Raw genomic sequence first — 57,671 nt, forward strand, 5'->3', positions numbered from 1 at the left:
ACGCCAGTTGCTGCGGAGCCGCTGTTGGGATACCACCCTTGCAGTACTGGGCTTCTAACCAGCCGCCGTGAACCGGCGGTGGGACAATGCCAGACGGGGAGTTTGACTGGGGCGGTCGCCTCCGAAAGGGTATCGGAGGCGCCCAAAGGTTCCCTCAGAATGGACGGAAACCATTCGAAGAGTGCAAAGGCAGAAGGGAGCTTGACTGCGACACCGACGGGTGGAGCAGGTACGAAAGTAGGGCTTAGTGATCCGGTGGTATTAAGTGGGAATGCCATCGCTCAACGGATAAAAGCTACCCTGGGGATAACAGGCTTATCACTCCCAAGAGTTCACATCGACGGAGTGGTTTGGCACCTCGATGTCGGCTCATCGCATCCTGGGGCTGTAGTAGGTCCCAAGGGTTGGGCTGTTCGCCCATTAAAGCGGTACGCGAGCTGGGTTCAGAACGTCGTGAGACAGTTCGGTCCCTATCCGGCGTGGGCGTAGGATATCTGAGAGGAGCTGTCCTTAGTACGAGAGGACCGGGATGGACGGACCGCTGGTGTACCGGTTAGACTGCCAAGTCTACGGCCGGGTAGCCAAGTCCGGAAGGGATAAACGCTGAAGGCATCTAAGCGTGAAGCCCCCCTCAAGATGAGATGTCCCATTCGAAAGAAGTAAACCCCCTTGAAGACGACGAGGTAGATAGGGCAGGGGTGGAAGTGTGGCAACACATGGAGCTGACTGTTACTAATAGGGTGAGGGCTTGACCAACAATCGCAAGGTTTTGAAAAAGATTCTTGACAAATATTCCACAAGGATGTAACATGTATGTAGTTTTGAAGGTGCAAACCTTTATATTCCTCCTTAGCTCAGTCGGTAGAGCATTCGGCTGTTAACCGAAGTGTCGTTGGTTCGAGTCCAACAGGGGGAGTTTTTTATGGAAATGTTAGGCTCCATGGTCAAGCGGTCAAGACACCGCCCTTTCACGGCGGTAACAGGGGTTCAAATCCCCTTGGAGTCACTGAGAAAATTAAATAAAATGGCAATTTGGTGTGGCTTTACTCTGACATTTGGTGTATAATACAGTTTATAAGTATTGTGCCGATGTGGCTCAATTGGCAGAGCAGCTGATTTGTAATCAGCAGGTTATCGGTTCGAGTCCGATCATCGGCTTTTTGGACCTTTAGCTCAGTTGGTTAGAGCAACCGGCTCATAACCGGTCGGTCCTGGGTTCGAGTCCCCGAAGGTCCATTTAATTTAATATTCTTCTGGCCCGGTGGCTCAGTTGGTTGGAGCGCCGCCCTGTCACGGCGGAGGTCGAGAGTTCGAGTCTCTTCCGGGTCGCTGCTGTTTTTACAGCTAATTTAATATTTTTTCTTTTATGGGATCTTAGCTCAGCTGGGAGAGCATCTGCCTTACAAGCAGAGGGTCATAGGTTCGAGCCCTATAGGTCCCATATGCCGCAGTGGCGGAACTGGCAGACGCCCGGGACTTAAAATCCCGTGGGTAGTGATACCCGTACCGGTTCGATTCCGGTCTGCGGCATGACCTGAAACCCTTGATTTTCAAGGGTTTTTTTGATGTCTGGATATATTTACACCCTTCTGGATCACCTCTTATTTACCCCAAAAATGGATTTTGACATCAGATTTGACAGCAGATACAAAATATTTAAGCAGTTTCAAAATAATATTCTGGTATAATATTCACTTTTTTTATAGCTGGAAACTGGAATTTCCATGCTTGATAGTTTCAAAGGTTGCGCTTTCAAAAATAAAAGTAAAATAATAGCTTGCTTTACGTAGTCAGCTGCAATATTATTAAAATATTACTGTAGATGAAAATAATCTGACAGGAGGTAGCAACTTGATTAGACAGGAAGTATTAATGCTATTTGTACAAGGGACTAAAAAAATATTAAAAAATAATCTATCCAAACTTATTGTCTATGGTTCTTATGCCCGTGGAGATTATAAGGAAAATTCGGATATTGATGTTATGATATTAACACCTCTTTCAAAAGAAGAAATAGAGCAGGTCGAAAACAGTATTTTTGATCTGGCGTTTGATCTAGAACTGGAGTCAGGGATTGTAATAAATCCAGTTCTGGAGAATGAAGCACATTACAGATACTGGCTGGGAGCATTGCCGTTTTATGATAATGTAGAGAAGGAGGGAATTGTAATTGGATGAGAGACAAAAAGATTTAAGCAATTATCGAATTACACAAGCTGATGATAGTCTGAAAGTAGCTGACTATTGTTTAAAAGAAACCAACGAGTCTATTTATATCACCCAAAATGATGAGGGAGATATGGTAATTAAGAGTATTGATACATATGAAAAGCGTGAACAGTTACTTCGGTTACGTGCCAGAGTACTTCAGGCTGAGTGGGAAAGAATAGATGGTGCCAAAACTATGAGTGCAACTGAAGCACGAAAAAATTTGAGAGAGAGACTCGGAGAGCTGTAGAGTTGACTGTCTGGATAGATACATGTGAAGTCACTGGCAACGTTCCGCGAGGTGTTTTTTGTGGACAAAGTAAGCAATAACATTTTCTCTTCATTTACTGGCACAAGTAATAGTGCAAACCGGTTTTTGATGGATTATTATTAGTATAGAGAATACATGGTCAATTGAAGGAGAATTTTTTCCAATATGTGTTCTTTACAAGAATCGAAAACAAAAACAGGTTTTGCGGAGGATGTGTATGAAGCAGGATAAAAAAGAGAAGCGGAACAATATATTATATTCGGTATTAGGTTTCGTCCTGGGCATTGCCATGTGTGGTATAGGAATATATGGTATGATTTTAAACAGAATTGAAAGCCAGGAGTACAAAAACACTACAGACAAACGAGAGGTTATTGCAGTTGTAGAATCCTGCCGTGAGATTGATAACAGTGATGATAAAGACAAAAATAAAAAGAATTCAAGATCAGTAAAATATCGGACCAAATTGGCATTTGAGGTTGATGGAAAATCCTATGAAGGAGAAGAAACCTATAATCAGAAAGTATACGTTGGTGACAAAGTTAAGGTTGAGGTTTATCGGACTTCAAAAGGAATTTATAAACTCCGCCCATATAACAATTTGGTAAATTTTGTGTTTTATTGTGTGGCAATTCCATTAGGCTTTATCATAGCAATAGCCTCGGTTTACAGTATAAGGCTGATTGTCAAAAAAGAATAAGATCATAGGATTCAGAAATGCTCCCTACTGGGCAGGAATGTGAAAGAACAAAAACCTGTCATTCAGAAGGGAGCATTTTATAATTGTGAATAAGTAGGATCAATCAAAATCTCTGGTAATGTTTGTAAGCCATTTTCTTCTGAAATAGTGAATAAATACTACAGGCATTTTTTCAAGTTCATCCAAAGACATTACAAAGTATACCCAGATAGGCGGCAGTTTAAAAACATATGCGGCAAGAAATGTGAGAGGAACTGCTACAAGCCACATAAATATGGAATCAACGATCATTCCAAATCTGGAATCACCACCACCTCTGAAGCAGCCGCATATAAGACAGGTATTAATACCTTCTCCAACAAGACGCCAGGTCGTCATAATGATAAAAACGCCAAGATAATAAATGGCCGTTTCTGTCAGCTTATCTCGATAGAAATCCAGTATCAGAGGGCGAATCGCCAGAATAACAGCACATCCGATGAGGCTTACAATAATGGTTATTCTGAGCATCCGTTTCCCATATTCTCTGGCTGTATCAATGTGATTCTTCCCCAGCTCCTGACTGATAATAATGGTAGTAGCGTTGGCAAAACCCCGACAGGCGATAGCACCAATGTTTACTACCATAACAGCGACGGCATTTGCAGCAACCATATCATTACCAATATGCCCAAGAATTGCTGCGAATGCGGAACTGGCAAAGCTCCAGACAATGTCATTTACAACGGCTGGAGTTGCAATTTTCATAAAATCCTGGAACAGGATCCCCGATTTCGCAAAGAAGTATTTTATTCGGAATCTCACATTTGATTTGTTCAAGGAGTAGATGAGACAAATCAATACCTCTGCGATTCTGGCAATCACAGTACCAAGAGCAACACCGGTAACGCCAAGCTTTGGAAGTCCAAATAAGCCAAAGATGAAGGTGGCATTACAAAGTACATTGACACAAAGGGAGACAATGTATGTAACAGAAGGCAGCATTATCTTTCCGATACTTCGAAGGGCACTCATAAAAACCTGAGAGAATCCCATAAACATAAGTGAAAATGAAAGTACCCTCAAATACTCACTTCCAGCAGCAATTGTATCAGGATTGTCTGTAAAAATCTTCATAACCATAGTTGGCATGGAAAAGGAGATAAGGAAAAATATCAGAGAGATAATTAAGGTGCATCGCTCCGCTAAGCCGAGAATCTTTTCGACAGTCTTTTGATCACCTTTTCCCCAGTACTGGGCACATAAAACGGATGTACCTGTGGCCATACCATAATATATACAAAAAAGAACGAAAGTATATTGGTTGGCAAGTGATGAAGCCGACATGGCGGTCTGGCTTACATATCCAAGCATTACAGTATCAGCAATATTTACCAATGTTGAAATCAAATTTTGAATCATAATTGGAAATGCCAATGTCGATGCATATTTTAAGAAATCTTTTTTATTTAGCATGTTACAGTTTTCCTTAGTTCTTACAATTTATAATATGATGATACCAGGGTCAAAAGGTCAGAAAGCCGATGCAAGCTTGCTTGCAAGAGGCTTTTTGACCTCTTGACCCGCCAAAAACATGAGTAAGTAGCCATTTTTCAAAGAAAAATGAGCGGATTACGAATGTTTTGGAGGATTGCGGGAGCAGCGTAGCTGCGTAGCAATCCGGGTATCAAATGAGTGTCAAAAGACCTTTTGACACTCATATCATTTTATTACAATCAATGAAACAGAGAAAGTGATAAATTATAGTTTAACATATCCGATTAGAATATGCTATATAAAATGTTAAAATAGGACATTGTGAAATTACTTTTTTTAAGCTAAAATGTGAGTGTGCAAAACTTTTGGTTGGGAGTGTGAGAATATGACAAAAGATCTGACTACTGGGAAAATCATGCCCATTCTTGTTAATTTTACAGTGCCTCTTGTTTTGGGAAATTTGTTTCAGCTGACCTATAATGCAGTTGACAGCATTATTGTAGGGCATTTTGTAGGAAAGGAGGCCCTGGCGGCTGTGGGAATCTGTAATCCGGTCAGCACGTTGATGATATTATTTCTGAACGGATTGTGTATGGGAGCCAGTATCCTGATGGGGATTCAGTATGGAGCGAAAGATTATGAGACTTTGCACAGACAGATCAGTACAACTCTGTTGTCTGGTGCGGTCTTTTCGTTTTTTCTCACATTGGTTTGTGTAATATTTGCTGTACCTATTCTGCTGTTATTGCAGGTAGATCCGTCCATTATGGATATGACAGTGCAATATTTGCGGATTATTTTTCTGGGATTAATGTTTACATTTTTATATAACTTTTTTTCAAGCACTCTAAGAGCATTGGGAGACAGTGCATCCCCCTTGTACTTTCTGATCATCAGTGCGATTCTGAACATTTTCGGAGACCTGTTTTTTGTTATCGTATTAAAGGCTGGAAGTAATGGATGTGCAATTTCCACAGTACTCAGTGAGGCGCTTTGCTGTTTGTTTTGTATTATCTATATACAGAAAAAAGTACCGATTCTTCGTCTTGGGAAGAAATGGCTGGTTTTTGATGCCAGGCTTTTGAAAAAAACCATTGCTTACGGGTGGGCATCTGCCATGCAGCAGGCAACTGTACAGATGGGAAAAATTGCAATACAGGCACTTGTTAATACAATGGGAGTATCGGTAGCAGCAGCCTTTGCAGTGGTTAATCGCATTGATGATTTTGCCATCACACCGGAACAGAATATTGCCCATGCGATGACCGCATTAATGGCTCAGAATAAAGGAGCTGGAAAAAATGACCGTATGAGGGAAGGCTTCCGATGTGGAATGATACTGGAGCTTGTTTATGGAGCAGCAGTTATGCTGATCTGTCTGGGATTTGCCAGACCATTAATGTCATTATTTGTAAAAGATGAGGAAGTTATCGGACATGGAGTGGTTTATCTCCACTTGATTGCGGTAATGTATATTCTTCCCGCTATCACAAATTCGCTTCAGGGCTTTTTCCGTGGAATCGGAGATCTGAAGGTGACCTTGATGAGCAGTTTTACCAATATGACAGTCCGTGTCATTGCAGCGGCACCGATGGTTTTGTTATGGAATTTTGGTATTGAGGCACTGCCATATTCCTATCTGGCAGGATGGATTGCCATGCTGCTTGTAGAGACACCTTTGATGCTTCGAATTTACCGAAAAAAGTAAAAGTAAAAGAAAGGACATCCTGAAAAAACGGATGTCCTTTTTATGAAAAGAAGTGCATATTATTTGCGAAAGAGACGTTTGACAAAAGCCAGAAGATCAAAATGCCGAGTCTTCGTATAGTCATTTATAAAATTGTCACAATACATATAACGTTCTGCTATGATCCATTCTGGAACGGGAAGTGCATCCAGGGAACTTGTATATTCTGCGAATTTCATATTCACGCCTCCTTTAATTTGTTTTTTAAGTTACTTATATTCTAGCACAAAATTGAGAAAAAACTATGAGGGTGGATTCTAAAAATCAAGGGAAAAATATGTGCTGTCAACACAAAATATATGATATAATAAAGAAAAAATTTGAACATTTTACAGAATGGGTTTGGATAACAAAAAGGGAGGTTTTATGAGTTTTACAATACAGGATATGATGCTGACAGCAGAAACCAGATATGAAATGAAGTTTCTGGCCGGAAAAAATGGATGGTCCAATTCGATCAGCTGGGTACATCTTCTTGAGGATACAACGATTATACAGAATTTCTGGGGAAAGGAGCTTGCAGTGACAACCGGGCTTGGCTTTCCGGAAAAAGAAGACTGGATGCATCTGGCACAGCAGCTGAACCGGTATCATGCATCAGGGCTTGTTATCAATGTGGGACAGTACATTTATGAGGTGCCGGAAGAATTGAAAGCATACTGTGATGAAAATGACCTTCCGCTGCTGACTGTGCCCTGGGAAGTGCATTTATCAGATATGATAAAAGACTTCAGTATTCATGTATTTTTGCAGGATACTACAGATGAGCAGATCGCATCCGCCTTGATTGCAGCTATTGAGACTCCGGATAATCAGGATGCATATAGAAAAGATTTATTACAGTATTTTGATGTAGATGGAAGCTTTCAGGTGCTGCTGATGACTTGTGAGGGGCTGGACTCTATGGACACAGTGGAGCGAAAAAAGCTGTCTTATCGAATACAGGTGTATTTGGAGGATATCACTCACAATGGAAGCTTTTTTTATTACAACTCTGATTTTGTGCTGGTAGCGAATGCGCTTTCGGAAGAGTATTTGTGTCGTCTTGTAGAGGGGGCCATAAAAAGAGGAAAAAGACGTATGCCCGGACTGCAATTGTGCGTGGGAATCGGGAGCAGATGTATGGATATTTCCCAGCTTTCGGTAAGTTATCAGAGGGCTAAGGCAGCAGCACACATAGCGATGACACAAAAGAAGCAGGTGGTAAAGTTTGATGACTGCGGGCTGTTCCGTCTGCTTTATATGGTGAAAGATAAAGAAATACTGAAGGAAATGGAAACAGAATGTCTGGCAGCATTGGAAGAATACGACAGAAGATATCATGCCGGTTATGTGGAAACTCTTCAGTCATATCTGAAGCATAATGGAAGTATTCAGGCTGTGGCAGCAGAATTGTATACGCACCGCAATACGGTGCTGTACCGTATCGGAAATATCAGGAAAATTCTGGGAAATGAGTTGAAAACGCCGGAAGAGAGACTGCCCTATCAGATTGCATTTTATATCAGAAATATGCATGAGCAGATATAAGTGTTGAAAAGCTTTCATGCTGTCTGTCAGACTTTTTAAAGCCCTGTCTCCGTAAGCGTGCCCATAGACATCATTAATAAACTTAAAGTCATCAATATCAAAATTTGAAAGCGCATAAATCGAGTCTGAGAAAATATCAGGAACATGCAGGATAACAATGGTAAATCCCCAGAAATACTCTTGATTGTTTGTTTATAAACATTTTTAGTAGATGTGCTTTCGGAGCCATCGAGAACAAAAAAGAATGCCCTTGTGGATAAAACTGCGGAAACACAAGCAAGTCAGAAGTTGATAAAGAATGAAATCTGGCTTATAATTGTTGATACTAAAATAATGTCAGGAGGAGTAAGCAATGGATATTAATATGCAAAAAAGAAATGAAGTATTGGCTCAAAATGTGATCAAAGGTCTGGAATCTCGCAATATGTCAGGCTATTACGCCGCAGACAGAGAAGCTGCTGTAAAGCAGGCACTGGAACTGATCCCGGAGGGCAGCAGTATTGCCATGGGTGGCTGCACAAGTGCTCATGAGATTGGACTGATCAAGGCATTGGAGGATGGAAATTATAATTATATTAATCGCGCGAAAATGTCACCAAGAGAAAGCCTGATGGCAGCGTATGATGCGGATGTATTTCTTTCCAGTGCAAATGCCATTACCAGTGACGGTGTTATGGTAAACATTGATGGAAATTCCAATCGGGTTTCCTGTATTGCCCAGGGACCGAAGAAGGTGGTTTTCATTGTGGGAATGAATAAGGTCTGTTCAGATCTTGATGCAGCTATGAAGCGGGCAAGAAATGTGGCAGCTCCGGCGAATGCACAGAGATTTGAGGTGAAGACACCTTGCAAAACCGCAGGGAAATGTTTTGACTGTAAATCTCCGGATACGATTTGCTGTCAGTTTCTGATTACAAGATATTCTCGTCATAAAGATAGAATACATGTTATTCTTGTAAACGATACTCTTGGACTTTAAACGGTGAGATTTATTTAGGGCGTAGCTTAGAGCGTGTAAATACACGCTTTTCCAGCCGCTTTTGTGTTACTGTTCACTTCGCGACCAGTAACACGCTTCGCGATGCGCAGAAAGACGAACCTTCTTGTGACAAGCACAAGAAGTAGCGTTTGCTGCGCAAACTTAATTCTCGGGTTTTCTGAGAGCTTTGTTCACAAAAAACACCTCGCGGAACGTTACCAGTGAACAGTAGCACTTTTGTCGAATTATAGGGAAAGTTGTCGGACGATTTTTGTTGCAAAATTTTGATATAAAACGTAGAATAATGACGGTAAGTGTGAGAAAAATGGATTTTTTATCACTGCTTAAATTGTAACCTTAAATAGCTTGGAATCACAGAAGAACAGCTTGTGTGATTTGGGAAAACGTTACCAATGAACCGTGATCTATAAGTACATATCAGGAGGAAAACAATAATGAAAATGACAACAAAAATGATTATGCTTCAGAACATTGAGAAAATGGTGATGGAGCAGCAGCGGGTGGATGAAAATGATTCCTACATCAGACAGGACAATGAGGATCTGAAGTATCTGGAAGAACGATATGACCAGCTGCAATTATCCCACACTGTAAAGCGTGTGATCGATGATTACATCGCCTGCCTGCAGACCCGGGACGAGAGATATTCAGATCTTGCTTATGCAGCTGGGATAAGGGATACTATAAGCTTACTGCAGGGGATGGGAATGCTGAATGGAACTGCTGCAATAAGTGGAAATATGTAAAATTGGAATCGTGAAACACGCTCTGGCAAATAGAAAGCTTTTTTTCAAGCGTTTGTTAGCATTTTATCCAGACATTCTACAATCAGTCTGACATTCTTCAGCGCACCTAAAGTGTCGCCTTTTTGCTCCAGGGAGTGGTTGCAGCCCTCGAAAATCCCGCCGGTTTTATCAGGGAAGTTTCTGGCTGCGGCGCGGATCTTGGACTCCGGCATATAGGGATCAGCGGTTCCGGCGAAGAAGAGCCCGTTGATATCGGAGAGATAACGGAGGGTAGAAGGAATTGGAGTCATAAGAAATTGATGGACTTTTCCCTTCAGCTGCAGTGCTGTTTCCAGCTGGCAGGCGATGGTGGTGCCGATGCTTTTGGAGATAAAAATAATATCATCATATTCAGAGAAAGGAACGTTTTCCAATTGGGGGAGCGTTCTTTTTATTGCCAGTTTTATGATAGGTTCCAGTTCCGCTGGGGTGCGGCCGTGGAAGGTGTGGATGTCCTGGCCGTAGTCAAGGCGGATGATTTCATAACCACGTTCAGCAGCCATGGAAGCAGTATAATAGAGAAGGGGCTTGGTGCAGGTATAACCGACACCTGGGAAAATGACGGCAAGTTTTTTCATGTGGGTACCTCGCTTGAATCGTAAATTGAGTTATATTGAGGGATAAAATGTAATCTGAAAGTGGTTATTGCGTCCACTTAGTTCTTGTATTTATTAAAGTATGATCCGATCAGCGTCTGTTTGAATTCATATAAGATATGAGCGTCAAAAGACCCGTTGATATAGCATTATTATATACTTCTTTCACAAAAATTGTAAAGAAATGACGGTAAGAAATATGGTGAATTATCTGTGAAGATATGCTAAAATCGTTATTGTTCAATGAAATAAGAAACAGCTTGAAATTATTAGTGATTCAAAAGCGAAATAACGAGGAGTGACATTATGAAATTATTAATTGTACGCCATGGTGACCCGGATTATGATATAGATTCCCTTACAGAAAAAGGCTGGAAAGAGGTGGAGTATCTTTCACAGAAGCTTTCCAAATTAGATGTAAAAGCTTTCTATGTATCCCCCCTTGGAAGAGCGAAGGATACTGCGGCTCCGACCTTGAAAAAGATGGGAAGAACAGCCACAGAGTGTGAATGGCTGAAGGAATTTCCCTGTCAGATCTGGCGCCCGGATGTGAAAGATAAGAAGATTATTGCATGGGACTGGCTTCCACAGGACTGGATGGCAGACGAGCGCTTTTTCCAGTATGACCACTGGTTTGAGAATGAGGCTATGCAGGAAGGGCATGTGAAAGAAGAGTATGACCGTGTGATCGAGGAGTTCGACAAGCTTCTCGTGAAGCATGGATATGAGAGGAAAGGTCACTATTATAAAGTAAATGAAGAGAATAATGACACGATTATTTTCTTCTGTCATTTTGGATTGGAGTGTGTACTTCTCAGCCATCTACTGAATATCTCTCCGATGGTACTTTGGCATGGCTGCGTGGCTGCCCCATCCTCTGTGACAACTTTGACCACAGAAGAACGCCGTCAGGGAATTGCTGCTTTCCGTATGAGCTCCTTCGGCGATATTTCCCACCTTTATGCCAACAATGAGCCGCCGGCATTTGCAGCAAGATTTTGCGAAGCGTATGGAAATAAGGATCAGAGACACGACTGACATTGTGCATTGAGAAGTGTGTTGTTGTGAAGGGCGTGAACAGTAATCTTCATAGTATTAACGGATGGTAAGAGTGATGTTCTGACTTTCAGAAGATAATGAAACGTTATGATCTGAAAACAGGACACAATGGGAAGAACAGGGATGGAATTGTGATGCCAGTTACGAATTAGTTATTTTCATTTTAGAAATTTTAGAAAAAAATTATAATTTGGACAAATGCTTTTCACAATTATGCGATATGATATATACATCTTAAGAGAAAGAACTCTTAAGAAAAACTCTTTCCTTTCCCTAAAAATGTATAAATAAACCACCGTCTGTTGGCAAGAACGCTGACTGGGCGGTGGTTTTACGTTGTGGGAAAAATTAGTATTATTACTGAATGCGGCGAAGAGTTAGAGCGTGATATCGTTGCTTGACAATGTTATTATAGACAATGGAGGTACTTATGCAGTCATCAAATCAGCTGCAGGACATGCTTCATTCCATCAATCGGAAGAGCTATCCTGCCTATAAATCCCTGAAAGGGGCATATCAGTTTAACAAATATGTTTTGTCAATTGATCATGTACAGGGCGATCCATTTGCGTCACCGTCCCATATCAGTGTGAAAATTTTTCACAGAGAAGCTGGATTTCCAGCGGAATACTATAAAGATAAACTGACCAGAATTACTTTGGCAGACTATCTTACCAGACAGTTTGAACAGCAGGTGAACCGCTATACTTTTCGGGCAAAAGGCTCTGGAAAAAGTGGACTTATTTCTGTGACCAGATGCGGTCAGGAGGTGCTGGAGCGAACGGCCTGTGAGATTACAGAGCAGGGGATTACCGTCCGGTTTTTTGTAGGATTTCCGGCAAATGGACGTACCATAAATGCGGGAGAGCTGGAAAAAATTTTCTTTGAATTTCTGCCGGTTTGTGTGGAAAAAGCATTTGTATACAGAAATTTAAGTGGAAAAGATTTGGAAAATACTATTTTCCTGGCAGAAGATCAGGCGTATATCAGGGAAGAATTAAAGAAGCGTTCCCTGGTTGCTTTTGTAAATGACGGCGCGATTCTGCCAAGAGAGAGTGGTATTTCATCTAAGCCGATGAAAGGGAGCGTGACATTTTCTTCGCCGGAAAGTCTTCGGGTGACTATGGCGCTTCCCCATAAGGGAAAAATAACCGGAATGGGAATTCCTAAGGGAATCACGTTGATCGTTGGTGGTGGTTATCACGGCAAATCTACCCTTCTGAATGCATTGGAACTGGGCGTGTATAACCACATCCAGGGAGATGGAAGAGAGTATGTGATCACGGATTCCACAGCCCAGAAGCTGCGTTCTGAGGATGGCAGATTTGTGAAAGATGTGGATATTTCCCTGTTTATAAATGACCTTCCCAATAAAAAAGATACCACCTGTTTTTCTACGGAAGATGCCAGCGGAAGTACTTCCCAGGCCGCAGGAATCGTGGAGGGAATAGAGGCAGGAAGCAAGGTGTTTCTGCTGGATGAAGATACATCTGCTACTAATTTTATGGTGCGAGATGCCTTTATGCAGCATGTGATCAGCCGGGAAAAAGAGCCGATCACCCCATTTCTGGAACGTGCCCGGGATCTGTATGAAAAGGAGGAAATTTCCACAATTCTGGTTGCCGGAAGCTCCGGGGCTTTTTTCCATATTGCAGATACCGTGATCCAGATGGACAATTATATGCCGGTAGATATCACGGCAAAAGTCCGGGAACTTTGCAGGGATTATCCTTTAAATGAGAATACGGCAGCTGGATTTAAAGCACCACAAAGCCATCGCATCATGTCAAAAAATACGCCGTTGAACGGTTCCAAGAAGGATTATTACGGTCATTTTAAGGTGCAGGATAAGCCGGAAAGGCTGAAAGTAAAGGTACATGGCAGAGATGGTTTTTCCATTGGAAAACAGGAAGTGGATCTGCGATATGTGGAACAGCTGATCGACAGTGAGCAGACAGGAGCTTTAGGTGCGTTGCTGAAATATGCAGTGGAAAAGCTGATTGATGGGAAAAGAACACTGCCGGAAATTGTGGAGCTGCTTTGCAATAAACTGGAAAAAGAAGGGCTGTCTTTTTTGTCAGAAGGCTATACTTCCTGCGGATATGCAGTGCCAAGACGACAGGAAATATATGCATGCTTTAACCGATACAGGAGACCCTGAATCGGATTTGCCCATATCCCAAAAGGCAGTGCAAAGTATTGGACTGCGTGGCAAGAGAGCAGAGAAATTTTCAGGGATAAAGGTGCGATTACGAGTCAGGCCGCAAACAGTAATAAAGAGTAAAAGATTTGTGCAGGAAAACCTATTTGCCGGTAGCTTTTTACCTAGTTATACGCTATAATGAATTTTGGATGAGGAAAACACAGGGATTATTTTCCCTGTGTAAAATGAAAACAGGAGAAAGGTGGATATAGATTATGGAACGTCCAAACGCATGGCTCACATATTCAGATGCTGATATGCAGGATCTGGAAACTGTGGCAAAGAAATATCGTCATTTCTTAAATGTAGGAAAGACAGAACGTGAATGTATCACACAGATTGTGAAAGAGGCTGAGGAAGCAGGCTATGTTTCCCTTGAAGAAAAGGTGAAAAATGGCGAAGCTCTGAAAGCAGGAGATAAAGTTTACCAGGTTGGAATGCAGAAGATCATTGCCCTGTACCATATTGGAGAGGATGATCTGGCACAGGGGATGAATATCCTTTGTGCGCACATTGATTCTCCGAGACTGGATATTAAACAGAATCCGTTATATGAGGATACGGATCTGGCTTATCTTGACACTCATTATTATGGTGGAGTGAAGAAATATCAGTGGGTTGCTCTTCCAATGGCAATGCATGGCGTAATTGTGAAGAAGGATGGCACTGTTGTAAATGTAACTGTCGGCGAGGATGAGGACGATCCAGTTCTTTACATTACAGACCTTTTGATCCATCTTGCAGGACAGCAGATGGCGAAGAAGGCTTCCGAGGCTGTTGAGGGCGAGAAGCTGGATATCCTGATTGGAAGCCAGCCGCTGAAGGATCTTCCGGATGACAAGAAGAAAGAGGCTGTTAAGGAGAATGTACTTCGTATTTTGAATGAGAAATACGGTGTGGAAGAGGAAGATTTCCTTTCTGCAGAGCTTGAGATCGTTCCCGCTGGCAAGGCTCGTGACTGTGGTCTTGACCGTAGCATGATCGCTGGTTATGGACAGGATGACAGAGTTTGCGCATATACTTCCCTTCTGGCTCTTCTTGAGATGGAAGCACCGAAGCGTACAAGCTGCTGTCTCCTTGTTGATAAGGAAGAAATCGGAAGCGTGGGAGCAACTGGTATGCAGTCTCATTTCTTTGAGAACAGCGTAGCAGAGGTTCTGGATGCACTGGGACAGTATTCTGATCTCAGATTGAGAAAGGCTCTGAAGAATTCCAGCATGCTTTCCTCAGACGTAAGCGCCGGCTATGATCCTGCATTTGCAGAAGCTTTTGAGAAAAAGAACTCTGCTTATCTTGGAAGAGGTATCGTTCTCAACAAGTTTACAGGTGCTCGTGGAAAATCCGGCTCCAATGATGCCAATGCAGAATATGTGGCAAGAGTCCGCAGAATTTTTGACGATCATAAGGTTTGCTTCCAGACTGCTGAGCTTGGTAAGGTTGACGTTGGCGGCGGCGGAACCATTGCTTTTATCGCAGCTCTTTATGGTATGGAAGTAATTGACAGCGGTGTTTCTGTTCTCAGTATGCATGCACCGTGGGAGGTTACCAGCAAGGCGGATGTTTACGAGGCGAAGAAGGCTTATAAGGCGTTCCTTCTGGATGCGTAAGCAGGTGCTTTGACGCTCTAGAGCCTTTTTCAAACATGCTCTAGGAAAATAGTTTCTTGAACTACGGATAATTTGAAATTAGCGGACAGACGTTTTAGGTCTGTCCGTGATTTTTATTAAAAAGATGGCAGAAGCTGTTTGAAAACTTACAGAGAGCCTTTGGGGCTCTGTTTCAGGCTTTTTTATTTTGGGAGAGCGAGGGCTGGGTTTGTAATATTTTGAAAATTTTATAAAGTGAGGAGTATTGGATTATGTTAAAAAAACAGGCACCGGGAGAGACAATCCTGAAGGTTGGCGGCATGCTTCTTCTGTTTCTTGGCGTTCTGCTGGCATTTGGAAGTGGAAACACGATTTCTCTGGTTATGAAGGGCAGCAGTGACAGCGCAGTTGTAGAATATCTGAATCAGAACGGTATGACTTACAGCCAGCTGGTTGCAAGCAATGTGATGGTTCTGGTGGCAGGAGTAATCTATCTGGCAGCTGGCGTGGTTGGTGTGAAACAGGCTGGTAAGGTGGAGAATGCAGGCCTTTGTGTGGGAATGGGAGGCCTTCTTATTGCAGAGGTTGTGGCAGAAGTGATCGTTACTATGATCTTCGGAGATTTCGATCCAGCTTCCGTGATCCGAATGCTGATGTTCCCGGCTATTTATATGATTGGCGCAGTGCTGAACTGGCAGGCGAAGAAAGCCAGGAGATAGGGAGGCACCGTCATGCTGGAAGAAGTTAGAGAGCTCTGATAGAGTCTTTAAAATAGTACCAATCGTGCAAAAAATACCTATAAAAAAATATTTTAAAAAAATTTCAAAAAGGTGTTGACAAAACCACAGGTATCGTGTAGAATATCCATTGTTGTGAGGGACAAATACTTCACAAGTAATAAATGTGTGTTTAGCTCAGCTGGATAGAGCGTTTGGCTACGGACCAAAAGGCCGGGGGTTCGAATCCTCTAACACACGTAATTGAGAAGCGGAATCATTGAGAAATCGATGGTTCTGTTTTTTTGTACACAAAATCAGACCGCGGGTAATAAGAAATATAAATCCAATATTGAAATAATACTATAATTATGGTACGGTAATTCAAACAAAAGCGTGAAGCTTGTTCGGAAAAATTATTGAGTGAATTAAAGTTCGCGGAAGGAGAGAGGAAAAATGTTCACAGTACTTAATTCAGAAAGCCTATGGATTGGCACAGACTTGAAAAGATTTAATGAGATCCGGGATATTCTGGATAGTCAGAATATCAAGTATAAGTACAAAGTAAAAGATCAGCTGGGAGAATGGACAGGCAGCGGAACTATTCGGGGACGTGTGGGAAGTGCAGGAAATCCAGCGGAGCAAGCCAAGCAGTACGAAATACTTGTAGACAGGAAAAATCTGGAGCAGGCACGTTTTGCGATTCAAAAATGATACGGTATTTTTTATAAGACACCAGATTTTCCTGAACGAATCTGGTGTCTTTTTAGGCGTTAAAACATGTTATTTATATTCATAGAATATATCAGATCAAAATGAAAACACCGACATAGCCTGAATCTGATACTTATTGTGGCGGGATTCTTGTCAGAAACAAGATAAAGCTCCAGATCAAATCTTTCGCTCAGCCTTCCGCGCTTTTTTTGCAGAATACATTTTCTCATCTGCCAGATTGATATAATCATTCAAGGTCAGCCCCGGATCATCGGCAATTACCCATCCGATGCTTGCTTCAATGGGGAATCCCACACGGCTGTTGGCAGAAAACACTTCCAGAGAATCCAGAAGGGTATGAGCCAGCTCCTGTATTTTCTGTTTATTATAATCAGGAATCACGCATACGAATTCATCTCCTCCATAGCGTATGGAAACGGACTCTGCCGGACAGTGCTGCCGCAGGACGGAAGCAATGCTGCTGATAGCAAGATTTCCCATATCATGCCCAAAGGTGTCATTGATATATTTCAGGTGATCTGCATCCACAAACATGATTCCAACTGGCTGATTTTTCTGCATGCACTGATGGAAAAGAGGCATGGCAAGCTTCTCGTAAGCCATCCGGTTGTAGAGTCCGGTGAGAGAATCATGGATGTAAAGCTGAGAAAGCTGTTTATTCATTTTACGCAGGGTAAGTCTTGCATACAGGGCTTCCATGGAAGTCTGGAGTGCATTTAAGGTTTCGAACAGGAACTGATGCTCCAGAAGATAATCACAATTGGTGATGATCAGAAAGCCAATCTCCCGTTCACGAAAATGCAGAGGACAGAACTGGTAAATATTTTGTCCTCTGGTTGCTTCTATCTGTGGAAGTAAAAGAATTTCTTGCAGATTAAGGTGAAGCCGGTTCGTACCATCCAGGGGCGGGTAAACCAGTGCCATCTCCTTAGGGTATCCTTCTGTCTGATAAGTATCCTCCGGAAGCTCAGGCAGTGCATCCATATTTTCACTCATAAAGATATCCGGGTTCATTAACAGATAAATATTTCCGCAACCATGCTTTGTCAGCCAGTTCTGCATACGTCCTGCAAGCTCTGTGTATCCTGTACAGTCCAGGAGAACACGGTTCAGATCCATCATCCAGTTTTGCATATCGCTCTGGCGTGCTTCTGCAACGATGCGATTGATTACATACTCTCCACGGTCAGGTGGATTCTGGGAAACACAGCCGCAGCTTTCCTGAAAAACGTAGGTGAAAGGTGCGTATATATAAGTTTCCTCTGCATTTCCATTCCAGATTTTTTCCAGCATTAAAAGGGTATTTTCCATGATATCGGCTTTGGAGAAGCCTACTGTGGTAATTCTGGGCTCATAATAGGAAGCCTTGTCTTCGTTGTCAAAACCGGTTACCAGAAAATCCCCGGGAATAGAATATCCTGCTTCTTTGGCGGCCAGACAGACGCCTACAGCTGTATTGTCGTTGACACATACAAAGGCATCTGGAAGCAGGTTTTTCTTTTTAAATGTAGAAAATGCCTGGATTCCGGTTTCAATTTCATAATTATGATGGATCACGCGCTGCTCATCGAAAGGAATTCCATGGCGAAGAAGGGCATCCCTGTAAGCTTTGAAGCGGAGCTGATTTTCCCTGTTAAATTCTGGTCCGCCGATGAAGTTTAAGGTACGGCATCCGTGCTCTGTGATCAGGTGCTCAACAATCCGGGTAATGGCTTCGTAATTGTCAATTCCGGAATGGTACAGCCCTGGAATCTGCTCAAGAAGGGAAATTGCTGGGATGTCGCTGAGCTTCGTACGTTCAATTATCTCTGCAATCAGGTCTGGCTGGGACACGGTGGCAAGATCCAGAAGGATGCCGTCAAATTCTGAAAAATCCGGAAGCCGTGCAATGTTATATTCTCCTGCATTATGCTTCTCATCCATACTGAAATTCCCAAAGCTCTGAAAAATATATAAATCCATATCTGACTGGTGGGCAGCTATGTAATTTCGATATCCCTGAATCCAGGTATAGGTTACATAACGTCCCCAGCCATCTGTAATAAGTGCGATTTTTTTCATGCAAAAATCTCCCAAATAATAGATTTCACAATGTTGTGAAAAACGATAAACATTGTGAATATTATACCAAAGCTTTTGCTAAAATACCACATTTTCTGTGAAAAAATATGTAAAAAATTAAAAAGAAAAATTGGGTAAAGGTGATTTTCTACAAAATAATTTTCGAAAAAGCGAAAACGTCGATGCTGAGAATTATTCTCAATTACACTCCTTTTCATAACCAGATAAAAGATGTATGATAAACAAAAAAAGTTAGTGCAAACTAACAAAAAGGAGAATAATGAACGCTTGAAATTTTTTTTATGAAAAATGTTCATGAACGATAATGGTTTACAGGGAGGAAAAGAGATGTTTCTTGAAATTAAAGATTTGAAGAAAGGCTTTGGTTCCGGAGACAGTAGGACAGAGGTTCTTCGGGGAATTGATTTTTCTGTGGAAAAAGGGGAATTCTGCGTGCTTCTTGGACCGTCTGGTTCTGGAAAATCCACACTTTTGAACATTATCGGGGGAATTGATGAGCCAGATGAGGGCTATATTTCCATAGATGGGGAAAAAACAGGAGATATGAAGGAGAAAGCGCTGACTCTTTACCGCCGGAAGCATCTGGGATATGTTTTCCAGATGTATAATCTGATTCCCAATTTAAATGTAAAAGAAAATATCGAGGTGGGAGCATATCTTAGTGATAAAGCGCTTGATATTGATGAACTGCTTCATACGCTGGGGCTTTATGAGCACAGACATAAGCTGCCCAACCAGCTTTCCGGCGGTCAGCAGCAGAGAACGGCCATTGGTCGTGCCATTGTAAAAAATCCGGACATTCTTCTCTGCGACGAGCCTACAGGCGCACTGGATTACAACACATCTAAGGAAATTCTGCGTCTGATCGAGCAGGTCAACCAGAAGTACGGAAATACCATCATCATGGTTACCCACAACGATGCCATTAAGAATATGGCAGACCGCGTAGTGAAGCTTCGTGACGGTCAGATCCGCAAAAACTATCTCAATGAGTCCAAAGTCGCAGCTGACGATCTGGACTGGTAAGGCGGTGCGCTATGAAGAATCCATTGTGGAAACGTCTTCCAAGAGAACTGAAAAGTGATTTTGGAAAATATATTGTGATCTTTCTGTTTATGACACTGACCATAGGCTTTGTCTCGGGCTTTCTTGTGGCTGATGACAGTATGCTGGCTGCCTATGACGAAGGTTTCGAAAAATATAACATCGAGCATGGCAACTTTACCCTTTCTTCGAAAGCCAGCGAAAGCGATTTAAAGAAAATTGAAAAAAATGGAAAAGTACGAATCTGCGAAAATTTTTATCGGGATGAGGCTACAGATGCGGATCTGGATGGAGAGGAAGAGGGAACCATGCGCATCTATCAGGAGCGTACCGATATGAATCTTGTGTGCCTGATGTCAGGTGCAATGCCGTCTGCAAAGAACGAGATTGCCATTGATCGGATGTATGCAGATAATAACAAGCTGAAGGTTGGTGACAAGCTGAAAATCGCAGGAGAAGAACTGACAGTTACCGGATTTGTGGCATTACCCGACTACAGTTGTTTATTTTCCGATAACAGCGATATGATGTTTGATGCTGTAAAATTTGGTGTGGGTATTATGACCGAGGAAGGTGCGGATGCTTATGGAACAACCCATCTGGAGTACCGCTATTCCTGGCAGTATGAGACTGCACCAAAGGATGATATTGAAGCAAAAAACATGTCTGAGGATTTCCTGGAGGTTCTGGTCAAATATGGAAATGTGACAGGCTTTATCCCGGCCTATTCCAATCAGGCCATCACTTTTACCGGTGAAGATATGGGCGGTGATAAGGCTATGATGGAGGTGCTGCTGTATATTCTGATCGTCATCATTGCTTTTGTGTTTGCAGTTACAACAAATAATACCATTACAAAAGAAGCTTCTGTGATCGGGACTCTGCGTGCTTCCGGATATTCCAGAAGAGAACTTCTGTTCCACTATACTTCCATGCCGGTGATCGTAACTGTGGTTGCTTCTGCTCTTGGAAACGTGCTGGGCTACACCTCCTTTAAAGATCTCTGCGCAGGTATGTATTATGGCAGCTACAGCCTGCCGACCTATGAAACACGCTGGAATGCAGATGCATTTATATTGACCACAGTGGTTCCGGTAGTGATCATGTTGGGAATCAATTTGATTCTGATTTCAGGGAAACTGCGTCTTTCTCCTTTGAAATTCCTGCGTCATGATCTGTCTGCTTCCAAACGGAAAAAAGCTGTGCGTCTTCCGAACTTTAAGTTTTTCAACCGCTTCCGGCTGCGTATTATCCTGCAGAATAAGTCCAGTTATCTGACTTTGTTTATTGGAATCTTTTTTGCAAATGTACTGCTGCTTTTTGGAATGATGATGAAGCCGCTTCTGGATCATTATCAGGAAGAAATTTTGAAGAACATGATCGCGCCGTACCAGTATGTGCTGAATGTACCGGAGGAACCAGATGAAGATGAGAAATATACGGTTATGGGAATGTTGCAGAAATTTCTTACTCCATCTTTGAAAACCAATGAGAAGTCAGCAGAAAAATTCTGCCTGAATTCCATGAAAAATGTATTGCCAGATCAGGAAGGAGAGACCATAACGGTCTATGGAATCGCGGACGATAGTGCGTATGTAAGCGTGGAACTTCCAACTGATGGAGTTCTGATTTCTGACGGTTATGCAGAAAAGTATAAGATAAAGACCGGGGATACCGTTGTGCTGAAGGAAGCTTACGGAAGTGAGACCTATGAATTTTTGGTGCAGGGAATCTACGATTATCCGGCATCTTTGACGGTATTTATGCCGATTTCCTCCTACAGGAAAACCTTTGGGGAAAAGGAAGATTACTTTAACGGTTATTTTTCCCGGGAAAAGATCACAGATCTGGATGAGGATCTGATCGCAACAACAATTACGGAGGACGATCTGACAAAGGTCAGCCGTCAGCTGGATGTGTCTATGGGAGAAATGTTCCAGCTGATCAATGTATTTGCAGTTGTGCTGTTTGCCCTCCTGATCTATCTGCTTACCAAGCTGATCATTGAAAAGAATGCCAATGCCATTTCTATGGTAAAGATTCTGGGGTATGAGAACAGAGAAATCAACAGCCTGTATCTTACATCCACTACTTGGGTGGTGATCTTGTCCATTTTACTCAGTCTGCTGCTGTCTACCTGGACGATATATGGAATTTACGGATATCTGATGTCATCCTTCTCAGGCTGGCTGACCTTATATCTGAAACCAGCGGTTTATCCGGAGATGTTTGCGATGGGAATGGGAGCGTATGTGCTGGTAGCCCTGCTGCAATTTAGAAGGATCAAGAAGATTCCCATGGATGTGGCGCTGAAAAATGTGGAGTAAGAGAATTATAAGAAAATAGAATATTGGAGGATATTGGGGCAGACTTCTATTTCTTCGGGAGTTTGCCCTGATTTATGCTGAGCATTTTATTTTCGGCAATACGTTTTGAGGGGCCGGGTTAATAGTAGCAGCCAGGTTGGAGTAGTGTTCTGGTTACTATTCACTGGTAACATTCCGCGAGGTGTTTTTTGTGAACGTAGTTCACAGAAAACCCGAGAAGTGCGGCGCGAAATCATGCGAATGCATGATTTCTGTGCATCGCGAAGCGCGTTGCTGTGAACGGAGTGAGCAGTAACGTGTTCTGTTTATTGAGAGATTTATTCATATTTTCATGTTGTGATTTGACGAAGTTTCGTATATACTTTCCCTTGTAGCCCAAAGTGGATATTTTGTATCCGAGCGGGACCTGCTGCGTATAATAATGAGAGCAGGTGCCCACACATTTTTTTCAGAAGAGGAGATACGAACATGGATTACGCAAAAGAATCCTTAAAGATGCACTATGAGTTAAAAGGTAAAATTGAAGTTGTTTCAAGAGCAAAGGTTGATTCCAAGGATGCTTTAAGCCTTGCTTACACCCCTGGTGTTGCACAGCCTTGCCTTGAGATTCAGAAAGATATTAATAAAAGTTATGAACTGACCAGACGTTGGAATACGGTTGCTGTAGTAACTGACGGTACCGCTGTTCTTGGCCTTGGAGATATCGGCCCGGAGGCTGGTATGCCGGTTATGGAGGGCAAATGTGTTCTGTTCAAAGAGTTTGGTGATGTAGATGCTATTCCGCTTTGTGTTCGAAGCAAGGATGTAGATGAGATTGTGCAGACCGTTCGCCTTCTGGCTGGAAGCTTCGGCGGTGTAAACCTGGAGGATATTTCCGCACCGAGATGCTTTGAGATTGAGAAGAAGCTGAAAGAGTGCTGTGATATTCCGATTTTCCATGACGACCAGCATGGTACTGCAGTTATTACACTTGCAGGTGTGATCAATGCGCTGAAGGTTGTTGGCAAGAAAATCGAAGACATTAAGATCGTTACTTCCGGAGCAGGAGCTGCCGGAATCGCAATTATCAAACTTCTTATTTCTATGGGACTTAAGAACGTTATTATGACAGACCGTAAAGGTGCAATTTACGAAGGCCGTGAGGGTCTGAACCCAATCAAGGAAGAGATGGCGAAGATCACAAACGCCAATCATGAGAAGGGCTCCTTGAGTGAAGTGATCAAAGGTGCTGACGTATTTATTGGTGTTTCCGCACCTGGAACCCTTACTCCGGATATGGTTCGCACTATGGCGAAAGATCCGATCATCTTTGCCTGCGCAAACCCGACTCCTGAGATTTTTCCGGATGAGGCCAAGGCAGCAGGAGCAGCGGTAGTATCCACAGGTCGTTCCGACTATCCGAATCAGGTGAACAATGTTCTCTGCTTCCCGGGAATCTTCCGTGGTGCCCTTGATGTCCGTGCATCTGACATCAACGACGAAATGAAGATTGCCGCAGCTTACGCCATTGCAGGCCTGGTAAGCGACGAAGAACTCTGCGCTGATTATATTCTGCCAGCAGCATTTGATTCAAGAGTGAAAGATGCGGTTGCGAAGGCTACTGCTGAAGCTGCCATTAGGAGCGGAGTGGCTAGGATCTAAAATTCTTTATATATCCGTTTGTTTTCTTCTGCGGAGAATAACTTTAAACGATGCCCGATGCGAATTGCCTTTGAATCCGTTCCATGCCCGATCAAAGGTGTTTTCGCAATGGGCGTCTTTTTTTCTGTGAATTCAAGAAGCAGTTTTGCCATATCTGGCTGACAGTTATCCGCCTCCATTTTCGTAAACGTCCCCAACAAAATCCCATTTACTTTCTTAAATACCCCCATCTGGCTCAACTGGCTTAAATAAGTCACCATCTGCGGCAGTTTTCCTCCAAAGGACTCCAGAAGCAGGATTTTCTCTCGCATATCCGGCCAGTAGGGCGTGCCAGCCAGCTTCAAAAGGCACCGTATATTTCCTCCTACTACAATTCCCTCCATATGAGTTCCCTGCACAAATTCATAAGGGAAATCATAAAGAGAAGAGGATCCCGCCAAGGTAGTATTAAGAAAGTCCGTTATCTGGGACTGGCTGTGATCGTAGGTGAGATTTCGTATCTGGTACAGGACAGAAGATTTCCCTGTTCGGGCATAAATGGCATTTATAATTGTTGTCAGATCACTATATCCCCAAAAATGCTTTTTTCCGTAAGCAATGGTCTGAAAATCCAGATAGGATAAAATCTCGTTGGCCATATCCCCGCCAGATACGTCAAAAATATCCGTGACAGAATCATCCTCATAAAATTTCATAAGAGCCCCGGCACGCTCCCTGGCAGTTCCAGCCTGTCCGTTTTCATCTCCATAAAGGTAAGGGCTAAGATCTACTTCTAGTCCGGATTTTTCCAGAATCTGCACCAACATTTTTATTGTTTCGGCCTGTTCTGGCCTAAGTCCGTTGGAACAACAGACAATCCCGATTTTGCTTCCCTGTTTCATAAAAAGTAATCCTTTCTTTTCAATAAAGTACATGTGATTTTTTTATACATGTAACTTTTTCACAGATTTTACTATCTAAAACAATGTATGAAGCATAAAAATACGCTCATTCAACACTTTTTATCTTCTTTTACATTATAAACAATAATTCCCCATAAATCCACCATTCATACTGGAGCGTGTTTGAAAAAGCATTCCCGCAGTTAATGTTCACTGGTAACGTTCCGCAATCTGTACGCCCCACTTTGCGGTATATTTTGTAGAAATTTTTTTTAGCACACTCTGGAATCTCGAAACATTTTCAAAAAGCACTGGTCAAAATTTACGATATTGCAGTGAAAAAAATGAGAAAAAAATGCAAATAAATTATTGACAGCTTATATAAATTAGAATATACTAATCAACGTAAGCAAAACATAATAATGAATAGATGTTTCTAAAGCACAAAAAAGGAAGGATGATATGATGCCGTTATCAATGGTAAACGAAGGAGAGCCGCAGGTGATTAAAAAAGTCGGCGGTAAAGAAGAAACCCGTAAATTCCTTGAAAATCTTGGGTTTGTACAGGGAGCCACAGTAACCGTTGTAAGCGAGATCAGCGGTAACATGATCGTGAATGTGAAAGATTCCAGAGTTGCCATTGGCAAGGATATGGCGAATCGGATCATGGTCTGAAATCCAGAAAAAAGGAGCAAGTATTATGAAAACATTACGGCAAGTTGGCGTAGGGCAGACTGTCACAGTGAAGAGACTGCACGGCGAAGGACCAGTAAAGAGACGTATCATGGATATGGGAATCACCAAAGGGGTACAGATCTATGTACGTAAAGTTGCACCGCTTGGAGATCCTATTGAAGTAACCGTAAGAGATTATGAACTGTCTCTGAGAAAAGTCGATGCAGAAATGATAGAGGTAGAATAAATACTGTACAGGATATAGTACTTTGCTGTGTGTACATAAGGGAAAAGTTACTGCTCACATATTTTTGAGAAACATTTTACAAATGTTGTCATATGAACAGTGGCAAAATCAGCACAGCATGAAATTGCATGTTCTGGAAGTGAACAGGCAATTTTTTTTACCTGATTGGTTAGCGAAACCTAATAAAAGGTTGAAACACTAACAAATGAAAGCTGATTAAAACAATCGGCAGCACAGGGCAACTAAAATCAGCAGAAGCTGTATATAATAAGCCCGGAAAAAGAAAATCTGGAAAGAAAGAGGAGGCATGAAAATGTCGATTAAGATTGCACTTGCAGGTAACCCTAACTGCGGCAAGACCACATTATTCAATGCACTGACCGGCTCTAACCAGTTCGTTGGTAACTGGCCCGGTGTAACAGTAGAGAAAAAAGAAGGTAAACTGAAAGGTCATAAGGATGTAACCATCATGGACCTTCCTGGTATTTATTCCCTTTCCCCATACACACTTGAGGAAGTGGTTGCCAGAAATTACCTGATCAATGAAATGCCAGATGCGATCATCAACATCGTAGATGGTACAAACCTTGAACGTAACCTGTATCTGTCCACACAGATCATGGAGCTTGGTATTCCGGTAGTTATGGCTATCAACATGATGGACCTGGTTCAGAAATCCGGAAACAAGATCCACATTGACAAATTGAGCAAAAAGCTTGGCTGCGAAGTAGTTGAGATTTCCGCTCTGAAAGGAACCGGAATTATGAAAGCTGCTGAGAAAGCAATCAGCGCAGCACAGAGCAAAAAGAAAACCGTTCCGGTTCACGAATTTGCACAGGATGTTGAGGATGCGATCAAATCTGTTGAGAATAAGCTGACAGGAACTGTTGCAGAGGCTCAGAAACGTTTCTTTGCAATCAAGCTTATCGAGAAAGATGACAAGATCGTAGAGCAGATGAAGAGCGTTCCGGATGTGTCTTACGAAGTAAAGGCTCTGGAAGATAAATTCGATGATGATACAGAGAGTATTATCACAAACGAGCGTTATGTATACATCTCTTCCATTATTGGACAGTGCTATACAAAATCCTCTACAGGAAAGAAGCTTACAACCTCCGATAAGATCGACAGAATCGTAACCAACAGATGGCTGGCGCTTCCGATCTTCGCAGTTGTAATGTGGGTTGTTTATTATGTGTCTGTAACCACTGTTGGAACTATTGTAACAGATTGGACAAATGATGTACTCTTCGGTGAGATTATTCCTCCGGCAGTTGAGTCTGCTCTGGAAGCTGTAAATTGCGCTGCATGGCTGCAGGGACTGATCCTTGACGGTATTGTTGCCGGTGTTGGCGCTGTACTTGGTTTCGTACCGCAGATGCTGGTTCTGTTCCTGTTCCTTGCATTCCTTGAGTCCTGCGGTTACATGGCTCGTGTTGCATTCATCATGGACAGAATCTTCCGTAAATTCGGTCTTTCCGGAAAATCCTTCATCCCAATGTTGATCGGTTCCGGATGTGGTGTTCCTGGAGTTATGGCTTCCCGTACAATCGAGAACGACCGTGACCGTAAAATGACAATTATGACCACAACATTTGTTCCTTGTGGTGCGAAGCTCCCGATCATTGCAATGATTGCAGGTGCATTCTTTAACAACAGCGGATGGGTTGCGACAAGCTGTTACTTTGTTGGTATCGCAGCAATCATCTGCTCCGGTATCATCCTTAAGAAAACAAAAATGTTCGCTGGCGAGCCGGCACCATTCGTTATGGAGCTTCCGGCATATCACTGGCCGACAGTCGGCAATATTCTGAGAAGCATGTGGGAGAGAGGCTGGTCTTTCATCAAGAAAGCTGGTACCATCATTCTTCTTTCCACAATCGTTCTCTGGTTTCTCATGGGATTCGGCTGGGAAGGCGGTTCCTTCGGAATGGTAGAAGAACTGAACAACAGTATTCTTGCCAAGATTGGTTCTGCTATCGCCTGGATTTTTGCTCCTCTTGGATGGACAAAAGCAGGAGAGGGCTGGAAGATGGCAGTTGCAGCCGTAACAGGTCTTATTGCAAAAGAGAACGTTGTTGCTACATTTGGTATGCTCTTCGGATTTGCAGAGGTTGCAGAGGATGGAGCTGAGATCTGGGGAAATCTTGCACAGGTTATGACTCCAATTGCAGCTTATGGATTCCTGGTATTCAATCTTCTTTGCGCTCCGTGCTTCGCGGCTATGGGTGCAATCAAGAGAGAGATGAACAACGCAAAATGGTTCTGGTTTGCAATCGGTTATCAGTGTGGTCTTGCTTATGTAGTTTCACTTTGCATTTATCAGATTGGTACACTGCTTACAGGCGGCGGATTTGGAATCGGAACTGTTGTAGCATTTGTTCTGGTTGCAGCATTCCTGTACCTGCTGTTCAGACCATATAAAGAGAGCAACAGCTTAAAAGTTAATACAAAGAGTATTGCTTAAGCAAAGTTCTTAAATAATTCAGCCTGTATCCCTTAAAGAGATACAGGCTGGAATTTTTATATAAGGGGAAATCACAATAGTATTTCGTTTTGGAAAAGAGATGTTCTGCAGCAGTGAAGGCGCGAACCGTTATGATTTCTCTTTATATAGAAATTCCAGCTCCTGGCATAAAATCACACAGAAATCAAAAAGGATGGCGATGAAAATGATGAAAAATGCAGTTGAAGAAAAAGCATATGAAAATCAGGAAGCATATCAGCGCACACAAATGCAGAAAGATATGATTTTTGAACGATTACGCGAACAGGGCTGCAGGATCACCAGACAGCGCCAGCTGATCCTGGATATTATTCTGGAGGAGGAGTGTTCCTGCTGCAAGGAAATTTATTACAAGGTGCAGGAGAAAGATCGAAATATTGGACCGGCCACAATTTACCGCATGGTAAATATGCTGGAAAAAATCGGCGCCATCAGCCGCAAGAACATGTACCGGATTTCCAGCTGTGAAGCATGCTGCCAGGAAAATGGCTGCACTGTAAGACTCAGCGATGATACTGTCTGTAAGCTGCCTTCTGAAGTCTGGAAACAGGTTGTAAGAGCTGGATTGAAAAATATGGGCTATATCGGAGATCAGGATATTGAAAGTATTGAGATGACCATGTCAAAGTGCGGGGCTTGAAATCTGGCAGTGACAGAATGAAGGCATATAAAAATAACAGTTATCTGGGGAAGAAAACTAGATTTTTTTCAAACACGCTCTAAAACAGGAAAATAATGAGAATATTTCTCGATAAGCAAAATAGCACTGGGAATTTCAGAAAAACTGATATATAATACCAAAATATTGAAAAACAATTAACAACAATAACGTTTCACTATAAGGAGGAATTTAATCATGGCAAGTTTTAAATGGGACAAGACAGGACTTTTTGCAGCAGGTGTTTTATTCGGAACTGCAGGTATCAAGCTTCTTTCAAGCAAAGATGCGAAAAAAGTTTACACAGAGTGCACAGCAGCTGTTTTAAGAGCAAAGGACTGTGTAATGAAGACGGTTACAACTGTTCAGGAAAATGCAGGTGATATCTATGCAGATGCACAGCAGATCAATGAGGACAGAAAAGCAGCTGAGGAGCCGTTTGAGGATGAGGCAGCTGAGAGCGAGACTGAGTTTAAAGAAACTGAAGAAGCTGAGACAGAGGAAACTGCTGAGTAAGATGGCAGTGAAATACATTGCAAACATATTGGGGACTGCCGTTTTTGCGACAGTCCTCTTAATTGTTGCTGTTCGTTCGAAAAGTTCTGCAGGATATTTTGGGTGAACAAATTTTACTGAAAACGCGAAGAGTGTAGCGCGAAGTGATTGTGGTGAACGTAATGAACAGTAACTCTTGCTTTGAAGAAAAAGTAGGTGAACAAGTTGAAATTTACAATTAAACATGAGAAAAAAGGGCGTATCAGAGTCCATCTTTTTCAGAAATATATGAATTTTACCCAGGCAGATACCCTTCAGTATTACCTGGAAAATCTGGATGGAGTAAAGAAGGCTCAGGTCTTTAACCGTACCAGTGATGCTCTTATTTACTACACCGGAGAGCGGAATGAACTGTTGAAGGCAATTCAGGCGTTTGGTTACAGCCGTGTCAGCGTACCGGCCCAGGTGCTGGAGAATTCCGGAAGAGAATTAAATGAGACTTATAAGGAGAAGCTGGTAAATAAAGTTATTTTCCATTACGGACGTAAGCTGCTTTTGCCATATCCATTGTCTGCAATCTATACCACTGCAATGTCTGTGAAATACATCTGGCTGGGGGTTAAGACACTCTGGAAGCGTAAGATCGAGGTTCCGGTTCTGGATGCAACTGCAATCGGTGTTTCTATTTTCCGCGGCGACTTCTCCACAGCCGGTTCTGTTATGTTCCTGCTTGGAATCGGAGAATTGCTAGAGGAGTGGACCCACAAGAAATCTGTGGATGATCTGGCACGTACCATGTCTCTGAACACTGGTAAGGTATGGCTTCGCAGTGAAGGAACAGAGGTGCTGGTGGACGCAGACAAGATTCAGGCTGGTGACCTGGTTGTGGTACATATGGGAAACGTGATCCCATTTGACGGTTTGATCGCAGAGGGCGAGGCTATGGTAAACCAGGCTTCCCTGACTGGTGAATCTGTTCCTGTAAGAAAAGTGGAAGGAAATTCTGTATACGCAGGTACGGTTGTGGAAGAGGGCGAGGCTGTCATTACTGTAAAAGCAGTTGGTGGTTCCAGCCGTTATGAGAAGATCGCAGCCATGATTGAGGATACTGAGAAGCTGAAATCCGGTCTTGAGAGCAAGGCCGAGCACCTGGCGGACAGACTGGTCCCATACACACTTGGCGGTACAGCACTTACCTATCTGCTTACCAGAAATGTAACCAAGGCTGTCTCCGTATTGATGGTTGACTTCTCCTGTGCCCTGAAGCTGGCAATGCCGGTTTCCGTACTTTCCGCTATCCGGGAGGCAGGAGAATACAAAATCACTGTGAAAGGCGGTAAATTCCTGGAGGCAGTTGCGGATGCCGATACGATCGTATTTGACAAGACTGGTACGCTTACCAAGGCAGAACCTACAGTAGCTGAGGTTGTCCCGTTTAATGGACAGAACGAAAATGAACTGCTAAGAATTGCAGCCTGCCTGGAAGAACATTTTCCCCATTCCATGGCGAAAGCTGTTGTAGACGCAGCGAAGAAGAGAAAACTGGATCATGAGGAAATGCATTCCAAAGTAGAATACATTGTGGCTCATGGTATTTCTACAACCATTGAAGGGAAAAAAGCAATCATCGGAAGCTCCCATTTTGTATTCGAGGATGAGAAATGTACCATTCCGGAAGGCATGGAAGAGAAGTTTAAAAATCTTCCAAATGAGTATTCCCATCTGTATCTTGCAATTGAAGGAAGTCTTGCAGCTGTTATCTGCATTGAGGATCCTCTCCGTGAGGAAGCTCCTGCAGTTGTAAAAGCGCTGAAAAAAGCCGGATTCAGCAAGGTGGTTATGATGACCGGAGACAGTGAACGTACAGCCAGGGCTGTTGCTGCCAAGGTCGGCGTTGACGAATATTATTCTGAGGTTCTTCCGGAAGATAAAGCAAGCTTCGTGGAAAAAGAGAAAGCAAAAGGACGCAAGGTTGTCATGCTGGGTGATGGAATTAACGATTCCCCGGCACTTTCTGCAGCTGACGCAGGTATTGCAGTAAGCGAAGGCGCTGAGATTGCAAGAGAGATCGCAGACATCACTATCGGTGCGGATAATCTGGAAGGTATCGTAGTTCTGAAGCATATCAGTGACGCGCTGATGAAGCGTATCCACAATAATTACAGAACGATCGTAGGATTTAACACTGGTCTGATTCTGCTGGGCGTTGCCGGAATCCTGCAGCCGACTACCTCAGCATTGCTTCACAATACTTCAACATTGCTGATCGGTATGAACAGTATGAAGAATCTGGTGGGCACTGAGGAAATCTGAACGGATGTGTCGCGCATTGCGGACATTGTAAAAAAATCGGGTTCTGATTGCGGGAATGATTTTTCAAACACGCTCTGCGGTAATAGTGGAACTTCTGAATATAATCAGAGAGTTAATGAGACTGTTTTTCATTAGCTCTCTTTTTTTTTGCTTAGTACTTGACAGAAATAAAGGATTAGTGTAAACTAACACCATAAAAGTTAGCATAAGCTAACCGAAGCGTAGAACTATAAAAATATATAATCAGCACATTTTACATAAAATAAAATGTAAAGGACTGCAGCAACTAAAACATATTTCAGAAGTGCAGGCGTTACTGGGAAGGTTGTAAACAGTAAACGGAAAGCTTCTAATTTTTTTAACAAAGGGTTAGAACAGACTAACGAAAATAAGGAGAAAACATTGCATGGAAGCAGGGAGGTTTCTTCATTTTCAGAAGCTTCAGGAAACCCGGAAAGGACAATTTACATGAGTATTGTAATCATCGGCGGAAATGAGAGAATGGTATGTCAGTATACCGATATCTGCAAAGACTATGGATATAAGGCGAAGGTTTTTCCAAAAGAGAACGGCGCCATCCGTAAAAAAATCGGATGCCCGGATCTGATGGTGCTTTTTACCAATACAGTGTCCCATAAAATGGTCATCAGTGCATCCCAGGAAGCAAAGAAAAACAACATTCCGGTAGCGCGCATCCATACCAGCAGCGCAAGCGCTTTAAAGTGTGCGCTGGATGAGCATGCGGTGATGGCATAAAAAAGATAAGGAGTTTATCATGATTGAGAAATGTCTCATTGAGCACTGTGCTCCCACCCTTGCTTCATTAAAAGCAGCCAATCTTTTCAATGCCTGTTGTGAAGAGGGAGAAAATATAGACCTTCAGATTTCCAGGTGGAATCAGCTGATGAATCCAAAGGGCGTGAAGCTGCTGGCACTTCGCAGTCGTGGTAACCGTTCTCTGGTTTATGTATACCGGGAAAAACAGCTGGCACAGAATCTGAATCGTCCTGGAGTTGCCCGGTTTCTGGAAAAATATGGATATGAAAATACAGAACCGGAACAGTGCCTGGCGTTACTGAAGAAGCGCTTTGAGGCATCAGAAGATTTTCCACATGAGATTGGGATTTTTCTTGATTATCCACTTGGGGACGTAATTGGTTTTATCCAGAATGGCGGACAGAATTATAAATGTTCCGGCTGCTGGAAAGTATATTGTAATGAATGTGAAGCATTGAAAATGTTTCAGAAGTACCATAAATGCCGCGAGGTTTATCGGAATCTATGGGCAAAAGGCAGGAGTGTTCTGCAGCTGACAGTGGCTGCCTGACATACAATGAAAGTCCACTATGGGTGACAGCCAAAAAGCGATAAGAGTCACGGAAAAGCTGACTTTCGTTATTAAAGTGCCAGATGTGGAGGATAAAACATAAATGATCTCACAGGCTGGCAATAAAATTATAAAAGAAAGAGGTTAAGTGAAGTTATGAGTAAAGTAGCAGTTGTATATTGGAGCGGAACTGGTAATACAGAGGAAATGGCAAATAAAGTAGCGGAAGGTGCAAAAGCTGCAGGAGCTGAGGTAGAAGTGATCAGTGCAGATGATTTTGATGGAACAGATATCAGCAGTTTTGACGGTGTAGCTTTCGGATGCCCTGCAATGGGAGATGAGGAGCTTGAGGATTCCGTATTCCAGCCGGTATTCGAAGCATGTGAGCCAAAGCTTGCAGGCAAAAAAGTAGCGCTCTTCGGTTCCTACGGATGGGGAGACGGCGACTGGATGCGCAGCTGGGAAGAAAAATGCCAGAACGATGGCGTTGCACTTGCTGTTGACAGTGTAATCTGCAACGAAGAGCCAGATGATGAGGCTCAGGCAGCCTGCATTGAGCTTGGAAAAGCTATCTGCTGATTGGAACTGTTTTTGAAAAAAACAGAATATAGATTATTATAACAATAATAACATTTACAGCCGCTATTAGTGCAAATAACGTACTAATGGCGGCTGTTTTGATGAAACTTAAATAAATTGACCGAAATCCCGTCTGGGAGTATAATTGTATCAGAAAAGTGAAACAGTAAAAATCCCCATAAAAGCCAAAGTTCACCCCTCTGTTCAAGGCCTTTCAGACAAGGTAAAATGAAGATAGCAAAGTGGGAGATCATCACAAAACGGACTTGTTGCCTATTTGTGACATCACTATATATGCAAGTCAGCTGTAGAGCGGGACTTTCACAGTATATTACAGTATAAAAGGAGAAAACAGAAATGGCAGTTACAGAGAAAAAATATCAGCTTGGAACAGCTGAAAACCAGGAATTTCTGCAGGATGTAAGAGATGGTTTATTAAGCTTCGGGCATCAGTTTCCGTCACCAGGAGGAAGCTCCTATTATCTTGGAGATGACGGCACTCCCTGGAAAGACCGTAACCGTGAAACCTGGATCACAAGCCGTATGACACATGTGTACAGCATTGGTTCCATGCTTGGACATGAAGGCAGCGAGGCATTGGCTGATGCAGCGTTGAAGGGGCTTAGAGGCGAGCTTCACGATGATCAAAATGGTGGTTGGTATGCAGGTCTTACAAAGGACAATGAAATTGTTCCAACCAAGCAGTGCTATGCCCATGCATTTGTAATTCTGGCAGCTTCTTCCGGCGTGTTGGCCTGCAGAGAAGGGGCAGCAGAGCTTTTGAAAGATGCCTTGGCACTTTATGATCTGAGATTCTGGAACGAGGAAGAAGGACTTTCCTGTGATACCTGGAACACAGAATTTACAGAGCTGGATTCCTATCGAGGCTTGAATGCAAATATGCATACCGTTGAGGCGTTTCTTGCCGCAGCTGATGTGACCGGGGATGAGAAATATCGTGTACGTGCAGGCAGGATCATCGACCATGTTCTGGTATGGGCAAAGGACAATAACTGGCGTATACCGGAGCATTTTTCCAGTGACTGGGTACCGGATCTGGAATGCAACAAAGACCGCCCGGACGACCAGTTTAAGCCATACGGCGCAACTCCGGGACACGGAATTGAGTGGGCAAGACTGATCACACAGTGGGCGCTTTCTACATATAAAGAGGATAAGGCTGGCGCAGCACCTTATATTGAAGCTGCAGAGAATCTGTATAACCGCGCAGTTGCTGACGCATGGAATGCAGACGGTGCACCGGGAATCTGTTACACAACAGACTGGAACGGCAAACCTGTAGTCCATGACAGAATGCACTGGACTCTTGCAGAAGCAATCAACACCTCTTCCGTTCTGTTCCATGTAACAGATAATGAGAAATACGCAGCAGATTATGCAGAGTTTATGAAATATCTGGATGAGAAAGTTCTGGATCACGTAAACGGTTCCTGGTTCCACCAGCTGGACAGAGAGAACAATCTTCTGGAGACCGTATGGCCTGGAAAGTCTGATATTTATCATGCACTGCAGGCTACATTGATTCCATATTATGCTCCCGGTCTGTCCATTGCAGTGGCAGTGAAGAAGCAGGCAAGATAAATCAAAAATATTTTGTAACTGAGAAGGTTTTGACCAGGTACAGTGGTAAAATTAATGGGGAGGCTTTGCCTCCCCATTTTGGACTTATTAGGTAAGTCAGTGAAGTCTGGAACGTAAGCGGACATTTCAAACACTCACGGTAAACTTCATTCATCCCACCCATCATACAACCGGATGTTCACCTGGATATTTCTGACCACATCCTCATCTTCTAATTCCATATCATCTGGATCTGTGATCGGAGGCAGCTCTGGAACTTCTTCGGAGAGCTCTACAGAAATCCAGTCGAATGCAGCAGCGTTAGCGCTTTCGATAGCTTCGTCTAAAGTGTCTCCTTCTCCGAAGCAGCCTTCCAGGTCTGGGAAAGTTCCCTTATAACGACCATCTTCGGTTTTCTTAAAAACAGCAGGATATATAAATTTCATGATAAACCTCCCGAAAATAAAAATAACATATTGAAAATTAATTTCAATTATAAGCGTTTGAGCTGGTAAATACAAGATAAGAAAAAACTTGTATTTAAGAAAATACGAAACGAGAAAAGACGTGGCAGCGGAGCCAAAAAGAATCTAAGAAACAGGATTGTCAAATATAGGGGAAAATGATATTCTTACAGCAAGAGACTTTAGAGCGTGTTTGAAAAATCATTCCCGCAATCTGCACGCCCCACTTTGCGGTATATTTCACCCGAATTCGGTTGCCGTAGCCCGCTACGGCGCCCTCATCCGAGCGAAATCTCCCACAAATTGTGACGAACATCTTGCAGAAAGCCTTTTTCAAACACGTTCTAGCCGGTTCGGAACTGAAAGAAAATGGCGCGGCTTTATAGAAATATACCTGCCGGAGGTGAAATCTTGGAATTTCAGCATGAATTGATCATACCAAACGAAGGTCTTCCCTTCAAAATCTTTTTATTTGAAGGCGGACACGGCAATTACGAAAGAGAGAAACACTGGCATACCTCAATTGAGATTTTTGCAGTGCTAAAAGGCAGACTGACTTTTTTTCTTAATGAAGAAGAGTACCCCCTGGAGGCTGGCGGACTGATCATCATCAATTCCAATGAGATCCATTCCATTCACGCCCCAGGGAAAAATGAGACTGTGGTTTTGCAGATTCCACTGAAGCAGTTTGAAAAATATTTTACTGCCCAGCGGTTTATCCGATTTACAAGTGCAGCCCGTGTGGCAAAGGATCAGAAGTCCAAGGCTCCGGATAACCGGAAGCTGGCATTTTTTATAGAGGAGCTTTATAAGGTGTACCGTGCCCGTGAAGAAGGATGGGAGTACCGGACTATGGCACTGTACTACAATATTTTGTATCTGTTGGTAAGGGATTATCGTGAGACAGAGGCTGCGCAGGAGGAAATTAAGGACAGCCGACGCCTGGATGCTTTGTCAAAAATTACCACTTACATGCGTGAGCATTATACAGAAGAACTGAAACTTTCTGAGATGGCAAATTTATTTGGCTATTCAGATGCTTATTTGTCGAGAATGTTCAAAAAGTATGCAAAAATCAATTTTAAGACTTATTTACAGGAAATTCGCATGTCTTATGCATATCGGGAACTGATGAATACAGAGAAAACCGTGAGCCAGATTGCCCTGGACAACGGCTTTGCCAGCAGCAGAGCCTTTTCCAGAGAATTTCAGAAGAAATATAACAGACTTCCAAGCGAAGTAAGACAAAAATTTAACACAACTCCAAAAGAAAAAATGTCAAAAAAGAGCTATAGATAAGACAAGAAAACCGTCGTAAAGCATACCAGAATATGGTATGCTTTTTTCATGCAGAAAGAATCAGGGCGGACTGAGGTCAGCACCTGGTTCGGGAATCTTGAGTATGAGCATATTGGACTGTTGCGAGAGTGGCAGATAGCAGCCATGTCCGCATTCTGATATGTGCAAAAGGAGGTTAATCGTGAAGATTCAGAAAGTAACAGATCCGGCATTCCGTAAATATGGACAGGTGCTGGAGGGATACGACTTTACAGGTCTTATCAAAGAGATGAAACACACTCCGGTTCCAGAGGACGTAATCTACGTTCCATCCGTTGAGGAACTGGAGGCACTGGATATTATGAAAGACCTGCAGAACAAGGGATACGGCGGGCTGCCGGTCCAGATCGGATACTGCAACGGCCATAACAAGAAGCTGAATGCAGTGGAGTATCATCGTAATTCCGAGATTAATGTAGCGGTTACAGATCTTGTCCTTCTTATCGGACATCAGCAGGACATTGAGCCGGATCATACCTATGATACATCTAAGATCGAGGCATTCCTTGTACCGGCAGGAACCGGTATCGAGGTATACGCTACCACACTTCACTACGCACCATGCCATGTGAATGAGGGCGGTTTCCAGTGTGTTGTCGTACTTCCGAAAGGAACCAACACAGACCTTACTTTCCAGACTGAGAAGACAGGAGAGGACAGCCTGATGACAGCCAAGAACAAATGGCTGATCGCACATGAGGATGCGAAGATCGCTGGCGCATTTAATGGCCTAAAGGGTGAGAATATCACAATTGACTGATAAAATAATTCATAGTTGCTCATTTTTTTTCAGAAGATAAACCGACACGTTGTTGGTGGGGCAATTACTAAAATCTGTTTGAAAAATGAATATTGAGACCTGAGGTGCTTACATAGTTACCACAATTGAAAGTTTCTTAAAAAATTAAAATATGGAGGAATACCTATTATGAACAATATACCAGTAGTAAAACTTGGATTAATCGCAGTAAGCCGTGACTGTTTCCCAATTCAGCTTTCTGAGAAGAGACGCGCAGCTATCATGGACGCTTACAAAGGTGAGCTTTATGAATGTCCAGTAACTGTTGAGAATGAGAAAGACATGGAGAAGGCTCTCGAGGATGTAAACAAAGCTGAGTGTAATGCACTTGTTGTTTTCCTTGGAAACTTCGGACCGGAGACTCCAGAGACTCTGATCGCAGAGAGATTTGACGGACCTTGCATGTATGTAGCTGCTGCTGAGGGCGATGGCGATATGATCAATGGTCGTGGCGATGCTTACTGTGGTATGCTGAACTGCTCCTACAACTTAAAGATGCGTCATCTTGAGGCTTATATTCCAGAATATCCGGTTGGAACTGCAACTGACATTGCTACCATGATCGCTGACTTCGTACCGGTTGCCCGTGCCGTTATCGGTGTCCGCAATTTGAAGATCATTACCTTCGGACCGCGTCCACAGGACTTCTTCGCATGTAACGCACCGATCAAAGGACTCTATGAGCTGGGCGTTGAGATTGAAGAGAACTCTGAGCTTGACCTTCTGGTTGCTTACAAGGAGCATGAGAACGATCCTCGTATCCCAGAGGTTTGCGCAGATATGGCAAAGGAAATGGGCGAGGGCAGATACTATGCTGACCTTAGTGAGAGAATGGCACAGTTCGAGCTTACTCTTCTTGATTGGGCTGAGGCTCACAAGGGCGCCAGAAAATACGTTGCATTTGCCGACAAATGCTGGCCTGCATTCCCGTCACAGTTTGGATTTGAGCCATGCTATGTAAACAGCCGTCTTGCTGCAAGAGGAATCCCGGTATCCTGCGAGGTTGATATCTACGGAGCACTCAGCGAGTACATCGGACTTTGCATTTCCAATGATGCTGTTACACTGCTTGACATCAACAACTCCGTTCCTCAGTACATCTATGATGAGGATATCAAGGGCAAATATGATTATAAGCTTACCGATACATTCATGGGCTTCCATTGTGGAAATACTCCGGCCTGCAAGATGTGCGATTCCAGAGCTGTTAAATATCAGCTGATCCAGCACAGACTTCTTGAGCCGGAAGGATCTGAGCCAGATTTCACAAGAGGAACTCTGGAGGGTGATATCGCTGCTTCTGATATTACATTCTATCGTCTGCAGTGCAACTCTGAGGGAGAGCTTGTTTCCTATGTTGCAGAAGGTGAAGTTCTTGACGTACCTACAAGATCCTTTGGTGGTATTGGTATCTTCGCAATCAAAGAGATGGGAAGATTCTACCGCCACGTACTGATCGAGGGCAACTACCCGCATCACGGTGCAGTTATGTTTGGACATTATGGAAAGGCATTCTACGAAGTAGTGAAATTCCTTGGACTTGATGTTAAGAAGATCGGTTACAACCAGCCGGCTGGTGTAAGATATCCTACAGAGAATCCATGGGGCTAATGCTTAAATAAACAGTAAGTAATTGCTGTGTACAAAGTTGAGAGCAATGTAGAATGATTGCTTCTTGCTTAAAAAAGCAGGAAGGGACGATTTGAATAGAATTATAGGCATATATAGAAACGGCCGTACCACTTTATGCGGTACGGCTGTTTTTAGAATAGGCGGGCAGGGCATTCTAAGAGGGTTCTGTCCGGAAAGCCTAGAAGGAACGCCTAAGACATGAACTTAAGGAGGATAAAAATGTATTTTATCGGTGTTGATCTTGGTACTTCCGCAGTAAAACTTCTTCTTATGGAAGAATCCGGAAAAATCTGTAATATCGTATCAAAAGAATATCCATTATTTTTCCCGCATCCGGGCTGGTCTGAGCAGAATCCGGAAGACTGGTATACCCAGAGTATGGCTGGTATGAAAGAACTGACAGAGGGCATTGACCGCTCCCAGGTTGCCGGAATCAGCTTCGGCGGACAGATGCATGGACTGGTAACTTTAGATGATCAGGATCAGGTAATTCGTCCTGCAATTCTGTGGAATGACGGACGTACTTCTGAAGAGACAGATTATCTGAATAATGTGATCGGAAAGGACAAGCTTTCCCAGTATACTGCAAATATCGCATTTGCCGGCTTTACTGCTCCGAAGATCCTGTGGATGAAGAAAAATGAGCCAGAGAAATTTGCAAAAGTTGTGAAGATCATGCTTCCAAAGGATTACCTGGCTTATCGTTTAAGCGGCTCCTTCTGCACAGATGTATCTGACGCTTCTGGTATGCTTCTTCTGGATGTAAAGAATCGCTGCTGGTCTAAAGAAATGATGGAAATCTGCGGTGTGAAAGAGGAGCAGCTTCCGAAGGTTTATGAGAGCTGGGAGGTTGTTGGAACACTGAAGCCAGAGGTTGCTAAAGAGCTTGGCTTCTCTGAGAATGTAAAGGTTATCGCTGGTGCTGGAGACAATGCGGCAGCAGCAGTTGGTACTGGAACAGTTGGTGACGGACAGTGCAATATTTCCCTTGGTACTTCCGGAACCGTGTTCATTTCCAGCAAGAATTTTGGTGTGGATGAGCACAATGCCCTTCATTCCTTCTGTCACGCAGATGGAAGCTATCATCTTATGGGATGTATGCTCAGTGCTGCTTCCTGTAATAAATGGTGGGCTGAGGAGATTCTTAGAACGAAGGACTTCGCAGCAGAGCAGGCGCCTATCCAGAAGCTTGGTGAGAATCACGTATTCTTCCTGCCATACCTGATGGGTGAGCGTTCCCCACACAACGATCCAGATGCAAGAGGCGTATTCTTCGGCATGTCCATGGACACTTCAAGAGCAGATATGACCCAGGCTGTATTGGAGGGAGTTGCTTTCGCACTTCGTGATTCTCTGGAGGTTGCAAAGAGTCTTGGAATTAAAATTGAGCGTACCAAGATCTGTGGCGGTGGTGCAAAGAGCCCGCTGTGGAAGCAGATCATTGCAAATGTTATGAATATTAAGGTTGACGTTCTGGAAGTGGAAGAGGGACCATCCCTTGGCGGTGCTATGCTGGCAGCAGTAGGATGCGGTGTTTATCCGGACGTTGAGACTGCTGGCAAGAAGCTTGCAAAAGTAGTGGATACTGTAGAGCCTACTCCAGAACTGGCTGCGAAATATGAGGAGAGATACCAGAAGTTCAAAGAACTGTATCCGGCTATGAAGCCGCTGTTTAAGAATCTGTAAGAGATGTAGCGAGCATATTTGGCTGTAAGAGCGAAGTCTACAGCTGTAATGTTTAAGAATCTGTAAGAGATATAGCAAGGCGGACATAATTTGGTTTAAAACGGATTGATAGAATGGTGATTGTGTTGAATGTGAAATAATTAACACAATCACCATTTTTGTATAGTCATGATTCTATAAAACAAATTTCTCCAGAACTTCTGCAACACCATCCTCATTGTTAGTGCGTGCAGTGATATAATCCGCAGACTCTTTCACGCCATCTGGTGCATTTGCCATGGCAACGCCAAGGGCAGCATAGTGGATCATGGAGAGGTCATTGAAACCGTCGCCGATAGCGATAGTTTCAGCGGGGGTGAAATCGTAGAGCTTACCAATGCAATCAATAGCTGCAGCCTTTGACACCTTACTGCTGAAGAACTCCAGATAGAAGGGCTTGGAGGTGCAGAAAGTTACGTTATGAAAATGAGCTGTTTTCCGTAGCTCTTTTTCTATTTGCTGAATTTGGGAAACATCGTCATACCAGAGAATTTTCGTAATCCCCTGCGCCAAAAGCTCGTCGATAGATGGCATGAGAAGGGGCGTTACCTTGGTAGCCTGGCTGTATTCCTGAATCCGGTCATTCAGCTTGTTCCCATATAATTTATTGTCCGACCAGATGCACATGGTAGTATCATAGTTCAGTCCTGCTTCCAGAATCAGACGCGCATCGTCAGCTTTTAGCTCCTGTCTATACAGAACGCGTCCGTCAGCAGAATCCAGGATCATAGCCCCATTATAAGTGATCACAGGTCCCTGAATGCCCAGCTGTTTCTGATAGCGCTCCACTCCCTGAATGGGACGCCCGGTGCAAATGGAGAAAATCAGTCCCTGCGCGGCTGCCTGCCGGATTGTTTCGATGGTGTATGGTGTAATTTCGTTTTTGTCATTTAATAAAGTACCGTCCATGTCGGCGGCTGCAAATTTATAGATCATAGTGTCTCCTGGAATATATGGCAAATTAGTTTTGCGAGCTGAAATGCCCCTCGCAGGCAGAGTATCCTGCTGGTTGTTTTTTCTTATTATAAAACGAAGATAGCGCAGGAATCAATCACTTTGAATGGTTACATGTGAAGATTCACATGGATTTCGGGAAAAGATGCCTTGATTTCGGCATTTAAGAGAATTGTTTTTTTGTCTGCAAAATGGTAAAATAATTGGGTGCTGTAAAAGCGGAAACAGGCAGGCTGAGATTGTGAAACAGTCATGCCTTTTGGACTTTTACAAAAATGAAAAATAGAAAAGTGATGAGGTGTAAAGCTATGCAGGAAATGAAGCCAGTTAAAGAAGGCAAAGTACGCGAGATTTACGACAACGGAGACAGCCTGATCATGGTTGCGACAGACCGTATCAGCTGTTTTGATGTGATCCTGAACAACGAAGTAACGAAGAAAGGCACTGTTCTTACACAGATGTCCAAGTTCTGGTTCGATATGACCCAGGATATCCTGCCGAACCACATGATTTCTGTTGATGTAAAAGATATGCCGGAGTTTTTCCAGCAGGATAAGTTTGACGGAAACAGCATGATGTGCCGCAAGCTGGATATGATCCCGGTTGAGTGCATCGTTCGTGGATATATCACTGGAAGCGGTTGGGCAAGCTACCAGAAGAATGGTACAGTTTGCGGAATTACTCTTCCGGAAGGTCTGAAAGAGTCTGACAAGCTGCCTGAGCCTATTTACACACCTTCTACCAAGGCTGAGATCGGCGACCACGACGAGAATATTTCTTTTGAGCAGAGCGTTACCCATCTTGAGAAATACTATCCGGGACATGGTCAGGAGTATGCTGAGAAAATTCGTGATTACACCATCGCATTATATAAAAAATGTGCCGAGTATGCTTTAAGCAAAGGTATTATTATTGCAGATACCAAATTTGAGTTTGGACTTGATGAAAATGGTAATATTGTTATTGGTGATGAGATGCTTACACCGGACAGCTCCAGATTCTGGCCGGCAGATGGATATGAGCCAGGTCATGGCCAGCCATCCTTTGACAAGCAGTTTGCCCGTGACTGGCTGAAAGCAAACCCGGACAACGACTGGACTCTTCCACAGGAAATCGTGGACAAGACAATCGACAAATATCTCCAGGCATATGAGATGCTTACAGGGGAGAAGCTGAAATAAGTAATATACATAATACTGCCAGGGCGTCTGTCCCTGGCAGGCTGATAAAATCCTTTATTTTATTTTCAAAGGATACACTTTGCTTGTATGTAAAAAGCGCCCGGGAGTTTGGGTCTCCCGGGCGTTGATTTTTGTGAGCAACGTGCCAAATCCATGTTTACACGGAAACCTGGCTGACATGTAAAAATCAGAACAGTCCTGTGATCTTACCTGTTTCGTCTACATCGATTTTCTCAGCAGCCGGAACCTTTGGAAGACCTGGCATGGTCATGATCTCTCCTGTGAGGGCTACGATGAAGCCTGCACCTGCAGAAATCTTCAGGTTACGAACAGTTACTTCAAAGCCTGTCGGAGCACCAAGCTTGGTCTGGTCATCTGTTAAGCTGTACTGTGTTTTTGCCACACAGATCGGGCAGTTTCCGAATCCAAGCTCTTCCAGCTGTTTTGCCTGCTTCTGAGCATTAGCTGTAAGAACAACTCTCTTACCGCCATAGATTTTCTGAACGATCTGGTTCAGCTTATCTTCGATAGAGCCTTCAAGCTCATAGGAATATGTGAAGTCGTTTGGCTCTTCAACAAGACGGATTACTTCCTCAGCTAATTTAATACCGCCTTCGCCGCCTTTTGCCCATACTTCAGAAAGTGCAACATTAACGCCAAGCTCTTTACATTTTGCTTCTACCAGGTCAAGCTCTGCCTTGGTATCTGTCGGGAATGCATTGATTGCAACAACACATGGAAGCTTGTAAACATTTTTGATGTTGCTTACGTGTTTCAGAAGGTTTGGAAGACCTTTCTCAAGAGCCTCAAGGTTCTCATTGTTAAGATCAGCCTTCGGAACGCCGCCATTGTATTTCAGTGCACGGACAGTAGCAACGATAACAACTGCATTTGGTTTCAGACCAGCCATACGGCATTTGATATCAAGGAATTTCTCGGCACCAAGGTCAGCACCGAATCCAGCCTCTGTGATGGTGTAATCAGCAAGCTTCAGAGACATCTTGGTAGCGGTTACGGAGTTACATCCGTGAGCAATGTTTGCGAATGGTCCGCCGTGAACGATTGCAGGTACATGCTCCAGTGTCTGAACAAGGTTTGGTTTCAGAGCATCTTTCAGAAGTGCTGTCATAGCACCCTCTGCATGAAGATCACCAGCTGTTACCGGTTTCTGCTCTGACGGTTTGCCATATGTATAACCGATGATGATTCTGGAAAGTCTTTCTTTCAGGTCTTTGATATCACTTGCAAGACAGAGAACAGCCATGATCTCGGAAGCTACCGTGATGTCATAGCCGTCTTCACGAGGCATACCGTTTGTTCTTCCGCCAAGTCCGTCTACTACATTACGAAGCTGACGGTCGTTCATATCTACACATCTTCTCCATGTGATCTTACGTGGGTCGATGTTAAGAGCATTGCCCTGGAAAATATGGTTATCGATCATTGCTGCAAGAAGGTTGTTTGCTGCGCCGATTGCGTGGAAGTCACCTGTGAAGTGAAGGTTGATATCTTCCATTGGAACTACCTGGGCATATCCGCCGCCTGCTGCACCGCCTTTTACACCGAATACCGGTCCAAGGGATGGCTCACGAAGAGCTACCATAACGTTCTTGCCAAGCTTCTGCATAGCGTCTGCCAGACCAACTGTAGTAGTGGTTTTTCCTTCTCCGGCAGGAGTCGGGTTGATAGCGGTAACCAGAATCAGTTTGCCATCTTTCTTATCTGTTTCTTTCAGAAGATTGTAGTCGATTTTTGCTTTGTATTTACCATACTGCTCAAGATATTTGTCCTCAATACCTGCTTTAGCTGCAATCTCAGTGATTGGTTTCATTTCACATTCCTGTGCGATTTCGATGTCACTTTTAAACCCCATAATAAAAGCTCCTTTCGTTGTGTAAGATTAAATGGTTTTTATATGACCGCTTCTTAAAAAGACAACGGTATTTCCCTCATGTCAGAGGTACCTCCCGGTAAAAAAAGGGCAGTATCTGATGATTCAAATACTGCCCAGACGGTCGGCTGGAAATTACTGCCTATGCTGTCTGCAAAATATGGTGCAGCAGCTGTAAACAGTAATCCTCATGATCTGCTCCTGAAGTCCCTGTGGTTAACTCCACGATCCGTCAGTATTCAGAAGCTTTTCAATTGATGTGTTCATTGTATCATTAAAAAAACATTTTGTCAATAAATTAACAGACAGCATTATTGTCAAAAAAGACGATGTATATTTGTGAAAAATAACAAATGCTTTGAACGTGGATAAAATCTACCCGAATTGAAAAATACAATCTCCGCTTCTGACTTCATAAAAATTTTATGACTTGGATAGTTGCGTATGAGGGCAAGTATTGTTAGAATAGAAAATGCACAGAGCCTGTTTGAAACAGGATAATGATTCGTGGTTTTATATAAGAAAGGTTGAATAATTGAATGAATAGAACAGAATTTCTGGATACATTGAGAAGTCAGCTGTCCGGACAGATGCATGAGGGTAAGGTGGCGGCGCATGTGCGTTACTATGAAGATTATATTCAGTCACAGGTACGTAGTGGACGCGATGAGCAGCAGGTTCTTGATGAACTTGGAGATCCCAGGCTGATCGCCAGGACTTTGCTGGATACAGATGTGGATAACGGGCAGCTGGATTATGAGGAGTACAGCACCTATTCGGATGACGCACAGAATACCCAGAGCTCCAGCCGGAATCATGTACATGTATGGCGGTTTGATACCTGGTACAGCAAACTTCTGGGCGTGGTGATCCTGCTGATAGTCGTCTTTTTGCTGTTTCATATTCTGGTGGCAGTGATTCCGTTTTTTGCGGTACTGGCGTTGATTTTGTTTATTGTGTCACTGATAAAAAATCGGAATTAACATGATACTATGAACGTCACGAACGGCAGATGCGGGAGTGTCGCAGGCGCACAGCAGCTGATTTTCATATATAGAGATGTCGCCGATAGACGACATGTCCGTTTTGTAACAAAAAAATGTCGGACATGCTTTAGAGAATCATATGTTACTGTTCACTCCGTTCACAGTAACGCGCTTCGCGATGCACAGAAATCATGCATTCGCATGATTTCGCGCCGCAATTCTCGGGTTTTCTGTGAACTTTGTTCACAAAAAACGCCTCGCGGAACGTGACCAGTGAACAGTAACAATCATATTCAGCAAGGTTTCTTCTGAGCAGGAACGAGTTACAGTTTTGTTGAGATCGTGATATAAAGTATGGACATTATAGAATATATTCAGGGAAGGATTTAAATGAGCAGTATAACAATAGAAGAATTAAAAAAGTTACCAGCGGAGTCCTATCAGATCATTGATGTCCGCGACGAGATTGAGATTTCCCATGGCGCTGTTAAGGGGGCTTTGGCCTGTAAGCCAGAGGAAATCATGGAGAATCCGGAAGTGGATAAGACCAGAAAACTGGTTATTTGCTGCAGCCGCGGAATCAATAGTAAAGAAATCGCTAAGAAGCTCGAGGAAGAGGGGCTGGATGCAGTAAGCCTTGAGAAAGGGTACATTGCCTGGCTTATGGATGCCATGAAGAGTTCACAGGACGAAGATTTTGTGAAAAATGTGGAGATCAGTCTTCGCAAGAAATTTAAGAAAAAAATCTGGTCCAGGTTTACCAAGGCAATCAATACTTACGAGCTTGTGAAGCCGGGAGATAGGATTGCAGTCTGTATTTCCGGCGGCAAGGACTCTATGCTGATGGCAAAGTGCTTCCAGGAACTGAAGCTTCATAATAAATTTGATTTCGAGGTGAAATTTCTGGTTATGGATCCGGGCTACAGTCCGGCCAACCGTCAGGTAATCGAGGAAAACGCCAGAAGGTTAAATATTCCTATTCGTATTTTTGAGTCTGATATTTTTGAGTCTGTATTTAATGTGGAGAAATCTCCTTGTTATCTTTGCGCAAGAATGCGCCGCGGGCATCTCTATGCTTTTTCAAAAGAAATGGGTTGCAACAAGATTGCACTGGGTCACCACTATGATGATGTGATTGAGACCATTCTTATGGGCATGCTTTACGGTGCCCAGGTACAGACTATGATGCCCAAGCTTCACAGCACCAACTTTGAGGGAATGGAATTGATCCGTCCATTGTATCTGGTGCGGGAGGATGATATTAAGGCATGGCGTGACTACAATGATCTCCATTTTATTCAGTGTGCATGTAAATTTACAGATACCTGCACTACCTGCAATAACGAAAATCGCTCCAAACGTGTAGAAATCAAGGAACTGATCCGTGACCTGAAAAAGGTGAATCCGTTTGTAGAGGGCAACATTTTCAAGAGCGTAGAGAATGTAAATATTGATACAGTTGTGGGATATAAACAATATGGTGTGAGACATTCTTTCCTGGAAAATTATGATGGGGAGCCCGGTTCTGCCTCTGAGAATGCTGCTGATGCAGTAGAGTAACAGAGAGAAAATGTGGATTTTAGACCTGCACACTCGGATCTACATCCTACGCGATTGGTATAGTTATTTACGAAACGATGTATTAGTAAAAATATTGAGCCAAGGTCAATGCTGCATGTGACCTTGGCTCGTTTTTTGTCGGGGATGAAAAGAGAAGCGCTATAGATATATTGGAGTATTTATTTTCCGATTTTTCCGAGAAGCCATACACAAAGAATGATGAACAGAATGGCAGTAAAGATTCCTGCCATTCCTTTTGCCATGATTTCAAGTGCAATAATGATATTGGATGTATTCATAGATAAGACCCTCCTCATTATAAAAATTTTTTTATAAAAATTTTGTGACCAGGTTGATAACCATGCCGCCTGCGATTACAGAAGCAATCTGTCCGGACACGTTGGCACCGGCGGCCTGCATGAGAATTACATTTGTGGGATCTTCTTCCATGGCCATTTTCTGAACAACTCGGGAGGACATTGGAAATGCAGAAATTCCGGCACCGCCAATCATTGGGTTGATCTTTTTTTTCAGGAAAAGATTCATAAATTTTGCCAGGAGAACGCCGCCGATGGTGTCCATGACAAAAGCAAAAAGTCCAATCACCAGGATCAGTAAGGTCTCTTTTGTTACAAACTGGTCTGCACGCATGCTGAAGGAAATGGTGATTCCAAGAAGCAGGGTGATCAGATTTGCCAGAATATTCTGGGCTGTGTCGGACAGGGTGCCCAGGACACCGCATTCCCGGATCAGGTTGCCGAACATGAGAAATCCAACCAGCGCAACGGATTGAGGTGCTACCAGCCCCACGATTACAGTAACTATAATGGGAAAAGCAATCTTCATGGTTTTGGAAACGGATTTCGGATTATATTCCATGTGAATGCAGCGTTCCTTCTTTGTAGTGACAAGCCGGATGGCAAAGGGCTGTACAATTGGGACAAGTGCCATGTAGGAATAGGCGGCAACTGCAATGGCGCCGATATATCTGGAATTCAGGACCTGGGATACCAGAATGGAAGTAGGTCCGTCGGCAGCACCGATGATTCCGATAGAAGCAGCGTCTTTTAGGTCAAATCCAAGGATGGTGGACAGTAAAATTGCAGCAAAAATTCCAAGCTGTGCACCTGCGCCAAACAGGAACAAAGAGGGATTGGAAAGCAGGGGACCGAAGTCGATCATAGCGCCAATTCCGATGAAAAGTAAAATCGGCATGACTTCTGAGGCTTCAATTCCCACATGGAACAGCCATTCAATGACTCCGTTTGCCTGGATCCCGCCAGCCAGAGTCTGGTTTAAAACTCCGGAAAAAGGCAGGTTCACAAGTATGGCACCAAAGCCCATTGGCAGAAGCAGGGCTGGTTCAAATCCTTTTTTGATAGCCAGCCAGATCAGGGTGATTCCGACGGCAAACATTACAATTTGCTGCCAGGTTAATGCAAGGATTCCGTCTGTTAAAAATTCCATTTCATTTTCCTCCTTTTGGGTGTTTGAATGTAAGTGCTTAAATAGATAAAAATACTTGCATAATGTTAATATTGTTATAAAAATGAAAGCCTTGTAGGGAAGGCATTTTATAACCTGTTTTTGGGGTATAAAAAAAGACTTTTATTACAATACTGCATATCTGAAGATATGCGACTATTGTAATAAAAGTCTTGCCATTTCAATTTTCTGCGGGCGACAGATTCGTGGAACTGTCTACCGTTCTGACGCATGAAAATCCATATACAAAAATGCACTAAACCAGAAACAGTGCATTTGATATGCCAGCTACTCCCTTTTATTGAAGCGTGACTGCAAATGTATTTTGTTGTGGTAATTATAATTCGGCAAAGGTGGGAATGTCAACCCTGAATTATATAAAAGAAAGAATTTATTGGCCATTTGGTTACGGAACTGTTATCCGGAAACATTTTTCTTGTAAAAAATTTAGGGCAGGTATATGATTAAAAAACGAAATCAAAGTAAAATATACCTGTATGGTACAAGTGAAAAATATGAAACAAAGGAGTTACATCATGCTGTATTTTGAAAATGATTATTGCGAAGGTGCTCATGAGGCAATCTTAAAAAGATTAATGGAAACCAACCTGGAAAAGGTTCCGGGATATGGACAGGATCCTTTCTGTGACAAAGCGAAGGAAAAAATAAAAGAGGCGTGTGGCTGTCCGGATGGGGAGGTCTATTTTTTGGTAGGGGGTACCCAGACAAATGCAGTGGTGATCGCGTCCGTGCTGAATCGGTATGAAGGAGTGCTTTCCGCAGTTACCGGTCATGTAAATGCTCATGAAGCCGGAGCAATTGAATTTACCGGACATAAAGTTCTTCCCCTTCCCCAGAACAATGGTAAAATTTCTGCCGCAGATCTGAAAGATTATCTCCAGACCTACTACGCAGACGGAAGCTATGATCACATGGTTTTTCCAGGCATGGTTTATATTTCACATCCGACAGAATACGGAACTCTTTACACAAAGCAGGAACTGGCAGATATTTCCAGTGTATGCAGGGAATATGAGATCCCGCTATTCCTGGATGGAGCCAGACTGGGCTATGGACTGGTGGCAGAGACAGATGTGACTTTGAAAGATATTGCAAATTATACAGACGTATTTTATATCGGAGGAACCAAGGTTGGTGCCCTGTGCGGTGAAGCAGTCGTTTTTCCGAAGAAAGCACCGAAACATTTCTTTACTATGATCAAACAGCAGGGAGCGCTTCTTGCGAAAGGCAGACTGCTTGGAATTCAGTTTGATACTCTTTTCACAGGAAATTTGTACCTGGAAATCAGTAAAAATGCTATTGAAACCGCTGCAAAACTGAAAGCTGCATTAAAAGAGAAGGGCTATGAATTTTTCATTAATTCCCCAACCAATCAGATTTTTGTTATCCTGGAAAATAAGAAAATGGAGGAATTGGGCGAAAAAGTGAAGTTCAGCTTCTGGGAAAAATATGACGAGAATCATACTGTGATCCGCTTTGCAACAAGCTGGGCGACGAAGATGGAAGATATTGATGCACTGATTGATATTCTGTAGGGTGGCAATTGTCCCCGAAAAAATGCCTGGCACAAACAGCTGCGCATATTTTACAAAAAGCTTTTGGTAGAGATATTGACGCCCTTCTGGAAGCATATTATAATAAAAACAGGCTCTAAATAGTTTGAAATTTGGAGAAATAGCACAATATGCAGTAGAAAAGCTGTGTATTATATAACAACAACGGGAGGATTTTACACATGGGAGCAGCAGAAGCAAAGCAGGCAATCCTGGATAACAGGACAGCACTTGGAATCGAGTTCGGTTCCACAAGAATCAAGGCAGTTCTGGTAGATGGAAATAATGCACCAATCGCATCCGGCGGACACGAGTGGGAGAACCGCTATGAGAATGGTGTATGGACATACAGTCTGGAAGATATCTGGTCCGGTTTGCAGGACTGTTATCAGCAGATGGCAAAGGATGTAGAGGAGAAATATGGTGTGGAGCTGACAAGCGTTGGTGCTATTGGAATCAGTGCCATGATGCACGGCTACATGCCATTTGACAAAGAAGGAAATCTTCTGGTTCCGTTCAGAACCTGGAGAAATAATATTACGGGAGAGGCAAGCAGAAAACTGTCCGAACTTTTTCAGTATAATATTCCTCAGAGATGGAGTATCGCACATCTGTATCAGGCAATTTTAAAAGGCGAGCCTCACGTAAAAGATATTGATTATATTGCCACTCTGGAGGCATATGTACATTGGAAACTGACTGGAAAAAGAGTTCTTGGAATTGGCGATGTTGCAGGAATGTTCCCAGTGGACAGCACTACCAGGGATTACAATGAAAAAATGGTTCAGCAGTTTGATGAGCAGGTTGCTTCTTATGGGTTCCCATGGAAGCTTCGCGGCATTCTGCCGAAATGTCTTGTTGCGGGACAGGATGCTGGCTGCCTGACAGAAGAGGGAGCAAAGCTTCTTGATGTAACAGGCAGGCTGAAAGCCGGAATTCCTATGTGTCCGCCGGAAGGTGATGCTGGCACTGGAATGGTAGCTACCAACAGCGTTGCAAAGCGTACCGGAAATGTTTCCGCAGGTACTTCTGTATTTGCCTCTATTGTTTTGGAGAAGGAGTTATCTGCACCATATTCTGAAATTGATATGGTTGCGACTCCATCCGGACATCCGGTTGCAATGGCACACTCTAATAACTGTACTTCTGATCTGAATGCATGGGTAAATATTTTCCGTGAGTTTGCAGAAGCAATGGGTATGGAAGCTGATATGAACAAGCTTTTCGGAACCTTATACAACAAGGCTCTGGAGGGAGATGTGGACTGCGGCGGACTTTTGTCCTACTGCTATTTCTCCGGTGAGCATATGACTGGATTTACAGAAGGAAGACCACTGTTTGTACGTTCTCCAGAGAGCAAATTCAATCTTGCCAACTTTATGAGAACCAATCTTTATACCTGCCTTGGCGCTATGAGAGTTGGTCTTGACATCCTGTTTAAGAAAGAGGGGGTAAAGGTTGACCGTCTTCTTGGTCATGGCGGACTGTTTAAGACAAAAGGTGTTGGACAGCAGATCCTTGCAGATGCTGTAAATGCCCCGGTTTCTGTTATGGAGACTGCCGGTGAAGGCGGTGCATGGGGAATTGCAGTGCTCGCTTCCTATCTTGTAAACAAAGAGGAGAATGAAACCCTGGAAGACTTCCTGGATACCAAGGTATTTGCAGGAAATCAGGGAAGCACCCTGAATCCGGATCCGGAGGGTGTAGAAGGCTTTAATATGTTCATGGAAAGATATATGAAAGGCCTGCCAATCGAGCGCGCAGCTGTGGACTCCAAAATCTGGTAAGTGGCTTGGAATGAGGCGGAGATGCCTCAGATCATTCCTGCAATCTGCACGCGAAAAAAGTTCTGTGTAGTTATAAAACGAAATAAGTGAGAACGGATGGATTTTTCTCTCAGTTAAAAACGGAGACCTTTCTCATACCAGAATGTGAATTTTTTCAGGATACTGGTATGGGGAGGGTCTTTTATGTTATAATACTGAGCATTGACAGACAAACATGCTCCAGAGCCTGTTTGAAAAATAAAGGAGATACACATGGTTTTCAGCTCGATGCTCTTTCTATGGATCTTTCTGCCCTTAGTACTGGCAGCATATTATATAAGTCCCGGAAAAATCCGAAATGGAATCCTGGTATTTTTCAGTCTGCTTTTTTATGCATGGGGAGAGCCGCTTTATGTTTTCCTTATGCTGTTTTCCGTGGCGGTGAATTTTACCGGCGGAATTCTGATTGAAAAATATCAGACCAGGAAAAAAAAGATTCTTGTGGCAACTTTGATTATTAATCTGGGGTTGCTGGGATATTTCAAGTATTTTGGCACTCTGACAGAAGCCATAACCGGACTTTTTTCAGCAGATGGAACAGGAACCACTCTTTTTCAGGTGGCGCTTCCAATTGGAATTTCTTTTTATACTTTCCAGGCGTTGTCCTATGTGATCGATGTGTACAGGGGAGAGGTGCCGGCACAGCACAATTTCTGGCATATGCTTTTGTATATTTCCTTTTTCCCACAGCTGATCGCAGGACCTATTGTAAAATATCGCGACATTGCAGCTCAGATTACAGGAAGAAAAGAGACTATCCGAAAATTTGCAGCCGGGATAATGCGTTTTTGCTGGGGACTTGGGAAAAAGGTTCTTCTTGCCAATTCCTTTGCCCGTGTGGTGGATGAAATTTTTAAATATGGTCCATACGCGGTATCTAGGAAGGCTCTGTGGCTGGGCGCAATTCTTTACATGATGCAGATTTATTACGATTTTTCCGGATATTCCGATATGGCCATTGGTCTTGGAAAAATGTTCGGATTTGAATTCCAGGAGAATTTCAATTATCCTTATACAGCTGGTTCTGTGCAGGAATTCTGGCACAGATGGCATATTTCCCTGTCTTCCTGGTTTCGCGATTATGTCTATATTCCTTTGGGAGGAAATCGCAAAGGCGCGGCATGCACCTATCGAAACCTGCTTATCGTATTTTTCCTTACCGGAATGTGGCATGGGGCTGGAATAGCGTTTATCCTCTGGGGGCTTTATCATGGCCTTTTTCTTATACTGGAACGTGTGTGGCTTGGAAAAAAACTGGAAAAACTGCCTGGAATTTTGGGCTGGGGCTACACGGTGACCGCGGTGTTTTTTGGATGGATTCTGTTCCGTGCAGAAAATATTTCCCTGTTTTTTACTTATGTGAGAAATATGTTTGTGGCACATGGAGGAACCATTCTTCTTTCTGCATATCTTGACAGCAAAATGATCTTTCTGATCGTTATGGGGGTTTTATTTGCAGGAGTTTTGCAGAAGATATATGAGAAGGTCCGGGTACATTCCGCTGGAAAAATCCCTGCCAATGGAATGGTGACAGTTCCGAGAATGATCGCCTGTCTGGTGATTTTCTGGCTGAGTGTAGCGGCACTTGTAAATAACAGCTATAACCCGTTTATTTATTTCAGATTTTAACAGGAAGCATATGAGAAAACAGAAAATTCTGATCGTATTATTTGCAGGAAGTCTGGTTCTGCCAGGAGTGGTGTGGACTGGATTTTCCGGCAGATTTGATACGGAAAACAATGAAAACAGAAAACTGGCTGAATTTCCGGAGGTGAATCTGGAATCTCTGGGAGACTTCCCGGAGCAGTTTGAGGCGTATTATAAGGATCATGTGCCTTTCAAAAATGACCTGGTGAAGTTCTGCAACTTTATTGATACGGAATTTTTCCGCAATACAAAGATCGGGGATGTGGTGATCGGAGAAGATAACTGGCTGTTTTACCTGCCGGAAAGGGAGGGAGAAAATGCCATGGCAGATTACCAGAAAACCAATGTGTATACACTGGAACAAAGTGCGGAAATTGCATCCGGAATTGCAAAAGTACGGGACTGGTTCCTGAACAGGGGCGTGGAACAGTTCCATTACTACGTGGCTCCCAACAAAGAGACACTTTATTCGAAGTATATGCCGGAGAAGCCAAAGGTGATTGGAATCGGGGATTCCAGAATGGAGACTTTTGCAAAATATATGAAAGAAAATTCCGACGTGGAATTTGATTTTCTGGCAGATTATCTGAGGGAGTTTACTGAAAAATACCAGCTGTTCCGAAAATATGATACTCACATGAACAATTTAGGCGGATATATTACCAACGAGAAAATTGTACAGGATATGACAGGTGAAAGTCTGCCAATCGAAGATATTCAGGTTATGATCGGGACTAAGCCTTGCAGGGGGGATCTGTCCAGGATGATCGGGCGATATAAAGAGCTGGATGATGACAGGGAATATGGGTTGAAGTATTTTCATGATGGTATCCGTTACAAGGTGAAAAAAGAGGAGAGCGAAGGCGGCGAGGAGATCCTGAAAGTGTTTAAATCCAATTCGGATAATGAGAAAACTTTAATGGTGATCGGGGATTCTTTTCGACTCCGCCTTGAAAAATACATGCCCTATCGCTATCAGAAAACCATATTTGTGAGAATTGATGATTTTGACCAGGAGCTTTTGGATAAATATGAACCGGATGACGTGATTGTGATTACTGTTGAGCGTGACCAGAGGTATATGGAAAAACTGGATAGTTATATTATACAGGACAGTGGAGAGTAAATGGTACAATATGATATATCAGAGCCTGTCCGGAATTATAGGATTTGTTTGTGGGAAAAATTTTTGTTTTATTGGTCACAGATGGAACAGTAACCTTTTTTGTCACGGGAATCGTCAGAATATTTATGGGTTATTGACAATAAGTTCGGCAAATGCTATTCTGATATTAACTTGTTTTGTCAGATATGTCTATTATGGATCATTGTATGGTCTGTAGCGGATCATTGACAGAAACCGGCTGTTTTACTGGTAATGAGAGCAGTTGGGAATGTTACTAGAGCCTGTTTGAAAAATCATTCCCGCAATCTGCACGCCCCACTTTGCGGTATATTTTGCCCGAATTCGGTTGCCGTAGCCCGCTACGGCGCCCTCATCCGGACAAAATCTCCCACAAATTGTGACGCACATCTTGCAGAAAGCCTTTTTCAAACACGCTCTAGTGAACAGCAACGGAAAGATTGCAGAATCCGTAAGGATTTATACCAAAGGAGGATCTTATGAAGAGAAAGAAAATTACCGCAATTTTGTTAGCATCCCTTATGGGAATCAGTGCAGTACCGGCTACCACATGGGCAGCAGATTCTTACAAGGAAACTGAGAAAGCAGCCTTTGCCAAAATGATCGAGGAATTTGGTGCAGATTACGCAAAGAGCCTTTCTGAAATGGATACAGAAGAAGTTAAGGGAAATGCGGAAATAAAGGTCAGTCTGGAAGATGGTGGAAAAGCAATTCTGGGAATGCTTTCTCCTGTGGATATCTCCTGGCTGGCGGATGCTTCCATCAGTGGAAATGTAAGCATGTCTGATAAGTCCATGACTGAGTTTATGGATGTGAATGTAAATGGAACCAAGATCTGTACAATAGAATATTATTTTGATACAGAGAATTCTGAAATTTATATGAGAATTCCGGAGCTGAGTGATGGCTATATTAAAATGAACATGGAGCAGATGACTCAGGAAGCTGTGGAAGAGGCAGATCAGGAACTGGATTCTTCCTTTACCACGAGTCTTGATCTGGCAGATAGCATGAACAGTTATTTTTCCACTCTGGAGAACCTTCCGGAAGCAGACTTAGTGACATCTATTCTTACAAGATACACAGATATTATTTTTGATAATGTTGCAGATGCTGAGAATCCTGGAGCACAGGAAGCTGTTGCAGGAGATGTAAGTCAGGAGCTTAGCGTTCTGGAAGGACATGTTACACAGGCAGAGGCACTTCCAATGTTCCAGCAGATTCTGGATACAGCCAAGTCTGATGAAGAACTGAAGGGGCTTATTGAGACCTGGACAGAAGCCATGAATGATCCGGATTATACTTATGAGACTTTCCTGGAAGCAATCGAGGATATGGAGAAAGATCTGGATACAGAAGCTGATGAGACTGACGAGTCCGGATTTATTTTAAGGGCATGGGTTGACAGTGATGGAGAGGTTGTTGGACGCCAGTTCCTTCTGAATGATGATGAGCAGGAGGAAGAGCTTTTCGGATATCTGTGTACAGCGGATGGAGAGAAGAGAGGATTTTCCATGCAGCTGGGTTCCGGAGATGACAAGGTTGCCATTGAAGGAAGCGGTGAGCTGAATGGTGATCTGTTAAGCGGAACTTACACGCTTTCTTCCGGTGACGCAGATGCTGCTGTTATTGATGTTGCAGACTATGATACCAAGGCAGTACAGGACGGAATCTGGAAGGGAACTTACACAATTTCCGGAGCACCTGTGGAAGATGAAGATGGAAATTCCTATGATCCATTTGGTGGAATGCAGCTGATCTTTACAGCCGATGGTGCAGATGAGGACAGCATTGACTGGAATCTTGCTATTGCAGCAGGTGGTGCGACTCTTGGTTCAGTTTCTCTGACCGGCGGCAATGGCGGTGAGACACTTGCCGCAGTTGATGTTGCTTCTCTGACAGATGTTTATGATTTCAGTAATGATGATGAAGTTGAGGCTTATACAGCTTCCATGAATATGGATGCAATCACAGAGAATCTGACCAACGCAGGCATGCCTGAGGGATGGCTGGACGATGTGATCGCTGCTACAGGCGACAGTGATATTGAGAGTGCGGAGACAGATGGTGTTGCTGAGTCCGAAGAGCAGACAGATATGGCTGGAGATACACTGGATGACAGTGAGACACCGGCAGCTTAATCAGTAATTTATGCGAGCAGGCGACCGCATAATAATTACCTGCAGCAAGGCAAATACAGCGGGGCAGACGAAGTAATTTGTCTGCCCCGTAATTTTTTATAACCAGAAAGTAAAGGTTTAGTGAGTTCGGTGCATTACGGAGCGTGTAACTGTGAAGGTACTGAACCGTTACGATTTTCTTATTGAAATGAGGGGGAGAAGGAATTGAAAAAAAGAAGCTTTGGGATTATCTGTTTTTTGTTTTTGATATTTACCATGTGTTCCTCTTCGGTGTGGGCCGCTTCTTATGTGAAGGCTTCCAATACGACTGTGAGTATCACTTCGAAAAAGCATGGATGGGTGAAGCGGGGGAAAGA

The 57,671-nt window shown here is 43.2% G+C and carries 52 protein-coding genes, 8 tRNA genes, 1 rRNA gene and 1 pseudogene (1 of these 62 running past the window's edge); 49 read left to right on the forward strand and 13 right to left on the reverse strand.

Translation table 11 applies throughout. The annotated features are described in order from the left end of the window. From AB5170_RS04595 to AB5170_RS04645, 11 genes are all read left to right on the forward strand, one after another. Window positions 1–756 (forward strand): 23S ribosomal RNA (locus AB5170_RS04595); the annotation flags it as partial. 87 nt (window positions 757–843) lie between these two features. Continuing rightward, window positions 844–916: transfer RNA gene (locus AB5170_RS04600), tRNA-Asn, on the forward strand. An 18-nt stretch (window positions 917–934) separates the two neighbouring features. Next, window positions 935–1,006, forward strand: a tRNA-Glu gene (locus AB5170_RS04605). A 79-nt stretch (window positions 1,007–1,085) separates the two neighbouring features. Continuing rightward, window positions 1,086–1,158, forward strand: a tRNA-Thr gene (locus AB5170_RS04610). Between the two features lie 4 nt (window positions 1,159–1,162). Then, a tRNA-Ile gene (locus AB5170_RS04615) sits at window positions 1,163–1,236 on the forward strand. Between the two features lie 19 nt (window positions 1,237–1,255). Further along, window positions 1,256–1,329 (forward strand) — tRNA-Asp (locus AB5170_RS04620). A gap of 39 nt (window positions 1,330–1,368) precedes the next feature. After that, window positions 1,369–1,441 (forward strand) — tRNA-Val (locus AB5170_RS04625). 3 nt (window positions 1,442–1,444) lie between these two features. Next, window positions 1,445–1,530 (forward strand) — tRNA-Leu (locus AB5170_RS04630). Between the two features lie 321 nt (window positions 1,531–1,851). Next, on the forward strand, window positions 1,852–2,178 hold the full coding sequence (locus tag AB5170_RS04635; protein WP_306797107.1) for a nucleotidyltransferase family protein: 327 nt from the start codon (window positions 1,852–1,854) through the stop codon (window positions 2,176–2,178). Beyond that, the gene (locus AB5170_RS04640; protein ID WP_330382821.1) at window positions 2,171–2,458 is read left to right on the forward strand and encodes a hypothetical protein; all 288 of its coding nucleotides are present in this window, start codon (window positions 2,171–2,173) and stop codon (window positions 2,456–2,458) included. Before AB5170_RS04635 ends, AB5170_RS04640 begins: the two co-directional genes overlap by 8 nt. A gap of 238 nt (window positions 2,459–2,696) precedes the next feature. After that, complete coding sequence (locus AB5170_RS04645; RefSeq protein ID WP_173719137.1) at window positions 2,697–3,179, forward strand: hypothetical protein; 483 nt, start codon at window positions 2,697–2,699, stop codon at window positions 3,177–3,179. Window positions 3,180–3,278: 99 nt separating this feature from the next. On the opposite strand, the gene AB5170_RS04650 is transcribed toward AB5170_RS04645, so the two are convergent. Continuing rightward, window positions 3,279–4,634: an MATE family efflux transporter gene (locus AB5170_RS04650; RefSeq protein ID WP_195591224.1), complete on the reverse strand. Its 1,356-nt coding sequence runs from the start codon at window positions 4,632–4,634 to the stop codon at window positions 3,279–3,281. Window positions 4,635–5,040: 406 nt separating this feature from the next. Here AB5170_RS04650 and AB5170_RS04655 point away from each other — a divergent pair, with 406 nt between their 5' ends. Continuing rightward, complete coding sequence (locus AB5170_RS04655; RefSeq protein ID WP_173717526.1) at window positions 5,041–6,363, forward strand: MATE family efflux transporter; 1,323 nt, start codon at window positions 5,041–5,043, stop codon at window positions 6,361–6,363. A 59-nt stretch (window positions 6,364–6,422) separates the two neighbouring features. On the opposite strand, the gene AB5170_RS04660 is transcribed toward AB5170_RS04655, so the two are convergent. Next, window positions 6,423–6,581 (reverse strand): hypothetical protein, encoded by a 159-nt coding sequence (locus tag AB5170_RS04660; RefSeq protein WP_173717527.1) that lies wholly within the window; start codon window positions 6,579–6,581, stop codon window positions 6,423–6,425. Between the two features lie 187 nt (window positions 6,582–6,768). Here AB5170_RS04660 and AB5170_RS04665 point away from each other — a divergent pair, with 187 nt between their 5' ends. Further along, a complete protein-coding gene (locus tag AB5170_RS04665; RefSeq protein WP_347088516.1) occupies window positions 6,769–7,932 on the forward strand; it encodes a PucR family transcriptional regulator ligand-binding domain-containing protein in 1,164 nt (387 codons plus the stop codon). A 15-nt stretch (window positions 7,933–7,947) separates the two neighbouring features. Here AB5170_RS04665 and AB5170_RS04670 read toward each other — a convergent pair. Continuing rightward, window positions 7,948–8,091, reverse strand: a pseudogene (locus AB5170_RS04670) (diguanylate cyclase); the annotation flags it as partial. A gap of 193 nt (window positions 8,092–8,284) precedes the next feature. On the opposite strand from AB5170_RS04670, the gene AB5170_RS04675 reads away from it, so the two are divergent. Continuing rightward, on the forward strand, window positions 8,285–8,911 hold the full coding sequence (locus tag AB5170_RS04675; protein WP_118581892.1) for a lactate utilization protein: 627 nt from the start codon (window positions 8,285–8,287) through the stop codon (window positions 8,909–8,911). 455 nt (window positions 8,912–9,366) lie between these two features. Then, entirely contained in the window at window positions 9,367–9,678 is a 312-nt protein-coding gene (locus tag AB5170_RS04680; protein WP_148463734.1) for a hypothetical protein, read from the forward strand. Between the two features lie 44 nt (window positions 9,679–9,722). On the opposite strand, the gene AB5170_RS04685 is transcribed toward AB5170_RS04680, so the two are convergent. Next, the gene (locus AB5170_RS04685; RefSeq protein ID WP_294671384.1) at window positions 9,723–10,295 is read right to left on the reverse strand and encodes a hypothetical protein; all 573 of its coding nucleotides are present in this window, start codon (window positions 10,293–10,295) and stop codon (window positions 9,723–9,725) included. Window positions 10,296–10,619: 324 nt separating this feature from the next. Between AB5170_RS04685 and AB5170_RS04690 the strand changes: the two genes are divergently transcribed. From AB5170_RS04690 to AB5170_RS04715, 6 genes are all read left to right on the forward strand, one after another. Next, the gene (locus AB5170_RS04690; RefSeq protein ID WP_204454847.1) at window positions 10,620–11,351 is read left to right on the forward strand and encodes a histidine phosphatase family protein; all 732 of its coding nucleotides are present in this window, start codon (window positions 10,620–10,622) and stop codon (window positions 11,349–11,351) included. Window positions 11,352–11,802: 451 nt separating this feature from the next. Then, window positions 11,803–13,533 carry an ABC-ATPase domain-containing protein gene (locus tag AB5170_RS04695; protein ID WP_368361496.1) on the forward strand — a complete coding sequence of 577 codons (1,731 nt, stop codon included), beginning with the start codon at window positions 11,803–11,805 and terminating at the stop codon, window positions 13,531–13,533. A gap of 257 nt (window positions 13,534–13,790) precedes the next feature. Further along, window positions 13,791–15,182, forward strand: coding sequence for an aminopeptidase (locus AB5170_RS04700; protein WP_173716989.1), 1,392 nt, complete (start codon window positions 13,791–13,793; stop codon window positions 15,180–15,182). Between the two features lie 251 nt (window positions 15,183–15,433). Further along, window positions 15,434–15,880, forward strand: coding sequence for a hypothetical protein (locus AB5170_RS04705; protein ID WP_347088521.1), 447 nt, complete (start codon window positions 15,434–15,436; stop codon window positions 15,878–15,880). 184 nt (window positions 15,881–16,064) lie between these two features. Further along, window positions 16,065–16,138: transfer RNA gene (locus AB5170_RS04710), tRNA-Arg, on the forward strand. Between the two features lie 195 nt (window positions 16,139–16,333). Further along, on the forward strand, window positions 16,334–16,591 hold the full coding sequence (locus tag AB5170_RS04715) for a hypothetical protein (RefSeq protein WP_173719155.1): 258 nt from the start codon (window positions 16,334–16,336) through the stop codon (window positions 16,589–16,591). Window positions 16,592–16,768: 177 nt separating this feature from the next. Here AB5170_RS04715 and AB5170_RS04720 read toward each other — a convergent pair whose 3' ends face one another. Next, complete coding sequence (locus AB5170_RS04720; protein ID WP_368361495.1) at window positions 16,769–18,673, reverse strand: diguanylate cyclase; 1,905 nt, start codon at window positions 18,671–18,673, stop codon at window positions 16,769–16,771. Window positions 18,674–19,021: 348 nt separating this feature from the next. Here AB5170_RS04720 and AB5170_RS04725 point away from each other — a divergent pair, with 348 nt between their 5' ends. The 3 genes from AB5170_RS04725 to AB5170_RS04735 all read left to right on the forward strand — a co-directional run bounded on the left by AB5170_RS04725 (window position 19,022) and on the right by AB5170_RS04735 (window position 23,706). Then, window positions 19,022–19,720: an ABC transporter ATP-binding protein gene (locus AB5170_RS04725; protein ID WP_118581841.1), complete on the forward strand. Its 699-nt coding sequence runs from the start codon at window positions 19,022–19,024 to the stop codon at window positions 19,718–19,720. An 11-nt stretch (window positions 19,721–19,731) separates the two neighbouring features. Beyond that, complete coding sequence (locus tag AB5170_RS04730) at window positions 19,732–22,065, forward strand: ABC transporter permease (RefSeq protein ID WP_368361494.1); 2,334 nt, start codon at window positions 19,732–19,734, stop codon at window positions 22,063–22,065. Window positions 22,066–22,533: 468 nt separating this feature from the next. Beyond that, entirely contained in the window at window positions 22,534–23,706 is a 1,173-nt protein-coding gene (locus AB5170_RS04735; protein WP_195392210.1) for an NADP-dependent malic enzyme, read from the forward strand. Here the strand turns inward: AB5170_RS04735 and AB5170_RS04740 are convergent. Then, the gene (locus AB5170_RS04740; protein WP_195392209.1) at window positions 23,703–24,587 is read right to left on the reverse strand and encodes an LD-carboxypeptidase; all 885 of its coding nucleotides are present in this window, start codon (window positions 24,585–24,587) and stop codon (window positions 23,703–23,705) included. The genes AB5170_RS04735 and AB5170_RS04740 overlap by 4 nt on opposite strands. A gap of 210 nt (window positions 24,588–24,797) precedes the next feature. Continuing rightward, the gene (locus tag AB5170_RS04745; protein WP_368365045.1) at window positions 24,798–24,899 is read right to left on the reverse strand and encodes a DUF6783 domain-containing protein; all 102 of its coding nucleotides are present in this window, start codon (window positions 24,897–24,899) and stop codon (window positions 24,798–24,800) included. A gap of 150 nt (window positions 24,900–25,049) precedes the next feature. Here AB5170_RS04745 and AB5170_RS04750 point away from each other — a divergent pair, with 150 nt between their 5' ends. From AB5170_RS04750 to AB5170_RS04795, 10 genes are all read left to right on the forward strand, one after another. Continuing rightward, window positions 25,050–25,262: a FeoA family protein gene (locus tag AB5170_RS04750; protein WP_118581835.1), complete on the forward strand. Its 213-nt coding sequence runs from the start codon at window positions 25,050–25,052 to the stop codon at window positions 25,260–25,262. 25 nt (window positions 25,263–25,287) lie between these two features. Then, complete coding sequence (locus AB5170_RS04755) at window positions 25,288–25,509, forward strand: FeoA family protein (protein WP_118581832.1); 222 nt, start codon at window positions 25,288–25,290, stop codon at window positions 25,507–25,509. A gap of 313 nt (window positions 25,510–25,822) precedes the next feature. Further along, entirely contained in the window at window positions 25,823–27,976 is a 2,154-nt protein-coding gene (gene feoB / locus AB5170_RS04760; protein WP_173769944.1) for a ferrous iron transport protein B, read from the forward strand. A 205-nt stretch (window positions 27,977–28,181) separates the two neighbouring features. Beyond that, complete coding sequence (locus AB5170_RS04765) at window positions 28,182–28,655, forward strand: Fur family transcriptional regulator (RefSeq protein WP_243249213.1); 474 nt, start codon at window positions 28,182–28,184, stop codon at window positions 28,653–28,655. A 216-nt stretch (window positions 28,656–28,871) separates the two neighbouring features. Further along, window positions 28,872–29,189, forward strand: a complete 318-nt coding sequence (locus AB5170_RS04770) for a DUF6110 family protein (protein ID WP_118581826.1) — start codon at window positions 28,872–28,874, stop codon at window positions 29,187–29,189. 204 nt (window positions 29,190–29,393) lie between these two features. After that, a complete protein-coding gene (locus AB5170_RS04775) occupies window positions 29,394–31,481 on the forward strand; it encodes a heavy metal translocating P-type ATPase (protein ID WP_243243715.1) in 2,088 nt (695 codons plus the stop codon). 468 nt (window positions 31,482–31,949) lie between these two features. Then, the gene (locus AB5170_RS04780; protein ID WP_118581906.1) at window positions 31,950–32,237 is read left to right on the forward strand and encodes a DUF2325 domain-containing protein; all 288 of its coding nucleotides are present in this window, start codon (window positions 31,950–31,952) and stop codon (window positions 32,235–32,237) included. Between the two features lie 19 nt (window positions 32,238–32,256). Further along, the gene (locus AB5170_RS04785; RefSeq protein WP_118581820.1) at window positions 32,257–32,808 is read left to right on the forward strand and encodes a DUF3793 family protein; all 552 of its coding nucleotides are present in this window, start codon (window positions 32,257–32,259) and stop codon (window positions 32,806–32,808) included. Window positions 32,809–32,964: 156 nt separating this feature from the next. Further along, complete coding sequence (locus tag AB5170_RS04790) at window positions 32,965–33,387, forward strand: flavodoxin (RefSeq protein WP_118581817.1); 423 nt, start codon at window positions 32,965–32,967, stop codon at window positions 33,385–33,387. A gap of 357 nt (window positions 33,388–33,744) precedes the next feature. Continuing rightward, complete coding sequence (locus AB5170_RS04795; RefSeq protein WP_368361493.1) at window positions 33,745–34,989, forward strand: AGE family epimerase/isomerase; 1,245 nt, start codon at window positions 33,745–33,747, stop codon at window positions 34,987–34,989. Window positions 34,990–35,135: 146 nt separating this feature from the next. On the opposite strand, the gene AB5170_RS04800 is transcribed toward AB5170_RS04795, so the two are convergent. Continuing rightward, window positions 35,136–35,414 carry a type II toxin-antitoxin system HicB family antitoxin gene (locus AB5170_RS04800; RefSeq protein WP_118581811.1) on the reverse strand — a complete coding sequence of 93 codons (279 nt, stop codon included), beginning with the start codon at window positions 35,412–35,414 and terminating at the stop codon, window positions 35,136–35,138. A gap of 160 nt (window positions 35,415–35,574) precedes the next feature. After that, the gene (locus AB5170_RS04805) at window positions 35,575–35,748 is read right to left on the reverse strand and encodes a DUF6783 domain-containing protein (RefSeq protein WP_334286119.1); all 174 of its coding nucleotides are present in this window, start codon (window positions 35,746–35,748) and stop codon (window positions 35,575–35,577) included. On the opposite strand from AB5170_RS04805, the gene AB5170_RS04810 reads away from it, so the two are divergent. From AB5170_RS04810 to xylB, 5 genes are all read left to right on the forward strand, one after another. Next, entirely contained in the window at window positions 35,668–35,865 is a 198-nt protein-coding gene (locus AB5170_RS04810; RefSeq protein WP_334297720.1) for a DUF6783 domain-containing protein, read from the forward strand. The genes AB5170_RS04805 and AB5170_RS04810 overlap by 81 nt on opposite strands. After that, window positions 35,844–36,731: a helix-turn-helix domain-containing protein gene (locus AB5170_RS04815; protein ID WP_368361492.1), complete on the forward strand. Its 888-nt coding sequence runs from the start codon at window positions 35,844–35,846 to the stop codon at window positions 36,729–36,731. The genes AB5170_RS04810 and AB5170_RS04815 overlap by 22 nt, the downstream gene beginning before the upstream one ends. A 181-nt stretch (window positions 36,732–36,912) precedes the next feature. Continuing rightward, window positions 36,913–37,530, forward strand: a complete 618-nt coding sequence (locus tag AB5170_RS04820; protein ID WP_226815961.1) for a DUF4867 family protein — start codon at window positions 36,913–36,915, stop codon at window positions 37,528–37,530. A gap of 168 nt (window positions 37,531–37,698) precedes the next feature. Next, window positions 37,699–39,180, forward strand: coding sequence for an L-fucose/L-arabinose isomerase family protein (locus AB5170_RS04825; protein ID WP_118581802.1), 1,482 nt, complete (start codon window positions 37,699–37,701; stop codon window positions 39,178–39,180). 240 nt (window positions 39,181–39,420) lie between these two features. Beyond that, window positions 39,421–40,887: a xylulokinase gene (gene xylB / locus AB5170_RS04830; protein WP_173771697.1), complete on the forward strand. Its 1,467-nt coding sequence runs from the start codon at window positions 39,421–39,423 to the stop codon at window positions 40,885–40,887. A 174-nt stretch (window positions 40,888–41,061) separates the two neighbouring features. Here xylB and AB5170_RS04835 read toward each other — a convergent pair whose 3' ends face one another. Then, window positions 41,062–41,862 carry a Cof-type HAD-IIB family hydrolase gene (locus AB5170_RS04835; protein WP_173771699.1) on the reverse strand — a complete coding sequence of 267 codons (801 nt, stop codon included), beginning with the start codon at window positions 41,860–41,862 and terminating at the stop codon, window positions 41,062–41,064. Window positions 41,863–42,188: 326 nt separating this feature from the next. Here AB5170_RS04835 and AB5170_RS04840 point away from each other — a divergent pair, with 326 nt between their 5' ends. Continuing rightward, window positions 42,189–43,061, forward strand: a complete 873-nt coding sequence (locus AB5170_RS04840; RefSeq protein ID WP_173717512.1) for a phosphoribosylaminoimidazolesuccinocarboxamide synthase — start codon at window positions 42,189–42,191, stop codon at window positions 43,059–43,061. Window positions 43,062–43,248: 187 nt separating this feature from the next. Here AB5170_RS04840 and AB5170_RS04845 read toward each other — a convergent pair whose 3' ends face one another. Then, window positions 43,249–44,934 (reverse strand): formate--tetrahydrofolate ligase, encoded by a 1,686-nt coding sequence (locus AB5170_RS04845; RefSeq protein WP_195379501.1) that lies wholly within the window; start codon window positions 44,932–44,934, stop codon window positions 43,249–43,251. A gap of 557 nt (window positions 44,935–45,491) precedes the next feature. On the opposite strand from AB5170_RS04845, the gene AB5170_RS04850 reads away from it, so the two are divergent. Both AB5170_RS04850 and AB5170_RS04855 read left to right on the forward strand, forming a co-directional pair. Continuing rightward, a complete protein-coding gene (locus AB5170_RS04850; protein WP_118581793.1) occupies window positions 45,492–45,935 on the forward strand; it encodes a DUF1700 domain-containing protein in 444 nt (147 codons plus the stop codon). Window positions 45,936–46,328: 393 nt separating this feature from the next. After that, window positions 46,329–47,498 (forward strand): ATP-binding protein, encoded by a 1,170-nt coding sequence (locus AB5170_RS04855; RefSeq protein ID WP_148461774.1) that lies wholly within the window; start codon window positions 46,329–46,331, stop codon window positions 47,496–47,498. 330 nt (window positions 47,499–47,828) lie between these two features. On the opposite strand, the gene AB5170_RS04860 is transcribed toward AB5170_RS04855, so the two are convergent. Beyond that, window positions 47,829–48,965 carry a sodium ion-translocating decarboxylase subunit beta gene (locus AB5170_RS04860; protein ID WP_195379502.1) on the reverse strand — a complete coding sequence of 379 codons (1,137 nt, stop codon included), beginning with the start codon at window positions 48,963–48,965 and terminating at the stop codon, window positions 47,829–47,831. 554 nt (window positions 48,966–49,519) lie between these two features. Here AB5170_RS04860 and AB5170_RS04865 point away from each other — a divergent pair. The 4 genes from AB5170_RS04865 (at window position 49,520) to AB5170_RS04880 (ending at window position 55,156) form a co-directional block, all read left to right on the forward strand. Further along, a complete protein-coding gene (locus tag AB5170_RS04865) occupies window positions 49,520–50,539 on the forward strand; it encodes a low specificity L-threonine aldolase (RefSeq protein ID WP_368361491.1) in 1,020 nt (339 codons plus the stop codon). A 200-nt stretch (window positions 50,540–50,739) separates the two neighbouring features. Next, window positions 50,740–52,344, forward strand: a complete 1,605-nt coding sequence (locus tag AB5170_RS04870) for a xylulokinase (protein ID WP_118581787.1) — start codon at window positions 50,740–50,742, stop codon at window positions 52,342–52,344. 252 nt (window positions 52,345–52,596) lie between these two features. Continuing rightward, window positions 52,597–54,012, forward strand: a complete 1,416-nt coding sequence (locus tag AB5170_RS04875; protein WP_368361490.1) for an MBOAT family protein — start codon at window positions 52,597–52,599, stop codon at window positions 54,010–54,012. A 10-nt stretch (window positions 54,013–54,022) separates the two neighbouring features. Then, the gene (locus tag AB5170_RS04880; protein ID WP_368361489.1) at window positions 54,023–55,156 is read left to right on the forward strand and encodes a hypothetical protein; all 1,134 of its coding nucleotides are present in this window, start codon (window positions 54,023–54,025) and stop codon (window positions 55,154–55,156) included. Window positions 55,157–55,399: 243 nt separating this feature from the next. Here AB5170_RS04880 and AB5170_RS04885 read toward each other — a convergent pair whose 3' ends face one another. After that, window positions 55,400–55,552, reverse strand: coding sequence for a DUF6783 domain-containing protein (locus AB5170_RS04885; protein WP_308768401.1), 153 nt, complete (start codon window positions 55,550–55,552; stop codon window positions 55,400–55,402). Here AB5170_RS04885 and AB5170_RS04890 point away from each other — a divergent pair. From AB5170_RS04890 to AB5170_RS04900, 3 genes are all read left to right on the forward strand, one after another. After that, window positions 55,484–55,657 carry a DUF6783 domain-containing protein gene (locus AB5170_RS04890; protein ID WP_308768402.1) on the forward strand — a complete coding sequence of 58 codons (174 nt, stop codon included), beginning with the start codon at window positions 55,484–55,486 and terminating at the stop codon, window positions 55,655–55,657. The two genes, AB5170_RS04885 and AB5170_RS04890, sit on opposite strands and share 69 nt — an antisense overlap. Next, the gene (locus tag AB5170_RS04895) at window positions 55,654–57,315 is read left to right on the forward strand and encodes a hypothetical protein (RefSeq protein ID WP_173771189.1); all 1,662 of its coding nucleotides are present in this window, start codon (window positions 55,654–55,656) and stop codon (window positions 57,313–57,315) included. Before AB5170_RS04890 ends, AB5170_RS04895 begins: the two co-directional genes overlap by 4 nt. Window positions 57,316–57,519: 204 nt before the next feature. Beyond that, a protein-coding gene (locus AB5170_RS04900; RefSeq protein WP_173734929.1) for a phosphodiester glycosidase family protein crosses the window boundary here: on the forward strand, window positions 57,520–57,671 show its 5' end (the start). It continues 1,132 nt past the right edge of the window; only the first 152 of its 1,284 coding nucleotides appear in the window; its start codon is at window positions 57,520–57,522; the stop codon falls past the right edge of the window.

The organism is Ruminococcus sp. RTP21484sp1_RTP21281st1_A8_RTP21281_210402, assembly GCF_040914025.1.
In the GTDB taxonomy this organism is placed as follows: Bacteria; Bacillota; Clostridia; order Lachnospirales; family Lachnospiraceae; genus Blautia_A; species Blautia_A faecis.

Bases quoted from the DNA above. Each gene is read 5' to 3' on its own strand.
- AB5170_RS04675 (WP_118581892.1), top strand. From the start codon at position 8,285: ATGGATATTAATATGCAAAAAAGAAATGAAGTATTGGCTCAAAATGTG.
- AB5170_RS04850 (WP_118581793.1), top strand. From the start codon at position 45,492: ATGAATAGAACAGAATTTCTGGATACATTGAGAAGTCAGCTGTCCGGA.
- AB5170_RS04880 (WP_368361489.1), top strand. From the start codon at position 54,023: ATGAGAAAACAGAAAATTCTGATCGTATTATTTGCAGGAAGTCTGGTT.
- AB5170_RS04835 (WP_173771699.1), bottom strand. From the start codon at position 41,862: ATGATCTATAAATTTGCAGCCGCCGACATGGACGGTACTTTATTAAAT.
- AB5170_RS04720 (WP_368361495.1), bottom strand. From the start codon at position 18,673: ATGAAAAAAATCGCACTTATTACAGATGGCTGGGGACGTTATGTAACC.
- AB5170_RS04725 (WP_118581841.1), top strand. From the start codon at position 19,022: ATGTTTCTTGAAATTAAAGATTTGAAGAAAGGCTTTGGTTCCGGAGAC.
- AB5170_RS04695 (WP_368361496.1), top strand. From the start codon at position 11,803: ATGCAGTCATCAAATCAGCTGCAGGACATGCTTCATTCCATCAATCGG.
- AB5170_RS04665 (WP_347088516.1), top strand. From the start codon at position 6,769: ATGAGTTTTACAATACAGGATATGATGCTGACAGCAGAAACCAGATAT.
- AB5170_RS04865 (WP_368361491.1), top strand. From the start codon at position 49,520: ATGCTGTATTTTGAAAATGATTATTGCGAAGGTGCTCATGAGGCAATC.
- AB5170_RS04735 (WP_195392210.1), top strand. From the start codon at position 22,534: ATGGATTACGCAAAAGAATCCTTAAAGATGCACTATGAGTTAAAAGGT.
- AB5170_RS04645 (WP_173719137.1), top strand. From the start codon at position 2,697: ATGAAGCAGGATAAAAAAGAGAAGCGGAACAATATATTATATTCGGTA.
- AB5170_RS04660 (WP_173717527.1), bottom strand. From the start codon at position 6,581: ATGAAATTCGCAGAATATACAAGTTCCCTGGATGCACTTCCCGTTCCA.
- AB5170_RS04765 (WP_243249213.1), top strand. From the start codon at position 28,182: ATGATGAAAAATGCAGTTGAAGAAAAAGCATATGAAAATCAGGAAGCA.
- AB5170_RS04855 (WP_148461774.1), top strand. From the start codon at position 46,329: ATGAGCAGTATAACAATAGAAGAATTAAAAAAGTTACCAGCGGAGTCC.
- AB5170_RS04785 (WP_118581820.1), top strand. From the start codon at position 32,257: ATGATTGAGAAATGTCTCATTGAGCACTGTGCTCCCACCCTTGCTTCA.
- AB5170_RS04790 (WP_118581817.1), top strand. From the start codon at position 32,965: ATGAGTAAAGTAGCAGTTGTATATTGGAGCGGAACTGGTAATACAGAG.
- AB5170_RS04845 (WP_195379501.1), bottom strand. From the start codon at position 44,934: ATGGGGTTTAAAAGTGACATCGAAATCGCACAGGAATGTGAAATGAAA.
- AB5170_RS04690 (WP_204454847.1), top strand. From the start codon at position 10,620: ATGAAATTATTAATTGTACGCCATGGTGACCCGGATTATGATATAGAT.
- AB5170_RS04700 (WP_173716989.1), top strand. From the start codon at position 13,791: ATGGAACGTCCAAACGCATGGCTCACATATTCAGATGCTGATATGCAG.
- xylB (WP_173771697.1), top strand. From the start codon at position 39,421: ATGTATTTTATCGGTGTTGATCTTGGTACTTCCGCAGTAAAACTTCTT.
- AB5170_RS04780 (WP_118581906.1), top strand. From the start codon at position 31,950: ATGAGTATTGTAATCATCGGCGGAAATGAGAGAATGGTATGTCAGTAT.
- AB5170_RS04795 (WP_368361493.1), top strand. From the start codon at position 33,745: ATGGCAGTTACAGAGAAAAAATATCAGCTTGGAACAGCTGAAAACCAG.
- AB5170_RS04740 (WP_195392209.1), bottom strand. From the start codon at position 24,587: ATGAAACAGGGAAGCAAAATCGGGATTGTCTGTTGTTCCAACGGACTT.
- AB5170_RS04715 (WP_173719155.1), top strand. From the start codon at position 16,334: ATGTTCACAGTACTTAATTCAGAAAGCCTATGGATTGGCACAGACTTG.
- AB5170_RS04650 (WP_195591224.1), bottom strand. From the start codon at position 4,634: ATGCTAAATAAAAAAGATTTCTTAAAATATGCATCGACATTGGCATTT.
- AB5170_RS04770 (WP_118581826.1), top strand. From the start codon at position 28,872: ATGGCAAGTTTTAAATGGGACAAGACAGGACTTTTTGCAGCAGGTGTT.
- AB5170_RS04685 (WP_294671384.1), bottom strand. From the start codon at position 10,295: ATGAAAAAACTTGCCGTCATTTTCCCAGGTGTCGGTTATACCTGCACC.
- AB5170_RS04680 (WP_148463734.1), top strand. From the start codon at position 9,367: ATGAAAATGACAACAAAAATGATTATGCTTCAGAACATTGAGAAAATG.
- AB5170_RS04655 (WP_173717526.1), top strand. From the start codon at position 5,041: ATGACAAAAGATCTGACTACTGGGAAAATCATGCCCATTCTTGTTAAT.
- AB5170_RS04805 (WP_334286119.1), bottom strand. From the start codon at position 35,748: ATGTTCGTCACAATTTGTGGGAGATTTCGCTCGGATGAGGGCGCCGTA.
- AB5170_RS04730 (WP_368361494.1), top strand. From the start codon at position 19,732: ATGAAGAATCCATTGTGGAAACGTCTTCCAAGAGAACTGAAAAGTGAT.
- AB5170_RS04875 (WP_368361490.1), top strand. From the start codon at position 52,597: ATGGTTTTCAGCTCGATGCTCTTTCTATGGATCTTTCTGCCCTTAGTA.
- AB5170_RS04860 (WP_195379502.1), bottom strand. From the start codon at position 48,965: ATGGAATTTTTAACAGACGGAATCCTTGCATTAACCTGGCAGCAAATT.
- AB5170_RS04755 (WP_118581832.1), top strand. From the start codon at position 25,288: ATGAAAACATTACGGCAAGTTGGCGTAGGGCAGACTGTCACAGTGAAG.
- AB5170_RS04825 (WP_118581802.1), top strand. From the start codon at position 37,699: ATGAACAATATACCAGTAGTAAAACTTGGATTAATCGCAGTAAGCCGT.
- AB5170_RS04800 (WP_118581811.1), bottom strand. From the start codon at position 35,414: ATGAAATTTATATATCCTGCTGTTTTTAAGAAAACCGAAGATGGTCGT.
- AB5170_RS04895 (WP_173771189.1), top strand. From the start codon at position 55,654: ATGAAGAGAAAGAAAATTACCGCAATTTTGTTAGCATCCCTTATGGGA.
- AB5170_RS04705 (WP_347088521.1), top strand. From the start codon at position 15,434: ATGTTAAAAAAACAGGCACCGGGAGAGACAATCCTGAAGGTTGGCGGC.
- feoB (WP_173769944.1), top strand. From the start codon at position 25,823: ATGTCGATTAAGATTGCACTTGCAGGTAACCCTAACTGCGGCAAGACC.
- AB5170_RS04870 (WP_118581787.1), top strand. From the start codon at position 50,740: ATGGGAGCAGCAGAAGCAAAGCAGGCAATCCTGGATAACAGGACAGCA.
- AB5170_RS04750 (WP_118581835.1), top strand. From the start codon at position 25,050: ATGATGCCGTTATCAATGGTAAACGAAGGAGAGCCGCAGGTGATTAAA.
- AB5170_RS04840 (WP_173717512.1), top strand. From the start codon at position 42,189: ATGCAGGAAATGAAGCCAGTTAAAGAAGGCAAAGTACGCGAGATTTAC.